General features: G+C 53.5%; 46 protein-coding genes and 2 pseudogenes (2 of these 48 cut by a window edge). 35 read left to right on the top strand and 13 right to left on the bottom strand.

What is annotated here, in order from left to right; all coding sequences use genetic code 11:
• Positions 1–140: the beginning of a glycoside hydrolase family 64 protein gene (locus tag BN3795_RS24795; protein ID WP_068787349.1), read on the bottom strand. Its footprint begins 1,207 nt before the window's first position; the window shows 140 of its 1,347 coding nt (coding positions 1–140); it begins with the start codon at positions 138–140; its stop codon lies beyond the left edge, outside the window.
• Between the two features lie 309 nt (positions 141–449).
• Here BN3795_RS24795 and BN3795_RS24790 point away from each other — a divergent pair, with 309 nt between their 5' ends.
• From BN3795_RS24790 to BN3795_RS25765, 8 genes and pseudogenes are all read left to right on the top strand, one after another.
• Complete coding sequence (locus BN3795_RS24790; protein ID WP_068787348.1) at positions 450–2,081, top strand: formate--tetrahydrofolate ligase; 1,632 nt, start codon at positions 450–452, stop codon at positions 2,079–2,081.
• Positions 2,082–2,130: 49 nt separating this feature from the next.
• Positions 2,131–3,312, top strand: a complete 1,182-nt coding sequence (locus BN3795_RS24785) for a GNAT family N-acetyltransferase (protein ID WP_068787347.1) — start codon at positions 2,131–2,133, stop codon at positions 3,310–3,312.
• A 176-nt stretch (positions 3,313–3,488) separates the two neighbouring features.
• A complete protein-coding gene (locus BN3795_RS24780; protein ID WP_068787346.1) occupies positions 3,489–4,799 on the top strand; it encodes an extracellular solute-binding protein in 1,311 nt (436 codons plus the stop codon).
• Between the two features lie 138 nt (positions 4,800–4,937).
• A complete protein-coding gene (locus tag BN3795_RS24775; RefSeq protein WP_068787345.1) occupies positions 4,938–6,677 on the top strand; it encodes a cache domain-containing sensor histidine kinase in 1,740 nt (579 codons plus the stop codon).
• Positions 6,678–6,701: 24 nt separating this feature from the next.
• Positions 6,702–8,075, top strand: coding sequence for an ABC transporter substrate-binding protein (locus BN3795_RS24770; RefSeq protein ID WP_068787344.1), 1,374 nt, complete (start codon positions 6,702–6,704; stop codon positions 8,073–8,075).
• A gap of 50 nt (positions 8,076–8,125) precedes the next feature.
• Positions 8,126–8,632: pseudogene (locus BN3795_RS26300) on the top strand (response regulator); the annotation flags it as partial.
• Positions 8,633–8,667: 35 nt separating this feature from the next.
• Positions 8,668–9,903 carry a helix-turn-helix domain-containing protein gene (locus BN3795_RS24760; protein ID WP_332835624.1) on the top strand — a complete coding sequence of 412 codons (1,236 nt, stop codon included), beginning with the start codon at positions 8,668–8,670 and terminating at the stop codon, positions 9,901–9,903.
• 679 nt (positions 9,904–10,582) lie between these two features.
• Positions 10,583–10,732, top strand: coding sequence for a hypothetical protein (locus tag BN3795_RS25765; RefSeq protein ID WP_198524832.1), 150 nt, complete (start codon positions 10,583–10,585; stop codon positions 10,730–10,732).
• Here the strand turns inward: BN3795_RS25765 and BN3795_RS24755 are convergent.
• Positions 10,729–12,276 carry a DHA2 family efflux MFS transporter permease subunit gene (locus tag BN3795_RS24755; RefSeq protein ID WP_068787342.1) on the bottom strand — a complete coding sequence of 516 codons (1,548 nt, stop codon included), beginning with the start codon at positions 12,274–12,276 and terminating at the stop codon, positions 10,729–10,731. The two genes, BN3795_RS25765 and BN3795_RS24755, sit on opposite strands and share 4 nt — an antisense overlap.
• 203 nt (positions 12,277–12,479) lie before the next feature.
• On the opposite strand from BN3795_RS24755, the gene BN3795_RS24750 reads away from it, so the two are divergent.
• Positions 12,480–13,124, top strand: coding sequence for a TetR/AcrR family transcriptional regulator (locus BN3795_RS24750; protein WP_068787341.1), 645 nt, complete (start codon positions 12,480–12,482; stop codon positions 13,122–13,124).
• An 82-nt stretch (positions 13,125–13,206) separates the two neighbouring features.
• On the opposite strand, the gene BN3795_RS24745 is transcribed toward BN3795_RS24750, so the two are convergent.
• Both BN3795_RS24745 and BN3795_RS24740 read right to left on the bottom strand, forming a co-directional pair.
• Complete coding sequence (locus tag BN3795_RS24745) at positions 13,207–14,982, bottom strand: SulP family inorganic anion transporter (protein ID WP_068787340.1); 1,776 nt, start codon at positions 14,980–14,982, stop codon at positions 13,207–13,209.
• A gap of 105 nt (positions 14,983–15,087) precedes the next feature.
• Positions 15,088–15,417: an ArsR/SmtB family transcription factor gene (locus tag BN3795_RS24740; protein WP_068787339.1), complete on the bottom strand. Its 330-nt coding sequence runs from the start codon at positions 15,415–15,417 to the stop codon at positions 15,088–15,090.
• A 298-nt stretch (positions 15,418–15,715) separates the two neighbouring features.
• Here BN3795_RS24740 and BN3795_RS24735 point away from each other — a divergent pair, with 298 nt between their 5' ends.
• The 14 genes and pseudogenes from BN3795_RS24735 to BN3795_RS24675 all read left to right on the top strand — a co-directional run bounded on the left by BN3795_RS24735 (position 15,716) and on the right by BN3795_RS24675 (position 29,376).
• On the top strand, positions 15,716–16,777 hold the full coding sequence (locus BN3795_RS24735) for an ABC transporter ATP-binding protein (RefSeq protein WP_068787338.1): 1,062 nt from the start codon (positions 15,716–15,718) through the stop codon (positions 16,775–16,777).
• 53 nt (positions 16,778–16,830) lie between these two features.
• Positions 16,831–17,192, top strand: a pseudogene (locus BN3795_RS25390) (antibiotic biosynthesis monooxygenase).
• Between the two features lie 42 nt (positions 17,193–17,234).
• Positions 17,235–17,990 carry an exodeoxyribonuclease III gene (locus BN3795_RS24730; RefSeq protein ID WP_068787337.1) on the top strand — a complete coding sequence of 252 codons (756 nt, stop codon included), beginning with the start codon at positions 17,235–17,237 and terminating at the stop codon, positions 17,988–17,990.
• A 98-nt stretch (positions 17,991–18,088) separates the two neighbouring features.
• On the top strand, positions 18,089–18,763 hold the full coding sequence (locus tag BN3795_RS24725) for a type IV toxin-antitoxin system AbiEi family antitoxin domain-containing protein (RefSeq protein ID WP_068787336.1): 675 nt from the start codon (positions 18,089–18,091) through the stop codon (positions 18,761–18,763).
• Positions 18,764–19,804: 1,041 nt separating this feature from the next.
• Positions 19,805–20,539, top strand: coding sequence for an ABC transporter ATP-binding protein (locus BN3795_RS24720; RefSeq protein WP_068787335.1), 735 nt, complete (start codon positions 19,805–19,807; stop codon positions 20,537–20,539).
• The gene (locus tag BN3795_RS24715) at positions 20,536–21,840 is read left to right on the top strand and encodes an ABC transporter permease (RefSeq protein WP_068787334.1); all 1,305 of its coding nucleotides are present in this window, start codon (positions 20,536–20,538) and stop codon (positions 21,838–21,840) included. The genes BN3795_RS24720 and BN3795_RS24715 overlap by 4 nt, the downstream gene beginning before the upstream one ends.
• A 51-nt stretch (positions 21,841–21,891) precedes the next feature.
• Entirely contained in the window at positions 21,892–22,563 is a 672-nt protein-coding gene (locus tag BN3795_RS24710; RefSeq protein WP_068787333.1) for a TetR/AcrR family transcriptional regulator, read from the top strand.
• A gap of 184 nt (positions 22,564–22,747) precedes the next feature.
• Positions 22,748–22,993 carry a hypothetical protein gene (locus tag BN3795_RS24705; RefSeq protein WP_068787332.1) on the top strand — a complete coding sequence of 82 codons (246 nt, stop codon included), beginning with the start codon at positions 22,748–22,750 and terminating at the stop codon, positions 22,991–22,993.
• 86 nt (positions 22,994–23,079) lie between these two features.
• Positions 23,080–23,820: a response regulator transcription factor gene (locus BN3795_RS24700; protein ID WP_110945380.1), complete on the top strand. Its 741-nt coding sequence runs from the start codon at positions 23,080–23,082 to the stop codon at positions 23,818–23,820.
• Positions 23,817–24,902 carry a sensor histidine kinase gene (locus tag BN3795_RS24695; RefSeq protein WP_068787330.1) on the top strand — a complete coding sequence of 362 codons (1,086 nt, stop codon included), beginning with the start codon at positions 23,817–23,819 and terminating at the stop codon, positions 24,900–24,902. Before BN3795_RS24700 ends, BN3795_RS24695 begins: the two co-directional genes overlap by 4 nt.
• A gap of 15 nt (positions 24,903–24,917) precedes the next feature.
• Complete coding sequence (locus tag BN3795_RS24690; RefSeq protein WP_068787329.1) at positions 24,918–26,222, top strand: molybdopterin-dependent oxidoreductase; 1,305 nt, start codon at positions 24,918–24,920, stop codon at positions 26,220–26,222.
• Between the two features lie 400 nt (positions 26,223–26,622).
• Positions 26,623–27,081 carry a flavodoxin gene (locus BN3795_RS24685; protein WP_068787328.1) on the top strand — a complete coding sequence of 153 codons (459 nt, stop codon included), beginning with the start codon at positions 26,623–26,625 and terminating at the stop codon, positions 27,079–27,081.
• Positions 27,078–27,824 carry a hypothetical protein gene (locus BN3795_RS24680; RefSeq protein WP_068787327.1) on the top strand — a complete coding sequence of 249 codons (747 nt, stop codon included), beginning with the start codon at positions 27,078–27,080 and terminating at the stop codon, positions 27,822–27,824. The genes BN3795_RS24685 and BN3795_RS24680 overlap by 4 nt, the downstream gene beginning before the upstream one ends.
• A 142-nt stretch (positions 27,825–27,966) precedes the next feature.
• Positions 27,967–29,376 (top strand): deoxyguanosinetriphosphate triphosphohydrolase family protein, encoded by a 1,410-nt coding sequence (locus tag BN3795_RS24675; protein ID WP_068787326.1) that lies wholly within the window; start codon positions 27,967–27,969, stop codon positions 29,374–29,376.
• Between the two features lie 76 nt (positions 29,377–29,452).
• Here BN3795_RS24675 and BN3795_RS24670 read toward each other — a convergent pair whose 3' ends face one another.
• The 4 genes from BN3795_RS24670 to BN3795_RS24655 form a co-directional block, all read right to left on the bottom strand.
• Positions 29,453–30,022, bottom strand: coding sequence for a thymidine kinase (locus BN3795_RS24670; protein ID WP_068787325.1), 570 nt, complete (start codon positions 30,020–30,022; stop codon positions 29,453–29,455).
• 121 nt (positions 30,023–30,143) lie between these two features.
• Positions 30,144–31,436: an MFS transporter gene (locus BN3795_RS24665; RefSeq protein ID WP_232730041.1), complete on the bottom strand. Its 1,293-nt coding sequence runs from the start codon at positions 31,434–31,436 to the stop codon at positions 30,144–30,146.
• A 64-nt stretch (positions 31,437–31,500) separates the two neighbouring features.
• Complete coding sequence (locus tag BN3795_RS24660; protein WP_068787324.1) at positions 31,501–31,965, bottom strand: MarR family winged helix-turn-helix transcriptional regulator; 465 nt, start codon at positions 31,963–31,965, stop codon at positions 31,501–31,503.
• 86 nt (positions 31,966–32,051) lie between these two features.
• Complete coding sequence (locus BN3795_RS24655) at positions 32,052–32,603, bottom strand: glutathione peroxidase (protein ID WP_068787323.1); 552 nt, start codon at positions 32,601–32,603, stop codon at positions 32,052–32,054.
• Positions 32,604–32,808: 205 nt separating this feature from the next.
• Between BN3795_RS24655 and BN3795_RS24650 the strand changes: the two genes are divergently transcribed.
• Positions 32,809–34,257: a serine hydrolase domain-containing protein gene (locus BN3795_RS24650; RefSeq protein ID WP_068787322.1), complete on the top strand. Its 1,449-nt coding sequence runs from the start codon at positions 32,809–32,811 to the stop codon at positions 34,255–34,257.
• 11 nt (positions 34,258–34,268) lie between these two features.
• Here BN3795_RS24650 and BN3795_RS24645 read toward each other — a convergent pair whose 3' ends face one another.
• Positions 34,269–34,832: a 5' nucleotidase, NT5C type gene (locus BN3795_RS24645; protein WP_068787321.1), complete on the bottom strand. Its 564-nt coding sequence runs from the start codon at positions 34,830–34,832 to the stop codon at positions 34,269–34,271.
• A 305-nt stretch (positions 34,833–35,137) separates the two neighbouring features.
• On the opposite strand from BN3795_RS24645, the gene bglS (BN3795_RS24640) reads away from it, so the two are divergent.
• The 6 genes from bglS (BN3795_RS24640) to BN3795_RS24615 all read left to right on the top strand — a co-directional run bounded on the left by bglS (BN3795_RS24640) (position 35,138) and on the right by BN3795_RS24615 (position 43,082).
• Positions 35,138–35,851: a beta-glucanase gene (bglS, locus tag BN3795_RS24640; protein ID WP_068787320.1), complete on the top strand. Its 714-nt coding sequence runs from the start codon at positions 35,138–35,140 to the stop codon at positions 35,849–35,851.
• Between the two features lie 305 nt (positions 35,852–36,156).
• Positions 36,157–37,899 carry a sensor histidine kinase gene (locus BN3795_RS24635; RefSeq protein WP_110945379.1) on the top strand — a complete coding sequence of 581 codons (1,743 nt, stop codon included), beginning with the start codon at positions 36,157–36,159 and terminating at the stop codon, positions 37,897–37,899.
• Positions 37,877–39,484: a response regulator transcription factor gene (locus BN3795_RS24630; protein WP_068787318.1), complete on the top strand. Its 1,608-nt coding sequence runs from the start codon at positions 37,877–37,879 to the stop codon at positions 39,482–39,484. Before BN3795_RS24635 ends, BN3795_RS24630 begins: the two co-directional genes overlap by 23 nt.
• 267 nt (positions 39,485–39,751) lie before the next feature.
• Complete coding sequence (locus BN3795_RS24625; protein ID WP_232730040.1) at positions 39,752–41,158, top strand: sugar ABC transporter substrate-binding protein; 1,407 nt, start codon at positions 39,752–39,754, stop codon at positions 41,156–41,158.
• A 263-nt stretch (positions 41,159–41,421) separates the two neighbouring features.
• The gene (locus tag BN3795_RS24620; RefSeq protein ID WP_232730039.1) at positions 41,422–42,228 is read left to right on the top strand and encodes a carbohydrate ABC transporter permease; all 807 of its coding nucleotides are present in this window, start codon (positions 41,422–41,424) and stop codon (positions 42,226–42,228) included.
• Positions 42,225–43,082: a carbohydrate ABC transporter permease gene (locus tag BN3795_RS24615; protein ID WP_068787317.1), complete on the top strand. Its 858-nt coding sequence runs from the start codon at positions 42,225–42,227 to the stop codon at positions 43,080–43,082. The genes BN3795_RS24620 and BN3795_RS24615 overlap by 4 nt, the downstream gene beginning before the upstream one ends.
• 199 nt (positions 43,083–43,281) lie before the next feature.
• On the opposite strand, the gene bglS (BN3795_RS24610) is transcribed toward BN3795_RS24615, so the two are convergent.
• Together bglS (BN3795_RS24610) and BN3795_RS24605 are read right to left on the bottom strand one after the other, a co-directional pair.
• A complete protein-coding gene (gene bglS / locus BN3795_RS24610; RefSeq protein WP_068787316.1) occupies positions 43,282–44,016 on the bottom strand; it encodes a beta-glucanase in 735 nt (244 codons plus the stop codon).
• Positions 44,017–44,110: 94 nt separating this feature from the next.
• Positions 44,111–45,670, bottom strand: a complete 1,560-nt coding sequence (locus BN3795_RS24605; protein WP_068787315.1) for an extracellular solute-binding protein — start codon at positions 45,668–45,670, stop codon at positions 44,111–44,113.
• 162 nt (positions 45,671–45,832) lie between these two features.
• On the opposite strand from BN3795_RS24605, the gene BN3795_RS24600 reads away from it, so the two are divergent.
• Positions 45,833–50,515 (top strand): carbohydrate binding domain-containing protein, encoded by a 4,683-nt coding sequence (locus BN3795_RS24600; protein ID WP_068787314.1) that lies wholly within the window; start codon positions 45,833–45,835, stop codon positions 50,513–50,515.
• Between the two features lie 93 nt (positions 50,516–50,608).
• Here the strand turns inward: BN3795_RS24600 and BN3795_RS24595 are convergent, their stop codons facing one another.
• Positions 50,609–51,547: an aldo/keto reductase family protein gene (locus BN3795_RS24595; protein ID WP_068787313.1), complete on the bottom strand. Its 939-nt coding sequence runs from the start codon at positions 51,545–51,547 to the stop codon at positions 50,609–50,611.
• A gap of 162 nt (positions 51,548–51,709) precedes the next feature.
• Here BN3795_RS24595 and BN3795_RS24590 point away from each other — a divergent pair, with 162 nt between their 5' ends.
• Entirely contained in the window at positions 51,710–52,054 is a 345-nt protein-coding gene (locus BN3795_RS24590) for a winged helix-turn-helix transcriptional regulator (RefSeq protein ID WP_068787312.1), read from the top strand.
• A gap of 20 nt (positions 52,055–52,074) precedes the next feature.
• Entirely contained in the window at positions 52,075–53,850 is a 1,776-nt protein-coding gene (locus BN3795_RS24585) for a glycerophosphodiester phosphodiesterase (protein WP_068787311.1), read from the top strand.
• 122 nt (positions 53,851–53,972) lie between these two features.
• Here BN3795_RS24585 and BN3795_RS24580 read toward each other — a convergent pair whose 3' ends face one another.
• Positions 53,973–54,821, bottom strand: coding sequence for a sulfurtransferase (locus tag BN3795_RS24580; RefSeq protein ID WP_068787310.1), 849 nt, complete (start codon positions 54,819–54,821; stop codon positions 53,973–53,975).
• Positions 54,822–55,015: 194 nt separating this feature from the next.
• Here BN3795_RS24580 and BN3795_RS24575 point away from each other — a divergent pair, with 194 nt between their 5' ends.
• A complete protein-coding gene (locus BN3795_RS24575; RefSeq protein ID WP_068787360.1) occupies positions 55,016–55,969 on the top strand; it encodes a DMT family transporter in 954 nt (317 codons plus the stop codon).
• A gap of 336 nt (positions 55,970–56,305) precedes the next feature.
• Positions 56,306–57,671: the 5' portion of a sensor histidine kinase gene (locus BN3795_RS24570; protein ID WP_068787309.1), read on the top strand. Its footprint extends 389 nt past the window's final position; only the first 1,366 of its 1,755 coding nucleotides appear in the window; it begins with the start codon at positions 56,306–56,308; its stop codon lies off the right edge, out of view.

Raw genomic sequence — 57,671 nt, 5'->3', positions numbered from 1 at the left:
TTGAACCATAAAGTGACGTTATTGCCGGATACGTCCGCTCCCTGAGTGAATTCCGCAGCCGAAGCCGAGACATTTACGGACAGGGACATGAGAAACGCGATAAAAAACAAGCTAAAGCCCCGCACCCATTTCGTTGTCATAAATCTACTCCTTTCTTGCACAATCGTTAGCTTAAGAACTCTACGAACACTGCCCCCTTTCCGGGATATTGTATATTTACCTCAAAAGCTAGAATTATAGGTAAAATATACATAATCTACTTTACTCTATATGTTATATATTGCCAGTGACTTTTGATATATTTTCCATTCCCCACTCACACAATGGGGGGCGTACGAATTCCGTCACGCATAGTTCCCTCTCTTTCATGTACAATAAGAAATGAAATTTTTAGACAGGATTTGCATGAGGTTTTACAAGAATGAGATAGATGGAGGTAGCGGAGCGGAATGAAGCCAATATTGGAAGTGGCTGCGTCCTTTGGCATTGCCGAAGAGGATGTGGAGTTGTACGGACGGTACAAGAGCAAATTGGATCCGGGGTTGCGGAGCAGGTTGGGGAGTCGGCCTGATGGAAAATTAGTGCTGGTGACGGCGATGAATCCGACACCGGCCGGTGAAGGCAAGACCTTAACGACAATTGGGCTGGCGCAATCGTTGAATGCCATCGGGGCACCGACCATTGCGGCGCTTAGGGAGCCGTCGCTCGGTCCTTGCTTTGGCATGAAGGGCGGCGCAACGGGCAGCAATAAAGCCCAGCTGCTTCCTTCGGAGGAGATCAACCTGCATTTTACCGGGGATCTGCATGCGATTACGTCGGCGCATAACCTGCTCGCTGCGATGATTGATAATCATATCTTTCAAGGGAACGCCCTGCAGATCGATACGAACCGGATCTTGTGGAAACGCGCGATGGATATGAATGACCGGAGCCTGCGGCAAATCGTTGTGGGTCTTGGTGAAGGGAACGGAAGCGTACACGAATCCGGGTTCATGATCACAACCGCTTCCGAAGTGATGGCGGTTCTCTGTCTCAGCGAGGATGCGCATGATCTCAAGGAGCGTCTGGGCCGCATGGTCGTGGCCCGTAATATGGCCGGAGAGCCGGTCACGGCTGTACAAATCGGCGCCGTTGACGCGATGACCGTATTGTTGAAAGAGGCGATCAAGCCGAACCTGGTACAAACGGCCGAGGGAACCCCGGCGATTGTGCACGGCGGCCCGTTTGCCAATATCGCCCACGGGTGCAGCAGCGTTATCGGGACGAAGACCGCGCTGAAGCTGGCCGAAATCGTTGTGACCGAAGCCGGGTTCGGGGCCGACCTGGGGGCGGAGAAGTTCTTCGACATCAAATGCCGGCAGGCCGGCCTGAAGCCGGATGCGGCTGTGTTGGTCGTGACGGTGAAGGCATTAAAATATAACGGCGGAGCGGCCAAGGCGGAGCTGGACCAACCGAACCCGGAAGCGGTGCGGGCCGGGTTGCCCAACATGAGGCGGCACCTGGAGAACCTCCGGAAGTTCGGGGTTCCGGTGATGGTCGCGGTGAACCATTTTATCAGCGATACGGAAGAGGAAATTTCGCTTGTGAAAGAGGAATGTACCCGGTTGGGAGTTAAGGCAGAGCTGTCCGATGTTTGGGCTCAAGGCAGCGAGGGCGGCAAAGAAATGGCGACAACCCTGCTCGGCATTTTGCAGCAGGAAACCGCACGATATACGCCGCTCTACTCCGACGAGCTGGATATTAAGGCCAAAATCGAAACGATCGTGGGAGAAATTTACCGCGGGGACGGCATCAAGCTGAGCGCCAAAGCCGCAGCCCGTATTGAGGAGCTTGAACGGCAAGGCTTCGGCCACCTGCCGGTGTGCATGGCCAAGACGCCGTATTCCTTCTCCGACCAGGCGAATCTACGGGGAGCTCCCGAAGGATTTACCGTGCAGGTTAAGGACGTTACGTTATCGGCAGGCGCCGGCTTCGTCGTCGTCCATACCGGCAACATCGTTACGATGCCCGGCCTGCCGAAGGTTCCGGCTGCGGAGCGAATCCATCTGGACGAGCGCGGGGAAGTCGCCGGTTTGTTATAATAAATACGTTAGAGGATCATGATCATCAATTGATGAAAGAGGTGGGTTTGTGGAGATCAGACCGTTACGAGCCGATGAGTTTGACGCCAGCTTGAGCCTGTCCGAGTATGCCTTTCAGTACAAGGTGAAGCAGGAGGAGAGGGAGGAGCAGCGGAGCCGCTTTGTTCCCGAGCAATCCTGGGGAGTCTTTGAGAACGGCGAGCTGCTCGCCAAGCTGATGCTGTTGCCCTTGCATCTGTATGTACAGGGACGCCCCGTTCCCATGGGAGGCATCGCCGGCGTGGCGACCTGGCCGGAGCATCGGCGGGGCGGGCTCGTCAGGGAGCTGCTGTCGGCCGCGCTTCAACGCATGAACGAGCAAGGACAGGTTGTGTCCTGTCTGCATCCCTTCTCGATTCCTTTCTACCGGAAATTCGGCTGGGAAGTGTATACGGATTATAAGAAGTATACCGTGAATATCGACAGCTTCCCGTCGAAGACGTACGCCTCGGGTTCCGTTAAGCGGGATGTGAGGGACATGGAGCTCCTGGATGGAATCTATCATTCATTTGCCCGGCGCTATAACGGAACGCTGGCCCGGGATGAAGCGTGGTGGAAGCGGATGGTATTGGGCGATGAAGACCACACCGCCGTTTACTACTCCGAATCGGGCGAGCCTGAAGGATACCTTATTTATCAGGTGAAGAACAGGGAGCTTGTCATTGACGAGTTCGTCTATTTGAACGAACCGGCCCGCCAAGGTCTGTGGGCGTATCTGGCCAACCACGATTCCATGGTGACCCAGGCGATCATCGACCGCGTGCCGGCGGATGACCCGCTGCCGTTCTTGCTGCGCGATCCGCGCTGCAAGCAGGAAACCGTGCCTTACTTCATGGCCCGGATTGTGAATGCGGCGGCTTTCATCAAGGACTATTCGTTCACCGCATCGGCTTCCGCCGGTCCCATTCGCCTTAGCCTGCGCATTGAAGACACGTTTGCCCCCTGGAACGCAGGGGATTGGCGGCTGGAAGTGTCCCCGGAGGGAAAAGGGAGCCTGACGCCGGCCGATCCGGCGCATCCGGCAGATTCCGGGCTCGCCTGCGACATTTCAACGTTGACGGCGATATTGCTGGGCTATAAACGGCCGCGGGAGATGTTCGCTTGCGGCAAGTTAACCGGTGCGGCAGCCGATGTCAACACGTTCGAACAGCGGATCCCCGTGAGTCAAACGGCGTTGTTCGACTTCTTCTAACCCCTGTCCTCGGAATCCATGGCCGATTCTTCGCTGTTAAGGTGGAGAATCGGCTTTTTGTGGTCTGCGATCAGAAAAATTCCAACCTGAAATCGCAATTTTGCCTCCTCAAAAACCAACCCCCTTTTCGCTAGACTTAAAGTATAAATTCGGATGCAGGAAAGGATTCAACGGCAATGAAGAGAGGAAAATGGTTGGCTGTTCTGCCGATTGCCGCCATGATGATTTCTTTGCTGGGCGCTTATGGCGTAATCAATGCGGCGAATAACGAGGAGAATCACGTTCCGGGTACGACCGAAGGCAGTGCAGGTTCCCCCGTCGTATTAACTTTCTGGGCGCTGGGAAATACCCATTATGTGACCCTGGCTCAGGAGTATATGGCGATGCATCCCGAGATTCGGATCAATCTCAACATCATGACCGATACATTTGTGCATCATGACCGCATGGAGTCCGCTTTGTCCGCAGGAACGGGCACACCCGACATTTTCATGCTGGATCAGGAGTTTATAGAGCGTTTCCTAGACGCACAAGATCATTTTTATAACTTGTATGATCTCGGGGCGAAGGGCATCGAGGTGGATTACCTGTATTGGTCCTGGAAACAGGCAACCTCGGCGGACGGTTCGTTTCAGTTGGGCTTGCCGGCCGGGATCAGTCCGACCGTTATATACTATCGTACGGACCTCATGGGGCGGGCCGGACTTCCGACCGACCCCGAGTCATTTAGCGCCGCGATCTACAAATGGGACAAATTTGCCGCGGTGGCGAAGCGGTTTACGGAAGCAACCGGAATCCCGTTTGCCGACTCGGCGGATTTGGTGTACAACGGCCTTCGGGATCAATCGACCGACCGGATTTACTTCAACAAAATCGACGGGTCCTTCATCGGGGATACCAATCCGCAGGTGAGAAAGGCGTATGATTTTACGGTAAAAGGCATTCAGGAAGGGTGGATCGGCAACCGGACATTGGGGTCTCCGGAGTGGGAGAAAGCGATCCGCGAGGGGGACGTAGGCGTCGTCCTCGGCCCGACCTGGATGGAGGACACGATCCGCAGCGCCAGGGAGACCGCCGGAAAGTGGCGGATTGCCCAAATTCCGGAGGGTTCCGGCAGTTGGGGCGGCTCCTTCTTGACGCTGCCGAAGGAAGGGAAGCATCCGAGGGAAGCTTACGACTTCATGACTTGGTTAACCAACAAGGAGAATCAGTTGAAGTCGTTTCAAGCGAGCGGGCAGCTGCCCTCGATCCCGGCGGTGTACAACGAACCGGCATTCCAAGCCGATCCGGATGACTTTTTTGGAGGACAGGTGATCTCTGAGGCGTACGCAAGGTCGGCGCAACGCGTAATACCGGCTTACCGCGGGCCGCGGTTTGAGCAAGTGGATGCGTTGATCAAGAAGGCGCTCCGGGATGTGCTTGAGAACAAGGCAGATCCGCAAGCTGAATGGAATGAAGCCATCAAACAGGCGCAAAACGCGGCTTGATCATAGATCTTGGAAGGATACGATAAACCTGATTCGCAAGGGGGCCGGGCCCCCTTGCGATTTCGCGTTGTTAGAAGCGGCAAGGAATCAGCCAGGCCATGAAGAATAATAGAGTAGGAGATGCATAGGAGGAACGAAATGAAGCTTCGTCGAAAAATCTTGCTGGCTATTATTCTTCTCGTCTTTATTCCCGTCATTCTGATGGGTTCCATATCGTATTACAGCTTCTCGCGGGCTATGGAGAACAAATCCAACAATTTCTACTGGGTTTCCTTGCTGGAAACCGACCGCAAGCTGAAGTTTGCGCTGAACGAGGTTACGACGGTATCCAACTCGGCGATCGCCCAGCCGTTCATTCAGAAGCTCGTGAAGCAGGCGAATTTTACGGTGACCTACGAGCAGAAACAAGACATCAACAATCTGATTAACCACCCGATGATCACTTCATTCGGGCTGTATTCGAAGGACAAACTGCAGTATCAATTCAATGAGGCCATGTCCATCCGGGAACTGAAGCGGCAAAGCTGGTACGGGGCCATGGAAGCCGCCGAAGGCCGCCCGGTCTGGGTGGGCCCGGGGGAGAACGGCTCTGCCGCGGCGGGGAAGCCGGTGCTGATTCAGGCCCGGCTGATTAAGGATTATTATTCGCTGGAGGATATCGGCGCCTTGGTCATCTATGTGAAACCCGATATTTTGGACCAAGTGTTCTGGGATGCCGCGACCTTAAAGCAAGGGGATATTCTGCTCGTCAACAAGCTGGGGAATATCGTGTTCGACAAATCCGGCTCGCATATCGGCGAACGCACGGAATTTCCCTTTCTAACCCGGGAGGAGCCGGAAGGAAAGGGATACTATACGGCCAAATATCAAGGGGAACAATCGCTGATCACCTACTTGCCTTCGCATAACAAGGATTGGTATCTGGTGGCTATTACGCCCAGCAAGCTGATCGCTTCGGAGTCCATCTCGATTCGCAATATCGCGATCGTACTGGTGCTGGTCTCGCTGATTTCGGCCTTTCTGTTCGACCGGTTCTTCGTCCGCCGGCTGGTGCGCAGCATTATCGGTGCGGTGAACGGGATGAAGCGGGTGCAACAGGGGATTTTCGTGCCGATTACGTCCGCGGTGCGCAGTGAAGATGAAACGGATTTGCTGGTGGATGGCTTCAACCGGATGAGTACGCAAATTTCCGAACTCATCGATCAGGTGCAGACCGAGCAGGCGCGCAAGAAGGAATTCGAGCTGCAGGCGCTGGTTGCCCAGATTAACCCGCATTTCATCTATAACTCGCTGGAGTCGATTAATTCGCTGGCCGTTTTGCAGGGGAATAAGGATATCAGCAAAATGGTGGTTTCGCTGGGCAAGCTGCTGCGGATCAGCATTAGTGAAAATCAACAGCTCATCACGCTGGCAATGGAAATGGAGCATGTGCGGCATTATCTGGACATTCAGAAGTTCCGCTTCGAGGACCAGTTCGACTACCGCATCGAAATCCCGGAGTCGCTTAAGTACCATTTGACCCAGAAGCTGATCGTGCAGCCGATCGTGGAAAATGCGCTGTACCATGCGATTGAGCCGATGGAGGAGAAAGGGCTGATCTTGATCACGGCGAAGGAGGACGACCGGGATATCCTGATCGACGTGACGGATAATGGACCGGGCTTCAGCGCGGATACGCTGATGAATTTGTGGAGCAGAGAGGGAGGCAACAAGAGTTACCGGGGAACTGGCGTCGGGCTTAAAAACGTTCACGAGCGGCTTCGTCTCCGGTTTGGCAGCCGCTACGGCATCCTGATCTGCTCTTCTCCCGGACAAGGTTCCACCATCCGCCTCCGCATTCCCAAGATCCTCCACGATGCGGAAGCCATGAAACGATAGAGCGGACCAAAGGAGGCGGATGACATGAGAAAATGGTTTTTGAACTGGGGCTGGATCGCGGTCTACGCCGTAGTGCTGGCGCTTTCCGTGCTGATCATCGCTGCCGGCGGGCACGAGCCGATTGAGGAGAAGCAGACCGAGAAGGTGACCTTGACCTTCCGCCACTTCTGGATTAAGGAGCATGACCGGCAGATGCTGAACATCGTCGAAGACGTCGTTGCCCAATTTCAGGAGAAGCACCCCAACGTCAAGGTGAATTTCGAGGGCATGGACCAGACCGTTCATCGAGAGCAGAAGTTGAAGAGCGAAATGGTGACCGGGACGCCGCCGGACATGTTCGTCCTGTTCGGGGGGGCTGAAATTGAGCCTTACGTTCGCTCAAATCGGCTGATGGATTTAACCGAATTCGTTGAGAAGAACGGGCTGAAGCAGGAGTTTCAGGACTTGCATTTATGGACGTTCGATCAGCATATTTACGGTTTGCCGATTGAAGGCAACGCCGAGCCGCTGTTCTACAACAAGGAAATTTTCGATGAACTAGGCCTGGAACCGCCCCGGACACTGGAGGATTTGAACCATGCTGTGCGCGTCTTGACGGACCATGGCATCACGCCGTTTGCGCTTGGGAATGAGGAGCGCTGGCCGGCGGCGATTTTCGCGCATTATCTGATGGACCGGTACGCCGGGCCCGGGTTGATCGATGAGCTGGTGAAAGGCGATGAGTCGTTGAGCTTTCAGAACCCTTATTATTGGAAAGCGTTCAAACAGTTCAAAGCTTGGATCGATGAGAAAGCCTTCTACGAGCCGGCCAACGATCTTTCCACTGAGGAGGCCATCGAGCGGTTCACCAGCGGCGAAGCGGCGATGTATCTGAACGGAAGCTGGGATATCAACCTGTTCCATAACGAGAAAGCGCCGGCGGATTTTCAAAATCAAGTTGGGGTTCTCCCGTTTCCCTCGCTGACGGAAGGGGGCAGCAAATCGATTGCCGGGGGGTACACGATCGGAATCGGCTTGTCCTCCAATCTGGAAGAAGCCAAATGGGAAGCGGCGCAAGAGCTGCTGAAGGCTTTTTATACCGAGGAAGTGCAGCGGCGTATTGTTTACGAGGCCTTGCGTATTCCATCGATGAAGATTACGTATGATTCGGAGAAAACCGGGCCGGTCTTCGCGCAGGTCGTGGACATGATGGAGAGAAGCAGCCAAAGCTTCGTCCCCTACGACAACGTGCTTCCTCCGGAGGTGAACAAAACCTTTCTGAAGGTGCTGGAGGAAATGATCAGCCAGCGGGCGACGCCCGCAAAGGCGCTGGAACAGATCCAACAAACGTCGGAGCAATACTGGCGGCTGCGGCGAAGCTCATTGCCGAGTGAAACGGCTGGAGGTGTGGAACGGTGACAAAGGGAGAGAAGTACCGGGTTATTTTGGTGGACGATGAACCGGTGATTTTGCGAAGCTTGAGAGTGGCCGTCCCCTGGGAGGAGCTGGATCTGGAGATCGTCGGGGAGGCGCGGAGCGGCGAAGCGGCGCTGCAGCTCGTTCACGAGCTGTCGCCGCATATGATCATCAGCGACATTCGCATGCCGGGAATGGACGGGATCACGTTGATGAAGGAAGTGCTGACGGAGAATGCGAATCGGTTGTTTATTTTTGTCAGCGGCTATGGGGAGTTTGAATATGCACGCGAGGCGCTGCGGGAAGGCGCATTCGACTATCTGCTAAAACCGATCGACCATGATGAGCTGATCGAGATGATCCGGCGGGCCAAGAAAACCCTGGAGAAGCAATCGGAGAACGACAAGCTGCTGCATTCGGTGCAGGTGTTGTCGATGCTGGCGAGGGAGCGCATGTTTGCCGAATTTATTGAAGGCAATCAGAGTCAAAGCCATCTGCAGCATATGCGCTGGCTGGAGAACAGCGAGCTGAGGCAGGATTATTTCATGGCGGTGATCCAACTGGATCATTTCGTCNCCATGATGAGCTGATCGAGATGATCCGGCGGGCCAAGAAAACCCTGGAGAAGCAATCGGAGAACGACAAGCTGCTGCATTCGGTGCAGGTGTTGTCGATGCTGGCGAGGGAGCGCATGTTTGCCGAATTTATTGAAGGCAATCAGAGTCAAAGCCATCTGCAGCATATGCGCTGGCTGGAGAACAGCGAGCTGAGGCAGGATTATTTCATGGCGGTGATCCAACTGGATCATTTCGTCAAGCTGAATGAGCAGTGGTCTCCGGAGGAGCGGCGGCTATGGCTGTTTGCGGTGCGTAATATCCTGGGGGAATGGTCGATGGCGCAGGGGGCGCTCACGATGTTTCCTTTTCACAGCGGGGAATGGGTCTTGCTGTTTCCGAGTCTGCTCCTGAATCAGAGGGAAGAGCTTGGGAGCGATGTGATCCGGCAGATCCAGCTCTATACCAAATTGTCGTGCTCGATTGGGTTCAGCCAAACGGCAGCGGGGTTGGAGCGCCTGAGCGAGGCGTACCAAAGCGCCGCCAAAGCGTTATATCAGCGCTTCTACAGCGATCGGGCGGGCGTGTTCATCGATCAGCCGGGCCGGGAGCCCGGGGCCGACCGCGAGGCCAAATATCCGAAGCCCCTGGAAGCGGTGCTCCTGGACAGTATCCGGACGCTGAACCGGGAGCGGCTGTTGTCGGCCTTGGATGAGACGAAACAGTACATTGAGGAGCAGTCCTTCTCGAAAGAAGCCGCCGAGCGGGTTATCGTGGAGCTGACCGTGGTGATGTTCCGGCAATACGAGCAAATGAACCTGTTGTCGGAATGGTCGCTGGAGGGCTTGCTGCAGGAGCTGCAGTCCCTCGGGACGCTGCATGAAATGATCGGGCTGCTTAAGGCGAACTTCGGCCGGTGGATCAGCGAAAGCCAGGACAGCCAGTTCAAGGACAATGCGCAGACGGTGATCGCCAAGACGCAGGAGTATATCCTCAGCAACTATCATAAGGACCTCAGCATGGAGGAGGTCGCGGAGCGGGCCGACTTAAGCATCAGTCACTTCTGCCTGCTCTTCAAGCAGGTGACCGGCTACACGTTCCTTGAGTATTTGACGGAATGCCGGATCGAGAAAGCCAAATACATTCTGAAGAACAGCCATGTCAAGGTGTATCAGATAGCCCCGATGGTAGGTTACCAGGACCCGCGTTACTTCACGCAAGTGTTCAAAAAAGTGACCGGCATGACGCCCACCGAGTTTCGGGAGATTGGGGCGTAGATGCGGAGCTGATCTGGGACCGCGCCAGGCCGATTCGCCTCGGCCTGGGGCAAATGGCGGCGGTGAGTTATCCGCCGCGCGGCCTCAGAGGCAGATCTGCGAATAACTGCATAGCTGCAGTTATTTTTATGCATTCTGGCGGAAATGGCTGATTAGTTGCCGAGATGCAGTTATTATCTGCGATTGGGCCGAGATCGGGCCTTTTCTGCGGAATTAGATGTATTCTCGTCCTTATTTGCACCCAATGCTGATTTTACGGAAAAATAGCTGCACCCCCACCACTAATTCTCCGAGATTGACCCGCCGCTTAGGCTTAGGCTCGGGCAACCAATGTATTCGATAAATCGAATAGAATCCAGCGTGATTCGCGATTTCGATGGGATGTATATGAAAATTCATATACATTTGCGCTGCAAAGGGGTATAGTTCCAGATTCTATATGAAAAATCGAATAGAAATCGGAATTGAGGTCATCGCCACCAATTTGTACGCGAAAAATCAAATACAATTTGGATTTAGTGCCGTTTGCGGCGATAGAAGGCAATGAACTCGGCGGCGGCTGCCGGAACGGCCTGCTCGTACTCGCCGTAAGTGCAAGAGGCCGTCGGAGCGGCCTTCGCATAAGGCTAAGGCCTAAGGCGAGATCTGCTCCGACAGCGCCGTTACGCGTGCGGAGAAGGTGTCGTTCGCCAAGCAGCCATCGCTCGTCGGCTGCAAGCATTCCATGGTACTGCGCCGGGTATTCCGCTGGTTTATACGCGATACGTCGGCGTACAACGTGTACGGCGGGAAGCTAGACGAGTTTACGCCGCTCACGCTCACTCGTTAATGGCTGATGCTTTCCTTGCCGGTGATTGATTGGGCCGTTTCTTGCGGTTCGTCCTTGGCCGGACGGTTCCGCCGCAGCAGTAGTCCCAGCACGGCACCGCCCATCGCCATGAACATCATGATGAAAAACGTATCATCGAACCCTTTGGCCAGCGCCATCGCTGCCCCTTGCCGCATCGCTTCAGCCGAACCGGCTGCAGCCTGGGTCAGGTCGCTGGCCGTTTGGGCAGCTTGCGCGGCTGCGGTTCGCATTTCATCCGCGCGGAACGTCGTTCTGGAGGTTAAAATGGTCACCAGCGTGGAAATCGCCAGGGAATTGATCACCTGCTGCATGGAGTTCGTCAGCGACGTGACGCGGTTAATTAGCGGCTTCGGCGCTTTGTTGAGCAGATGATTATTCATCGGCATCGTAATCATGCCCATCCCCGCACCGCACATGATCAACGGGAGGATCAACTGGTGGCTTTCGGTCGTCAGGTCGACATGCGAATATTGGAACAGCGCGCCGGAGACCAGGCTGAGCCCCAGCACAACCAGCCAGCGCACGCCGATCCGATCGAACAGGATCCCGGCGATCGGCATGATCAGCCCGGAGGCAATCGCTTGCGGCAGTAAGGTCAGTCCGGTGTCAAACGCACCGAAACCTCGCGCTTGCTGCAGGAATTGGGGCAGCAGGAACAGTGCTCCGTACAAACCAAATTGCCCCACCCACTGGACGAAAATCCCGGCGCTGAAATCAACCGAACGGAAGATGCGCAGCTCGAGCAGCGGGGTGCGAGTTTTGAGCTCCGTGATAACGAAAGCGATCAGCGCAACGCCGCCGATGGCGAGGCCAAGGATTGTTTTATTTGCGCTCCAGCTTTCTGCGCCTTGGCTGACGCCATAGGACAAGGCCGCGAAAGCCAGCGGCCCGAGAAGGATGCCCCACTTGTCGATCCCGGCGACCGGGTTCCGTTCCACCTTCGGCAGCTTGAAGATCCCGATAGCCAGGCAAAGGATCCCGACCGGAATATTAATCAGGAAAATTAAACGCCACGTATGATACTCCACCAACCAGCCCGACAGGACAGGGCCGATGGCTGGGGCGAACAGCACGGGAATCCCCATAATCCCCATGACGACGCCCACCTTGCTGGCTGGGCTTAATTTATACACATAAGCCATCGCTACCGGCAGTACGCAGCCGCCGCCCAAGCCCTGGATGACCCGGAAGACGATCAGCCATTCCGCCTGATTCGGCGTCGCGCACAGCAAGGAACCTACGGTAAACAGCACAACGGCGCTGAGGAACACCGTCTTCGCTCCGAAGCGGTCGGATAACCAGCCTGATAGCGGGATGACGGAAGCCTGCGCCAGCATGTAACCGGTGACGACCCACTGCAGGGTCTTGAGGTCGGTTCCAAAGTCGGTGGCCAGCGTCGATAAAGCAACGTTCATCGCCGTGTTGTCGAGCACGACCATGAAGACCCCTGCGATGATGGCCAGAAGCGGCACAAGGATACTTCTTAGCTTGAAATTCGCAGGGGATGGAAGCGTCTGCTCCATGATTTTCTCCTCCTAATTGGCCGATTCGGGCAACCTCTGTTCTGATGAAAATCAGCGATCGGATTGCCCCTCGGCCGGTATCTCTGTATAATGGATATAGATACGGACAATTGTCCGTAGATTTACGATACTTAGTTTACGGACAATTGTCCGATAAGTCAAATGCGTTTTTGGAATCGCGCAAACAGAGAGGAAGGTAAGTGATGAATCAGGACAGGCGGAGGAGCGACTCTTACCGGGAACGCATCCTGAAGGCAGCTCGGCAGCTGTTTCTCGAACACGGCCTGGATGGCGTCAGTATGTACATGATCGCCCGTACGGCGGGAATCGGACAAGGCTCCCTTTACCGGAGATACGCGGACATTGGGGAGATCGGATCGGACCTGCTGAGAGACAATACGGAGAAATTGCTGAGCGGTTTGGAAGCGCTGGTGGCAGGGCCAATCACCCAAGGAGAGCGGGATAGCCATTCTGATGGGGCCGATCAGGCCGATGAGGAGGGATTGCATCTGGAGAGGCTGCGGAGCGCGATTGCCCAGGTCGTCGATTTCACCGATGAGCATGCCGAGCTGCTGCTGCGCATCAAGTCCGAATTTACGGGCAAGAAGCAGCTGACCCAATTCGAGCATCCTATTTTTGAAAAGCTGAATGGCATCTTGACCGGTTTGTTCCGGCAAGCGGCTCAGGCCGGGGAGATTCGCGAGGTGGAGCCGTCGTTTATGGGCAGTGCCTTGACCGCTGTATTAAGCCCCGATTTGTACCTCTACCAGCAAAAGGTTCACGGCAGCACCAAAGCTGAAATCCAGCGAGGCATCCTCACGCTCGTGAATGCACTGGCTTCTAAATAACACCAATCCCCTCGAAACCACGGATGATGGGTCTTCCGTGCTCCGAGGGGATTGGTTTGTGCGCTGGGCTTAGTTCATGCGCTTATACCGGCACTTGCCCATCCCGCACCCGTGTACCGGCCAGTTCCGGCAGGGGCTTGCGCTCCGGTTCCGCGCCGCAAAGTCCAGTGCATTCGCGGAAGGCGAAATGGCGGCAGCCCCGGCAGCTGTCGGCGTTGAGCAGGGCCAGCGCATGGGTCAAGGCTTCGCCGGTATTCTCGAAGAAGTTCGCTTCGCCGATCATCCCGTAGCAGCCGGTTTTCTCCATCAGCTTATGCGGCTGCGCGCGAAGGCCGGAGACGACAACGGTGATGCCGGCCTGGTGCAGCCGTTTGATCAAGGCGGCGAAATTAGCCTCGCCGGTCGTATCCATAAACGGCACCTTGCCCATCCGGATCAAGACGACCCGCAGCAGGCCGCCTTCGATTTGCGAGGCGACCCGGTCAAACGCCTGCGAGGCTCCGAAGAACAGCGGCCCGTCAACGGTAAAAATCGAGACCTGCGGGCAATCGTGATCTTGGGTCACCATGTGCGGTTGTACCTTATCCTTGCCGGAAGCCAGGTCGGGCAGCACTTTATCGACGGTGAGCAACTCGCCCATTCTTTTGACGAACAGCACCACGGCTAGCACCAGTCCCACTTCTACGGCGGTCGTGAGCGTGGTGAACACCGTGAGCAGGAAGGTGACGAGCAGGACGAGCGTGTCGCCGGTCCGCGTCTTCAGCATGTGGGCGAACGCTTTGCGCTCGCTCATATTCCAGGCGACGACCATCAGGATCGGAGCCATGCTGGCGAGCGGAATGTTGGATGCGTAAGGCGCGAGCAGCGCCACGATCAGCAGCACGACGACCCCGTGGATGATGCCGGAAAAGGGAGAGACCGCCCCGTTCTTGATGTTCGTCGCGGTGCGGGCGATCGCACCGGTCGCCGGGATGCCGCCGAACAGCGGGGCGGCCATATTGGCGAGGCCTTGCCCGATCAGCTCGCGGTTGCTGTTGTGGCGGGTGCCGGTCATCCCGTCCGCCACCACCGCCGAGAGCAGCGATTCGATGCTGCCGAGCAAAGCGATGATCAGCGCCGGCTGCAACATCGGCACGACGTTGTCCCACGACAACGTCAGCGGGTGGAGGCTGGGCAAGCCGCCGGGAATCGCCCCGTAAGCGGAGCCGATCGTCGTCACCTTGCCGGGGAACAGCCAAGCCGCGGCGAGCGTGGACACGAGGATGCCGACCAGCGAACCGGGGATTCTCGGCAGGAATTTCGGTGTCAGCAGCAGCGCCGCCAAACAGAGGGCAGCCGTTAGGAGACTATAGACGTTCAAGGTGTGAAACTGAAGGGCGATCTCCTTCATATTTTCATGAAAATACTCATGCCGCTTCATGCCGGTCAATCCGAGAAAATTGCCGATCTGTCCGCTGAAGATGGTCACCGCGATACCGGCGGTAAACCCGATCGTAACCGGCCGCGGGATGAACTTGATCAGCGTTCCGAGCCGGAGCAGCCCCATCAGCACCAGGAAAATCCCGGCCAGAAAGCCGGCGATCAGCAGGTTTTCATATCCGTATTGCAATACGATGGCAAGCAGAATCGGGATAAACGCCCCCGTCGGCCCCCCAATCTGGAATCGCGAGCCGCCCAGCAGCGAGATCAGAATCCCGGCGATGATGGTCGTATACAGTCCGTATTCCGGCTTGACGCCGGACGCGATCGCGAAGGCCATTCCCAGCGGGATCGCCACGATGCCGACGATACATCCCGAAATCAAATCTTTGCGCAAAGCTGCCGCGCTATAATTCCTGAATCTCCCTGTCCACTTCATCCGTTAAACCCTTCTTTTCTTTAGAAATCTGCAGTTCCTGCAGCGTGATTCATCCCGATAAACAAAAAAGATCCCCCGCAGCCCGGCGGGGAAACTGGGGGTTCCTTATGGTTGTTTGCGGATCCCTTGCAGCAATGAAATCGATTCGACCAAATGGTTATCGAAGATTTGCCGGGCTACCGCGAGCAAATCCTTCAACAGCGGATCTCGCAGCGAATATACCACCGTTGTGCCTTCTTTGACCGTGTTGACGAGATTTTTGGCGCGAAGAACGGCCAGTTGCTGGGAGACAGCCGACCCCTCCGATCCGAGGATCGCCTGCAGCTCATTGACGTTCCGCTCGCCTTCGCTCAGCACCTCCAAAATACGAATTCGCATCGGATGGGCGAGCGCTTTGAAAAATTCCGCCTTAAACTGTTGCAGGTTCGCGTCCATCGACTAAACTCCTTAAAATCTGAAATTTCATATCTCTGAATCTTTGCATATTCAACACCATAGCATAGCGCTTGGGAAGGGAGATAGGAATAATGTCACTGCCGCAGTTGTCCACTGCAATCGGGGCTGAGGGGTGCAGACTTTTTCCAATTGAGCTTGGGCGGCTATGCATGGTATACTTAATAATGATAATCATTATCATTATTAATGATGAACTCTCCAGTTGAAGCATGGAGATCTTTTCATAAATAGCAGCAAACCACGAGATAGGATGATAGAGAAAAGGAGTCAAGATCCCATGAAGCATTTACTGGAAGTCAAAGATTTGGCCATCTCTTTTAACACTCGCGAGGGAGAGGTGCAGGCGATCCGCGGTGTCAGCTTTCATGTCGACAAGGGTGAAACGCTGGCGATCGTGGGGGAATCGGGCTCGGGCAAAAGCGTCACTTCCCAGGCGGTTATGCAGTTGGTTCCTCGGCCGCAAGGCGTGTATAAACGCGGGGAAATCTGGTTTGACGGGCAGGAGCTGATCGGCAAGACGGAGAGACAAATGCAGCGGATTCGCGGCAAGGAGATCGGGATGATCTTTCAGGACCCGATGACTTCGCTGAATCCGACGATGAAGGTGGGCAAGCAGATCACCGAGGTGCTCCATACCCACGAGCAGATGCCCAAGGACGCCGCGTATCGGCGGGCCGTGGAACTGCTGGATTTGGTCGGGATTCCGTCCCCCGAGCGCCGGTTTCACCAATATCCGCACGAGTTTAGCGGAGGGATGCGGCAGCGGGTGGTCATCGCCATCGCATTGGCGGCGAATCCGAAGCTGCTGATCGCCGATGAGCCGACGACGGCGCTGGACGTGACGATTCAAGCGCAGATTCTGGAACTGATGAAGGAGCTGCAGCGGAAGATCGGCACTGCGATTATTTTCATTACGCATGATCTTGGGGTTGTGGCTAAAATGGCCGACCGCGTGGCGGTGATGTATGCCGGGCAAATCGTCGAAACCGGGACGGTGGAGGAAATCTTCTATGATCCGCGGCATCCGTACACCTGGGGGCTGCTGGCCTCGATGCCAAGCCTGGAGGGGTATGGCGGCGGGAAGCTGTCGGCTATCCCCGGCACGCCGCCGGATTTGATTCGCCCGCCGAAGGGCGACGCCTTCGCGCTGCGGAGCTCGTATGCGGTGAAGATCGACTTCGAGCAGGAGCCGCCGCTGTACCGGGTGTCGGATACTCACGCGGTGAAGTCGTGGCTGATGCACCCGCAGGCGCCGGCGGTTCAGCCGCCGGACGTCGTGAGCCGGAAGCGTCGTGCGCTGCCGGGCGTCTACGAGGTTCCGGTGTTGGCGGAAGCATAACAGAGCCGCATGGGGGCGACCGATCGCCGTCATGCTGTGAAAACCCCAGGACGATGATTGTTGAGAAAGGCAAGAGCGGCATGGTGTTCGCGCGGTTTAGCGCGGAGAGCCCGATCGACCAAATGGAAGGCCTGGTGGACATCAGTGTGATGGTTAACCGAAAAAGCCGGGAGGACCCGAGGAGGTCGTCGTTGTCATCCGCTGGGAGTCCCAGAAGGCATGGAAGAATTGGGAGAAAAGCGATGCGTGGCACATCCAAGGCCATAAGAACAGCCGGGGACAGCTGCCGCCTGCGTTCATCCTTAGCACGACGGTCAATATGTACGATGCGCAGGTTTTGAAGAAAGGGAAGGCTTTTTTGAACGGCATGGGACGTGATACACTGGATTCGAATGGTTGGGCGATAGATTGCTAGATTCCGGCGATTCGCGATTACTTTAAGGCAAGGGGATTTGAAATGAAGCTGGTTTCATGGAACGTGAACGGACTGCGGGCCTGCGTGGGCAAGGGGTTTTTGGACTATTTCAAGGATGCGGATGCGGATATTTTTTGCCTCCAGGAGACGAAGCTGCAGGGAGGCCAGATTGAACTGGACCTTGGCGGCGATTATGAGCAGTACTGGAATTATGCGGAGAAAAAAGGCTACTCCGGCACCGCGGTCTTCACGCGGATTACACCGCTGTCCGTGCGCTACGGCATGGAGGAGGATTCCGAGCCGGAAGGGCGGATTATCACGCTGGAATTCGAGGAGTTCTACCTCGTGACGGTATATACGCCGAATGCGAAACGCGACCTCTCCCGTCTGGACTACCGGATGGAGTGGGAGGACCGGTTCCGCGCATACCTGACCGGGCTGGATGTGGTTAAGCCGGTGATCGTTTGCGGGGATTTGAACGTCGCTCACATGCCGATTGACATCAAGAACGCGAAGTCGAACGAGGGCAACTCCGGCTATACGCCAGAGGAGCGCGGCAAAATGACCGACTTGCTGGCGGCGGGGTTTACCGATACGTTCCGGTATTTCTACCCGGATCGCGAAGGGGTGTACAGCTGGTGGTCGTACATGCCGAAAATTCGCGAGCGCAACGTCGGTTGGCGGATCGACTATTTCCTCACTTCCTCCCGGCTAGAGCCGCAGCTGCGGGATGCGGGGATTGACTGTCACATCCTGGGCAGCGACCATTGTCCGGTGTCGTTGACGGTTGAATGGTGATATAATTTGGGTATTGACGAAGAACGTCCTTATTGCCGCACAAGCTGCGGCGCTAGGGGCGTTTTTTTATTTTTCTCAAAGGGAGGCGGTTTGGAGGTATGGACTTTGATCAGGCGCATCAGGTATTTCTGGAGAAACATTTGGCTGGGAGATCGGGAGAGCGGAAGGGGAGGCTGCAGCGCGGGCATCAATATGCGGAGAAGCTGCTGCTGCAAAATGTATGGTGGCCGTTGTTCGGCACGTTGGAGCATCTGCATCCGGAATATGAGGTGTACGATTGGAATCGAAAGTCGCAGTTTCTTGACTTTGCTTTTTTGCCGCCGTATGGCCGCTTCGGTATCGAGTGCGACGGGTTCCAGAGCCACGTGAAGGACATGGACCGGGAGAAATTCAGCTACGCGTTAAATCGGGACACGTTCCTGACCGGCATGGGGTGGAAAATGCTTCATTTCTCCTTCGACGATATCCAGTCCCGGCCGGAGGTTTGCCGGATGCTGCTGAATTTGGCGGTTGGCCCTTATTTGCTGAGGGCTCCATCCGGCAGCCCGGCGGGTTCGGCGTCTCCGCTCGAGAAGGAGGTGCTGCGCCTCGCCTGGCATCTCGGGGGTTCGGTTCGCCCGAGGGATGTCGCCGTGCACGAATCGGTTAGTTTCCGTACGGCGCGGAACCGCTTGAACCGTCTGGTGCACAAGGGATGGCTGCGCCCCGTGGCCTCCGGCACATATATCTGCCGCTATGAGCTGACGGATCGATCCGTGGAGGGGTTGGCGTGAGGATCGGCTTGAGGATCGGCGTGAGCGGGTTGGTGTAAGGTCGAGCCACGGTTGATCGGCCGTGGGGGGCAGGGGGGCGCTGGCCAGCGAGCAGCAGCACCGAGTTGCCGCCGTCCAGCCTGGGGCGAGCCCCAAAATGCTGCAAAGTGTGCAACATTTCTGGCTCCGACGGCGGCGAAAGCGGGGAAATGTTGCATTTACTGCAGCATTTGCTCGGGATCTCGCCCCGATCGTACGAAAAAGCTGCACTATTTGCAACATTTTAGCTCTCCGGGCTCGCTGCGGCGCTGAAATGTTGCAGTTTTTGCAGCATTTGCCCCCGCCGTGGGGGGCTGGCCAGCGAGCAGCGACGCCGAGTTGCCGCCGTCCAGCCTGGGGCGAGCCCCAAAATGCTGCAAAGTGTGCAACATTTCTGGCTCCGACGGCGGCGAATGCGGGGAAATGTTGCATTTACTGCAGCATTTGCTCGGGATCTCGCCCCGATCGTACGAAAAAGCTGCACTATTTGCAACATTTTAGCTCTCCGGGCTCGCTGCGGCGCTGAAATGTTGCAGTTTTTGCAGCATTTGACCCCGCCGTGGGGGGGCTGGCCAGCGAGCAGCGGCACCGAGTTGCCGCCGTCCAGCCTGGGGCGATCCCCAAAATGCTGCAAAATGTGCAACATTTTTGGCTCCGCCGGCGGTGAAAGCGGGGAAATGTTGCATTTACTGCAGCATTTGCTCGGGATCTCGCCCCGATCGGCCCGAAAAAGCTGCACTATTTGCAACATTTTAGCTCTCCGGGCTCGCTGCGGCGCTGAAATGTTGCAGTTTTTGCAGCATTTGCCCCCGCCGTGGGGGGCTGGCCAGCGAGCAGCGACGCCATCTAGTCTTCGACTGGGAAGTATAGAGGAGGAGGAAGCGCTAGATCGCTCTAATCGTAAAAATGAGTGATTACTCACTTGACACATCAGCCGCAAGTGGAGTATCTTTATCTCATCAGCAACGAGTGAGTAAGTACTCACTTTTATTGAAATCTCCCCACAGAGGAGTGAACTCGAACATGAACAACAAACCGGAAATTTGCATCCGAACCCATGAGGTTACTCGAGCCTTCAACGGTAAAGAGGTGCTGCATGGGATTACTCTGGAGGTCCATCGCAGCGAGATCTTCGGACTGCTGGGGCCATCGGGCTCGGGGAAAACGACGTTCGTGAAAATGATCGCCGGGATCGACGAAGCGACTCGCGGAGAGGTCGAGGTGCTGAGCACGCAGATGCCGAAGTTGGCGATGATGAGCCGTATCGGCTACATGGCCCAATCCGACGCGATGTATGCCGAGTTAACGGCCAAGGAAAACCTGGAGTTTTTCGGGGCGTTGTTTGGTTTGCGCGGCGCAAAATTGAAGCGGCGGATCAATGAGGTTATGGCGCTGGTGAATCTCACCGAACACCTTAAACGCCCGGTTGGTGCGTACTCCGGCGGGATGAAGCGCCGGCTGTCGCTGGCGATCGCCTTGATGCACGAACCCGAGGTGCTGATTCTCGATGAACCCACCGTCGGCATTGACCCGGTCCTGCGCAAGTCGATTTGGGACGAATTTGAAAGCCTTAGCCGCCAAGGTACAACGATCCTTGTGACGACCCATGTCATGGACGAAGCCGATAAGTGCCACCGGCTTGGCATGGTACGTGACGGCAACCTCATCGCCGTAGGAACGCCCGAAGCGCTCAAGCAGGAAACCGGGAGCGGGTCGATCGAAGAGGCCTTTCTCTTTTACGGAGGTGTTCGTGCATGAGAATCCGGGCTTTAATTGTACGCATTATTCGTCAGTTCATCCATGATAAACGAACGATGGCTTTGTTAATCGTCGCGCCGTTGTTAGTCCTATCTATGATGTATCTCGTATTTAACGGGGATGCCTATCAGCCGAAAATCGGCACGGTACAAATCCCGGCGATTCTTGCCGACAAACTGAGCGATACCGATGCTGAAGTGATCGCATTCGAGACGGAGGCAGCGGCTGAAGCGGCGTTAGCCGATCAGGAGATCGACGCGATGATTCGCCTCGATCAAGGCGTGCCGCATATCGTGCTGGAAGGCAGCGATCCTTCTAAGAACCGGGCTGTCATGCTGCTCATCCAGAAAACACTGCAGGGACAAGGGGCTTCAGGTGCTGCAAACGCGACGCTGCAAGACCAAAACCAGGATGAGAGTGCCCTTGCCCACTCAAGCGGATCGGCAGCAACGGCAGCAACCGGCCCGGCAGGTAGCCCTGACAGCAGGACAACAGCGGCGCCAATCGGCCCGACAGTTAGCCCTGACAGCAGGGCAGCAACGGACCAAACCGCCCCGGCAGCTAGCCCGAATCGCACTGCACGGCAACAGCCGACGGCGCAGGCACCGGTGTTCGAGTATTTGCACGGCGGGGCGGAGATGTCTTCCTTTGACAGCTTAAGCCCTGTGCTGATCGGCTTNTTGCACGGCGGGGCGGAGATGTCTTCCTTTGACAGCTTAAGCCCTGTGCTGATCGGCTTGTTTGCTTTCTTCTTCGTATTTCTGATCGCCGGTGTTTCTTTCCTGAGGGAGCGAACAAGCGGTACGCTGGAGCGGCTGCTCGCTACGCCGCTGCGCCGCTGGGAGATCGTCACCGGCTATACGGCGGGCTTCGGCATCTTTACGAGCCTGCAAGCGGTGCTAATTGCCGGATTCACGGTCTATGCGCTCGGCAGCCTGATGGTCGGCTCCTTCGGATATGTGCTGCTGATCATGCTGCTGCTGTCGCTCTCGGCCCTTAGCTTCGGCACACTCTTGTCGGCTTTCGCCAATTCGGAATTCCAGATGATTCAGTTCATTCCGATTGTCATCGTGCCGCAGGTGTTCTTCTCCGGATTGTTTGACCTGGAGAGCATTTCACCGTGGCTGCGCTGGATCACTCACATCACGCCGCTGAAATACGGCGCGGACGCGCTGCGCGGCATCATGATCCGCGGCGAGGGCTGGAGCGGGATCGCGCTTGACGTCTACGTGCTGGCCGGGCTGTCCCTTGTGTTCATGCTCGCCAATGTACTCGCGTTGCGCAAGCACCGCAAAATATAGTACGCTGGACTGGAGAAGCATACGATACGAAGAAAGAGGGGAGGGGCCTCTATGTCGAACGAGAGAGAGCAGTGGCTGGAGGACTTGATCCGGTTAACGGAAGAAGAGGACACGGAGAAGAAGACGGAGAAGCAGATTAAAATTTTGGAGGCAGCGACGGAGATTTTTGCAGAGAAGGGATATGCCGCAACGTCCACCAGTGAAATTGCGCAAAAGGCCGGGGTGGCCGAAGGAACGATTTTCCGTCACTACAAAACCAAGAAGGATCTGCTGTTGTCCATTGCCGGACCGATTGTCATCAAGCTCGTTGCCCCCTTCCTGTTGCGGGATTTTGCCAAAATGCTCGATCTGCCGTATGAGCGGGCGGAGGATTTTTTTCGCGCGCTGGCCAAGGACCGTTTCAAGTTTGTCCGTGAGAATATGCGGATTATCAAAATCTTAATTCAGGAGGTCCCGTTTCAGCCGGAGCTGCTGGAGCAGGTGAAAGGGTTGGCGTCTGAGATCGTTTTTCAGCGGATCAAGCGAGTGATTCTGCATTTTCAGGAAAAAGGACTGCTTGTTGAAGCGCCGCCATGGCGGATCGCCAGAACCGGTGCGAGCGTGATGATTGGGATGATTTTGGTACATGTGCTGATCGTGCCGGATTTCCCTTTTGATGAAGAGGAAGAAATCGAACGCACCTTGGACCTGCTCATGTACGGCATCGCCGGCCGTCCTCAGTAAATCGGCATTATATAACCCGTTTCAGGCTTAGCCTGGGGCGGGTTTTCTTATTGAGCGGCGGTTTTGTAATACTTTCGTAAGGCTTTTCTAATGGTTTCGCAAGCGGATTGTTCTTGGATGGTTAGCATTGTTCGTTAAGATAGGGGGCGAACGAAGTCCAAATCACGAAAGGAAGAAGATGAGCATGAAAAAAATCGGAATGATCTTGATGCTGGGGGCTATGCTGACGTTAGCCGCATGCGGTGCCAAAAACAACGACATGATGAACCAAGGGAACATGAACGACGGGGCCAACACTTCAACGGAAATGAGCGGTACCTCCGGAAATGGCGAGATGATGAACAGCGAGATGAGCCAGGACATGATGGGTGGGGAAATGAAGGACGGCGAAATGAAGGATGGAAATATGGACGATGAAATGGGCAAATAATCCAAAGGTCGTAACCTCTCTAGCATCACGGTATAATGTGATTAATGATACAGGGAATACTTTCCACTAGGCAGGGGGCCATACTTGTGAGCGCCAAAATTGTAGTTGCCGACGATGAGCAAAATATTACGGATGTCTGCCGCCGTTATCTGGAACGCGAGGGCTGGATGGTTTGGGTTGCTTCGGATGGGGAGGAAGCGCTGCGCCATTGGGAAGAGCATCAACCCGATTTGCTGGTGCTGGATCTTATGATGCCGAAGCTTGGCGGTCTGGAGGTATGCGATCGGATCCGTCAGCAGGAGGATACGCCGATCATTATGCTGACGGCCCGCGGCGAGGAAGCCGACCGGTTGCTGGGGCTCACGATGGGAGCGGACGATTACCTGACCAAACCGTTTAGTCCACGCGAACTGGTGCTGCGTATCAAGAACATCCTGCGGCGAACCGGCGTTCAAACGGGTGCTGCCGCAGCGGCGGCCCCCCCGAAATCAGCGGCTGAAGGTGGTGAAGGGCCGGCGATTGCGTTTGACGGCCTGGAGATTTTTCCGCAGGAGCGGCGAGTATTGATTCGGGGAGTAGAGGCGGATTTGACGATGAAGGAATTCGATCTTCTACACCTACTTGCGAAGTACCCGGGGAAGGTGTTTTCCCGCAGCCAGCTGTTGAACCAGGTGTGGGATGTGGCTTATGACGGTGATACGACAACGGTTACCGTTCATATCCGCCGGCTGCGGGAGAAAATCGAAACCAACCCGTCGACCCCGGAATGGATCAAAACAGTCTGGGGGATCGGCTACAAGCTTGAAGCTAGGGGGCAGGAGCGATGAAGCTGCGGACGTACCTTCTGCTGGCCAACTTGGTCAGCATCGCGATGATCATCCTGCTGCTGGTGGCGTTTTATCGATATATGCTGTTGAGCAAAGAGCAGTTTGTTTGGCTGACGCTCGCCTCGATTGGTGCGGGGCTGGTATCGGCGCTGCTGCATTTCGTGCTGGTGCGTCCGCTGGAAGCTTCGGTTAAGCGAATCGGCGATGGGGCGAGACGTATTGCTGAGGGCGATTTAAAGGCACGGGTCGAGTATACGGGGTTAAAAGAGTTCCGCCAGTTGGCCGATCAGTTTAACCATATGGGAGACAGCCTTGAGACCAGCTTCAAGCAGGTGTCGGTGGCGGAAGCCGCCCAACGCGAGTTGGTCGCGAATATGGCCCATGACTTGAGGACGCCGCTGGCCTCGGTTCAATCCTACGTTGAGGCGCTGGAGGATGATGTCATTCAGGATGAGGCCGCGTTCCGGCGATATTTAGCCACCATCCGCACCGAAACGGTGCGGCTCGGGGAGCTCATTCAAGATTTATTTGAGCTGTCGACGCTGGAATCGGCAAGACAGGAGACGAAGGAGCTGCGAATGTCGATTGCGGAAGACGTCCTCATCGAGCTGCTGCCGCGTTTCGCCAAGCCATGCGAAGCGAAGTCGCTGCAGTTGAAGGTAGAGCTTCCTGATCGTCCGCTTAAGCTTCGAATGGCGCCCCGACATTTGGAACGAGTGCTGCAAAATTTACTGGAAAATGCCATAAGGTATTCCCCGCAAGGGGGCACGATTACGTGCTCGGCGATGGAAATCACCGACGATCCGGAGGGCAGGAAAACCCGGTTTTCGATCGTTGATCAAGGACCGGGCGTCCCCCCTGAAGAGAGAGTGCGCATCTTCGAGCGCTTTTATCGTTCCGATCGGTCTCGCAGCCGGGATAGCGGAGGCGCCGGTTTAGGTCTGTCCATCGCGAAGCGGTTGGTGGAGCAATACGGCGGTGAGATCGGGGTGGAGGAAGCCCAGGCGGGAGGCAGTACGTTTTGGTTCACGGTACTCGAGGTGGCTGATGGCAGACATGCTGAGGAGTACTCCATGAAATAAGGAGGTGGTAGAGGGATGAAGGGAATGCTGGAGCGCCTGCGTAAGGGATATGGAAAAAAACTCGTCACCCTGCATACCTGGAACGGCTGGATTGTCGTGATCCTGGCCTTGACGGGGCTACTGTTGGTTGGCGGGTTTTGGCGCGGGCTGCTGGGCGAGGGCCGAGTTTGGCTGAAATGGCTGCATATCGCGGTGGGTATCGCTTCGATCCTCCCGGTCATTTATTACTTGCTGCTAGCCGGGAAGCACTGGAAGCAGTTGCGACAGAAGCCCTGGCAGCGGTTTAATGTCCTTGTGGTCCTTGCTTTGCTGTTGGGCTGGTTTGGTTCGGGCGTGCTGCTGTGGCAATTCAAGGCGGTGGGGCCGAGGGTGTCCAATGCGGCGCTGACCGTCCATGATCTCTTAACCTGGATCGGTCTGCCATACATCATTTACCATTCCTTAACCCGGACCCAATGGTTGAAGGAACCGGCCCGACGGTCGATTAAAGCCGAGGTTCGCCCTGCCGCCGCAGGCAAGGTGGCGGAAGCAGGAGCAGAGGCTTCGGCTGCGGCAGAGGCTAAACTGCCCCAAGGCCCCACCTCTCCCCAGCCGGTCTATACCCGCCGGGCGTTTATCCGCGGGGCGATTGGCATAGGACTGGCGGTGACGGTTGGACCAACCTTTCTCAAATGGCTGGGCAGCTCCTTCGGCAGCATCGGCGGAACAAAAACGGTGGACCGGCTGCTGGAGGAGAATGCCAACCGGCTCGTTCCGAATCCGGTGCCGCTTCCGGCTTCCGCAGAGGTGGTTGGAGGCGGGGCGCAGGGACATTTTCGGGTATACACGGTCACGGACATCCCGTCCTTCTCCAATGAGAACTGGTCGTTTACGATCGACGGTCTGGTGAACAACAAGTTCAAATGGAGCTGGGAGGACTTCCTTAAGCTGAAGCGGAAGGTGCAGGTTAGCGATTTTCACTGTGTGACCGGCTGGTCGGTGTACAATAATACTTGGGAAGGCATCCCGCTGCGGGAGCTGCTCCAACAAGCCGGTGTCAAACCCAACGCCAAAACGGTGAAGTTCTATTCGGGGGACGGCGTTTATACGGATACCCTCACCCTGGAGCAAGCGGAGATGGAGGATGTGTTGGTCGCGGTGATGCACGACGGTAAGCCGATTCCGAGCGATTTGGGCGGACCGGTAAGACTGATCGTGCCGAAAATGTACGCCTATAAGTCGGTGAAATGGCTGACACGAATCGAGTTGATCGAAGGCGAGCATGTCGGTTACTGGGAGCAGCGCGGTTACTCGAACGATGCGTGGGTGGGACTGAGCTGATAGATCGTATAGCTAAAAGAAGCCGGATACTCCATTCAGGGGGGTCCGGCTTTTATGTTGATTTGAGCTATCCGCTCCCTTCTTTTGAGGATTATCCCGTTGCATCAGGCAGATCGTGGGGAAGTCATCGATCTCCGTTTCCCATTGTAAGGATTGCCCAGGCAGGCAACGCCTTCTTGATCCCTCCCGTTCTGAACGAAGGGGATAATCGTACATAGGGGCGTAAGAATTCTGAACGAAAGGATAATCGCACATAGAGGTGTACCAATTCTCTGAACGAAAGGGATAATCGTGCAAAGGTGGTGTGAGAAGATACTACCCTCTCTTTTATTGACAATGATAATCATTATCAATTATACTTCGGTTATCAAGTCACGTTGCTTGAAGGGAGTTGGAGGGATTGAGCAAAATCATCATCGTCTATGCCAGCTTGACCGGGAATACGGAGGAAATGGCTGAATTGATCGCTGAGGGCGTCCGCAGCACCGGAGCCGCCGCGGATTTGAAAATGGTAGAGGACTGCAACGCCGTTCATCTACTGGAATATGACGCTTGCTTATTGGGGGCTTATACTTGGGGGGATGGGGAGCTTCCCGACGAGTTTTCCGATTTCGTGGATGAAATGAAGGGGTTGAATCTGGTAGGCTTCCGGGCTGCTGTCTTTGGCAGCGGAGACACCTCTTATCGTCTGTATTGCGCAGCCGTGGATGAACTGGAGCAACGGCTAAGAGAATTCGGAGCCATCATCGTTCAGCCCCCTTTGAAGGTGGAATACGGTCCGAATCCGGAAGAGAAGGTGCTGTGCCGGGAATTCGGGGCAAGCTTCGCGCAAAGCCTGGGAGCGCTGCACCAGCCATGACGAAGCAGCTTATTGATTATGAGTTGGAAGAATGGTTGCGTTCGCTTATGGCGGACTCAACTGATCCGGCGGGAGCAAAGAGCCCTTCCCCTTCGAGCGGAGGGCCTCTTATCTCTTGGCAGCAACGCGTGCAATACGCCGTTGGCCATGCCATCAACGATTATTTCACGCTGATCCCAGCGGTTCGGATGCATACACCGATCCAGGTGCTGCTGAACCGGCGTTGGCCGCGAAATCAGAGTGATTTTCCGGATGCGATGTTCTACTGGCAGGTTTACAACCGGATGGTATCGGAGTTGACTTTCATTACGGGGACGAGAATTTATGATTATCCCGTCGCTTTATATGAGAAATGGGGAACGCACGCGGCGGAGCTGGATCTGCATTTGGGTATTATTTTTCAAACGGTATGGCAGGAGCGGGGGAACCCGGATAGGGTGACGGTGCAGAAATTCTTGGTGGAGGACAATGAGAGCATCACGCAAGCTTTTATCCATATGGTCAACGTGTTTTGGCACTGTGCATTTGGTTGTCCGCCCAGTGAGATCGAGGTTCATACGTTATTGGAGGGCCGGAGGCAGGTTGTCCCGGGAGAAACCCTAGATCTGCAGGAGTCTCTGGATTATGTGCGGTTATTGCAGGAAGTTTGGGAAGGCGAATGTCGACATCGCCAGACCGAGGAACCTGGCGATGCAACGAAGCGTTCCGGAGGCTGCGAACCGTGGAGGTTGGGCGTATCATAAAAATATGAAATGCTGGAGCGAAGCCCCGCGATGCGGGGTTATTTTTATGTGCGCAAATAAATTTGGGGCCGGTGCTTTATGTTCCGCCCATGGACGGCTACAATAACAGAAAAGAGAGAACGCGACAAGGAGTGCAGGAACCATGAACATACAGGAACTGCGGGAGCACCGCCAATATCCGGACAATATCGGACACGAAAATAACCGGGCTACCTTCGAACGCGATTATTCGCGGTTGATCCATTCCCCAACTTTCCGCCGCCTGCAAGGGAAATCGCAAGTGTTTGGAGCCGGTACAGGCGATTATTACCGGACGCGGTTGACGCATTCGCTGGAGGTCGCGCAAATTGCCCGGGAAGCGGCGCGAAGCCTGCTGCGGGCGTATCCCGAGTTGGCGGTGGATCGAGCTGGCCACCCGGGCTTGGTGATCGACCCGGAGGTGGTGGAATGCGCCGCAATTTGCCATGATTTCGGGCATCCTCCGTTTGGACACAAGGGCGAAGAGGTGCTGGATCAAATCTTGGAGAAGCGGATTGAGGAGAAGGTGCGGACGGCCCTGAAGGGCAAGCAACCAACCCCGGAGGAAGAACAGCGGACCCGGGAGGCGTACCGGCGAAAATACGAGCATTTTGAAGGCAATGCCCACAATTTCCGGCTGATGATGTTCCTGGAGAAACGGGAAAACATCGACGGTCTGAACTTATCCGATGCGGTGCTGCTTGGGACGAATAAATATCCCTACCCCGGTACGATCAACAAGAAGGGGCTGTATCTCCACGAATGGGAGTATATCTCCTCCATTCGCGAGCGCTGGGGGATTCCGCAGGGTAAGAAGACGTTCGAAGCGCAACTGATGGACCTGTGCGACGATATCGCCTATTCGGCCCATGATCTCGAAGACGGCATCAAGGCGGGAAAAATCGAGGTCCACGAGCATTTCCTCAAAGACTCGCATATTCAGCGATTGATCGTCGAGAAGATCATGACGCTGGAGGATTCGTTTTGGGCAGGGTGGACGCCGGACAAAGTACAGGTCAAGGTGGCGGAAGTGCTGGACGAATTCCTGCACATCTGGAACGCCAAAATGCCGATCTGCGATCAAGACTACTCCCGGACGCGCCGGGAGGTGAAGGCTTATTGGGTCAGCCTGTTCGTCGGCAGCCTGGGCGTTATCGATGACGGTGATTGGCAGAAGGTCACATTCGTAAAAGAAGGGCAAGAGGATGAAGACATGCTGCGGACGGTAAGCGTGCTGAAGAGCTTCGCTTGGGTCACGATGATTCGCGATCTGCGGGTGCAGCGGCTCCAGAAACGCAGCGCTTGGGTGATCAAGCGGCTGTGGGACGCCTTCGTCGATCCGGAGACGAGCAAGTCGATCATTCCCGGCGACTGGCTGCGCCGCTTCGATCGGGATCAGGCCAAAGCGAAACCGATCTGGACTTGGGAGCATATGATCATCGACTATATTGCCGGCATGACCGACGCCTACGCGGAGAAAATCTACAACGAGCTGTATGGACTAAAGGTCGGCACGATTTACGATATGGATTGAGATGAACAAAAGCACGATGGATAAGGAGAGGGCAGTCCCGTCTCCGGCCATCGTGCTTTTGTTGTAAGGCACCGCTTTACAGCGGCGGGTTAGCGTGACATTTCCGGCACACCGGGTAATACGACTCGTTGCCGCCGATTTGAATCTGCTCACCGGTGTAGACGGGTTTGCCGTTCTCCACCCGCAGGTTCATCGTCGCCTTGCGCGCACAGAACCAGCAGATCGTTTTCATTTCCTCGATTTTATCCGCATAAATGAGCAGCAGGCGGCTGCCCTCGAACAGTTGGTTCTGGAAATCATTCTTCAGCCCAAACGCCATGACGGGAATGTCCAGCTCGTCGACGATCCGGACCAACTGCTTGATACTGTCCTCCCCGAGGAATTGGCATTCGTCCACCAATATGCAGTACAGGCGCGGCTTATGATTTTTGACGATATCGAACAGGTTCGTATCCGGGAAAATAGGAATAGCCTGCCGGCGCAATCCGATCCGCGAGGAGACAAAGCCAATCTCATCTCGATTATCGATCGCCGAGGTGAAGAGCAATACCGGCTTGTTTTGCTCTTCATAATTATGGGCGACTTTCAAAATTTCAATGGACTTTCCGCTGTTCATTGCTCCATATTTATAAAATAACTGTGCCAAACGATGACGTCCCTTTCTGTGAGTTCTATCGCAATCATGATGCTCTTTATTCTAGCATACTTCAGTCCGGTTGTTGGATAGGCAAGCGCGAAATTTGGAGAAAATCATCGCCAGTCCAATCTTACATGGCCGCTTCTGCCGCCTGGCTGCGCGCCTTGCGAATTTGCATCGCCATGACCGCAGCTACGAAGCAGACAAATCCGGCGATGACGAAGGCTTGAGAGTAGCTGCCCAGCCAGTCTCTCAGGACGCCTGCACCGTATGCGGCTGTAGAGGCACCGATTTGGTGGGCGACGACGATCCAGCCGAAGATCATGCCGGATCTCTCTTTCCCGAACGTTTCGCTCGCGAGCTTGGCGGTTGGCGGAACGGTAGCGATCCAGTCTAGGCCGTAGAAGACGGAGAACACGACGAGCATGGCCGGGGAGGCCGAGTTAAGCGCAAACGGCAGGAACAGCAGGGAAAGCCCGCGCAGTCCGTAATACCAGAACAGCAGCTTGCGGCTGTCGAACCGGTCGGACAACCAGCCGGAGATCGTTGTGCCAAACAAATCGAAGATGCCCATCATTGCCAGGAGCCCGGCAGCGGCAACCTCCAGTATGCCGTGATCCCCGCAGGCGGCGATCAGATGGGTGCCGATGAGGCCGTTCGTCGAAAAGCCGCAGAAGAAAAAGGTGCCGGCCAGCAGCCAAAACGTCGGGTGTTTCACCGCCAGCCGCAAATTTTGCAGCGGCGCGATAAAAATGTTGCCCCGGAAGGGCTCCGGCTTGATCCGCTCGGATGAACCGTAAGGAGCAGCGCCAACCTCGTAAGGGTGATTGCGCATCCAGATCGCGACGGCCGCGAGGACGACGACAATGCTGGCCACGGCGACATACACGGCGTATCGCCAGCCAAGGTCCGACGTGAGCTTGGCGAACAGCGGCAGAAACAGCAGTTGGCCGGTTGCCGCACTTGCGGTAAGGAGCCCGATAATCAGGCCCTTGCGCTTGACGAACCACTGATTGCTGACCGTGACGCCCAGGACGTTGGCCATCATTCCAGTTGCGAGTCCCGATACCACACCCCACAGCAGCTCAAATTGCCATAAAGCATGGATGAACGGGGTCAGGGCCAGACTCAGCCCAAGCACGGACAACGAGCAGATCAATACCTTGCGGAAGCCAAAGCGCAGCAGCAGGGAAGCCGAGAAGGGCCCGACCAGGCCGTATAGAAAGATCCCGATGGAGATCACACTCGAGATGCTGCCCCGACTCCAGCCGAATTCGTCCTGAAAGGGAAGAAGAAGCACGCTTGGCAAGGAGCGAATGCTTGCGGAGATGAGCAAAGTAACAAATGTAAGCAGGACGATAATCCAGCCGTAATAGAAACGTGATTTAGGCTTGTTTTCAGGCGGAAGGTTCATTTCATTCATCGCAGGTTTCTCCTCTATTTATAATTTTGCTTGTACATACAATTATATATCAGAAGGAACTGAATTATCGTTCCAACTGCTCGCTGGCCAGCTCCTGCTGCGTGGTAAGCAAGTCGGCCAATTCCTCGCCAAGCACGGCGACGTACGAGGCTTTCAGTTTTTTCGAAGCTTCGCTAAGGGAGGGCTCGAGGGCGCAACCTTTCTCGGTTGGGTAGACCAACACGGTTTTCCCTTGAACTTGACGTTCCACCAGCCCCTTGGCTTGCAGCTTGTCGATAAAGCGCGTCAAGGTAGACGGTGTGATGTACAGTTTCTCGGACAGCTCCTTTTGCGTGATGCCGGGCTTCACGATGACCAGGCGGATGAGGTAGCCGTAAGCGGGAGCAAGCCCGGTCGTTGCAAAGGCATCATCGGCGATCCGCGTGATCGCCCGGCTCAGACGGTTGGTGGTAAAATACATGCAGCTGTGCAGGAAAGCATCGTCGGCTTCGATCGAAGGCTCCGGGGTAGCTTTTGGTTCCTTTGGCATGTTCAAGTCTCCGTTTCATCCAATATTTTGTATGTACAACAAAGATATCTGATGCGGCCCTTGTTGTCAATACCCGAACCCGTAATCTACTGCCCCAAAAGCGTTTCGATGGCCGGGCCCAGCGCCTCCGGCTCCGTCGTTGGCTCAAAGCGAGCGGTCACCTTCCCGTGGCGGTTGATCAGAAATTTCGTGAAGTTCCATTTGATCCCATTGCCTTCATAAATTTCGGGATAGGATGCAAGGAGGAAGTTCTTCATCCAAAGCTCCTGTTCGTTATTCGGGTCAAACCCTTGAAACGGAGCCTGCTCGGTCAAATAGGCAAAAAGAGGGTGCACGCGCTCGCCGCGAACTTCGATTTTTTCGAACAGCGGGAACGTGACGCCGAAGCCACCTCGGCAAGCTTGTTCGACTTCAGCATGGTTACCGGGTTCTTTGCCGTTAAACTGGTTGCAGGGAAATGCGAGAATCTCGAATCCGTGCTTCCGCCAGGCGTTATACAGCGAGTGCAAGCCGGCAAACTGCCTGGAGAAGCTGCATTGACTGGCGACATTGACAATCATAAGCACTTTCCCCCGGTATTCGGACAGACGAATCGTACGTCCCTGGATCAATTCAGCTTCAAAATTATAAATCGTCACGCGTGTTCCTCCTTCGTGCTGAGAATGGATAGCCTCCGGTTAAGGCAGGGCTTTTGCCATAAGCATAATGCTTGAAGATGAGGAACGGAAATACTCGAATGCAATAAACTCGATAGGAATAACCAATGAGGGCGAAGCTTACCCGGCCTGCCTGGCAGGTGTATAATGGAATTGGCTGAAATGCCCAATGAAGGGAGAGGTGGAAATGTCCGTACGCACGGAGAAATCGCTGCCTAGAACAAGCCTGAAGGAGCTGGGAATCTCGGCTCGAAACGTCATTGATTTTTTGGAATATATGAAAGCGCATTCGATCGAGCTGCACAGCTTGATGCTGGTACGGCATGGATCTGTCGCAGCGGAGGGCTGGTGGGCTCCTTATGGACCTGATCTGCCGCATATGTTGTTTTCCCTTAGCAAAAGTTTCACCTCCACAGCCATCGGGATCGCCGTACAGGAAGGCAAGCTGAGCGTGGAAGATCCGGTTGTCTCCTTCTTCCCGGAGGACGCGCCGGAGGAGATTTCACCGAATTTGGCCGCGATGCAAATCCAGCATCTATTGATGATGGGCACCGGCCACGCCTTGGATACGATGGAGCCGCTCGCCAAAGCGAAGGATGGCAACTGGGTGAAGGCGTTCTTGGAGCAGCCGGTGGAGCATGAGCCGGGAACGTTCTTCCTGTATAACACCGGGGCCACCTACATGTTGTCCGCGATCCTGCAGAAAGTCACCGGGGAAACGCTGCTGCAGTATTTGCAGCCGCGTCTGTTCGAACCGCTTGGCATTGCGAATCCCACTTGGGAGAGCTGCCCGCGCGGTATCAATACCGGGGGATTCGGGCTGAAGGTCACCACCGAGGATATCGCCAAATTTGGTCAGCTGTACCTGCAGAAAGGCTTATGGCAAGGTAAGCGATTGCTGGATGAAAGCTGGGTTGATGCCGCAACCTCCAAGCAGATCTCAAACGGCGACGGCGGGGACAGCGACTGGGCGCAGGGCTATGGATACCAGTTCTGGCGCTGCCGTCACGGGATTTATCGGGGCGACGGGGCGTTTGGACAATTCTGCATCGTGCTGCCGGAGCAGGAGGCGGTTATCGCCATGACAGCCGGCACCAACGATCTGCAAGGCGTGCTGAACGGAGTGTGGGATCATCTGCTTAGCGCTTTTGCCCCGAGCGAGGGGAGTCTGCCTCAGGAGGATCCCGCCGCGGAGGAAGAACTGCGCCGATGGTTGGAGGGGCTGTACATCGAACCGCCCCGGGTTCATCCCCAGTCGGAGCGGGAAGCTGAGCTCATCGGCAGACAGAGCTGTCTACTGGAAGCCAATAAACTGGAATTAGAAAGCACAAGGATTACGATTCATGGAGATACCGCCGTGCTGGACATCAAGGACAAACGCGGGGACCACCGGGTTGAACTGGGGCGGCAGGCGTGGCGGCTGGGCCGGACAACGTTGTTCGAGGAGGAACGGATTGCGGCCTCCTTCACATGGAAGTCGCCGGATACGCTGCTCCTCAGCATTCAGCGGATGGAGACCCCTTTTCGCGTAAGCTTTGAAATTATGCTGCAGGAGGACGGCATCGAAATCCGTATCGCCCAAAATGTCTCCTTCGGCGAGCCTGGGCTGGCTCCGATCCGGGGCCGTCTCGCGTAAGCGCCGCCTCCTTACCCGGGGAAACGCTCGGCCAACAGCCGGTTCACCAATTCGCTCATGCCCTCCCATGAATCCCTCATGAGGAATTGCTCCTGAATCGGGGCGTTCCACGGGCGGGGGATGCCGATGGTTAATCTTCCGGCTTCTTTGGCGGGCAGCAGGTTATGGGGACCGTCATCGATCAACAGGTCGAAGCCCAGCAGGGTTTTTCGCTTGGCGACGAAGAAGTTCTCGAACGGGATGAACGGCATCCAGCGCTGCAGCCAGTTCCATTTCTCCGGAACGGATGACGGCCGGGCGGCGGTGACGATGATCACGTCGTGGTCCTGCGCAATCTTGCGCACTTCCTCCACGGTATGTTCATCAAAGATCTCCAGCTCTTCATATAAGCCGGGGCGCCCAAAGAACAGGTCTTCATTGCAGTCGGGATGCCAGATCCCCGTCATGTCGAAGCTGATCATTTGGTCCATGGTCAACGGGCGGTCGGGAAATTGCAAATTGTGATAATGGATAGCCCTAGGCACGAGATGGCAGAGGGTATCGTCCATATCGATCGCTACGATGTGTTTGGGCATAGAAGGTAATCTCCTGATTGTAGTTGGGATTGAAAATACATGACTTCTTCTAAGATATCAGAAAAGTGCGGTTTTGGGAGTCTTGAGGTATTCTCAAGGCTCTTTTTCTGCCCTGAAAAAAGTTAGAAAATTGATACAAAAGTTAAATGATCATCATGGAAACACTTCCCTGAATGACCATAAAATGAGGGTACGCTACGAACGATATGCTTCTTCCAGGAAAGGAGGGAAATAGGGGTTGCTGTGCCACGCAAGGATCAACGTTCCTGTAGCGGTTATTCATTTAATTAGGGAGAGGTGTTCAAATGAAGAAAAGATGGCTGGTTATCCTTTGTTCTTCACTGGTTCTCTGGATTACATGGACCGTTACCACAATGGCGGCCACCGTGTTCTGGGAACCATTAACGTATCATAACACACAAACCTGGGAGAAGGCCGACGGGTATTCAAATGGCAATATGTTCAATTGCACCTGGCGGGCAAACAATGCATCTTTTACAAGTGATGGTAAGCTGCGGCTTGCACTAACCAGTCCCTCCTACAATAAATTTGATTGCGCGGAGTATCGCACCAAGTTTAAGAGTAGTTACGGACTCTATGAGGTGAACATGAAGCCTGCAAAAAATGTGGGGATCGTATCCTCCTTCTTCACTTACACAGGGCCGTCGGACGGTACGCAGTGGGATGAAATCGATATCGAATTTTTAGGCAAAGATACGACCAAAGTGCAATTCAATTACTATACCAATGGGGTTGGCGGTCACGAAAAGGTAATCGATTTGGGCTTCGATGCATCCCAAGGCTTCCATACCTACGCTTTTAACTGGCAGCCTAATTCCATCACATGGTACGTAGATGGTGTAGCCAAACACACCGCAACTTCAAATATCCCCAAAACTCCAGGAAAAATCATGATGAATCTCTGGAACGGCACCGGAGTGGACGGCTGGTTGGGCAGCTATAACGGGGCTAATCCGCTGTACGCCTACTACGATTGGGTTAAATACACCAGTAATTAAGCAAATACCAGGGCTGGGGAATTCCCCAGCCCTGGGCGAGTTATAATTTGAAGTGGACTTGGTTCGCAACATTGAAGCTTGGAAACCAAGGAACACAACGTTTGAAATCGCTCCTATTTCTTCAGATAAACGAAAGTCCCCCAATTTACTTTTTATTTGAGATCGTTCTTGAATAAAACTATACCAGAAATTCAACTTCCCTTAACTAATCTCAACCTATTGTCGAATCAAGCAAATCAGATATTAAAATTTTGAGCAAACTTTTCATTTTTTTATTACTATGGAACTAGATTGGACTTTGGGTGATGATGGTGGTGAATCTAAATAAGATGAAATTTAAGTTTACGCTGTCCATAAAGTTCACGATCGTTCTATTTGTATTATTAAGTATTGCAGTTGCGCTCAATGGTCGCTCCTATAGGGTGAGCATCCATACTATTGAAAACGATATCCAAGACTCCTATTACGAGCAATTGCGTTTTCTTCTGCTTCAATTGGACAACCAGGTGGATAATCTGGCTGCAAGCTTATTGGAGTTGGAAGAGGACTCAATCATGAAGCAATACATTAACACGACGGCACCCGAAGATCTGTTTGATAACAATATGCTCAGGTTCAATATGCATGAGAGAATCAAGCTGCAAAGCGCCGCATCGAACTGGCAAATGGAGATCAGCGTCTTTCTTAAACCCAAAAAGGAAGTGATCTCCACCCGGCCGGACATGGTTTTTGAAGACATGGTCTCCATCCCGCGGGTGGATCGCACCAAGGGGTTATGGAGCTACGAGCCGGGTCTGAGGAATGGCATGAACTATTTTACCTTGGTTCGATCTGCACCGGGATACACCATTCTGGCCCGCTTTCCCGACACCTATATACGCGATATGCTGAATAATTTCCAACAAAACTCCAATCGGTATACCTTGATGTATCATCCGAGATACGGCTTCATCGGTAATGATCCTCCGGACTTGGGGGACTGGGAGCGGCAGCTCGATTGGAAATCCATGCATCAGCCAGGCAAACGAATTCTGAATCTTGATGGACGCCGTGTGCTTTTGAATTACGTACCGGTGGAAAGCCTAGGTTGGGTCATCCTCGATCTAGTCCCTCTGGAGAAGGTCGTGCTGCCTGTGAAGGAAAGCAACCGTTTCTTCGTGCTTGGAATTATGGCGATGTTAGCGATCGGTGTGATATTCACGGTACTTCTTTACAAGCAAATCCAGCATCCGATCAACGAACTGGTGCTTAAATTACAGGATATCCGTACGGGCCATTTTGATGCTCGCTTGAAAACGAAACGTCGGGATGAATTTCAAGAAGTTTTTGCAGGGTTTAACAACATGGCCGAGCGCATTCAGGAGTTGATTGAGAAGGTGTATGAAGAGAAGCTTCGATTGAAGGAAGCCGAGCTCAAGCAACTGCAGTCGCAAATCAATCCGCATTTTTTGTACAACTGTCTCTTCTATATCAAAAATATGGCGAAAATGGGTGCGGATGAGCAAGTTGAAGCAATGGCCCTGAATCTTGGGGAATATTACAGGTATACGACCCGGCTCGAAAATCCTCTGACCACCGTACGGGAGGAGGTTAAATTTCTGAAAAACTATTTGAACATACATAACTTCCGAAGACCTATGGTCTACGAAATTAACATTGAAGATGAACTTATGGAAGCTTCGATTCCTCGGTTGTTTATCCAGCCTTTGGTAGAAAATGCGATCATTCATGGCATTGAAAACAGTGACCGGGAAGGGATAATCCGCATCCAGGGATGTAATATTCCAGACGGTTTCATGATCAGTGTCGAGGATTCCGGTGACGGCCTGGGTCCTGAGGAACTGAAGGATCTTCGTGAAAAAATGAATCGTCCGCTGTCCCCTGAGACGGGTTGCGGTTTGTGGAACACCTACCAAAGAGTAATTAATCAGTATGATCCGGGGTGCGGCATGCATTTTGAACATTCCCTCTTAGGTGGATTGAAGGTATCCATCTGCTGTATCACTAAACATCAGGAGGAACCCCATGTTAAGTTTGCTGATCGTTGATGACGAACCGACGATTGTGGATACGCTGGCTTACACGATCGATTGGGAGAAGCTCGAAATTATGACAGTGTACAAGGCCTACTCGGCCAAGGAGGCATTGTTGGTCTTGGAAGAGCACGCGGTTGATCTTGTCATCGCTGACATTAACATGCCCCGGATGACAGGCATTGAACTGGTGGCGCAAATCAATCAGAAATACCGTCATGTGAAAAGCGTGTTGCTCTCAGGATACGCCGAATTTGCATACGCTAGACAAGCGATCAACTACGGGGTGTCGGACTATTTGCTCAAGCCGGTTTCCGACGAGGACTTGATCGCAGTGATCGGCAGGCTCGTCCAAAGGATCAAGGGAGAATGGCAGGAGGTAGTCTCCCAAAGACGGGTCGTCCGTACGTTAAAAGAAAGCTTGCCGGTATTGACGGATAAGCTTCTAAATGAGCTGTTGGTCGGGAAGTTGAAGGATGAATCCTTGCGTTATCTTCTGGATTTATACGAGATTCCTTTCCGTTTTGGAGATGAAATCTGCATTATGGTCATTCGAATGGAAGAGGGGCTTCCGGAATTTAACGAACAGGATATTTTCCTATTAGAATATGCGATTATGAATATCGCCGTTGAAATGTTCGGGAATTCTCACGATCTATGGCCCTGCAAGGATTCTAACGGATGCCTGGTTCTGCTTGTTCGGAAGAAGACAAGCGGTCATTCAACCGGCAGTGTGGAAGAACATAGAAAATTCGATTCTTTAGCGATGCAGCTGCAGCGGAATATTGGCTTGTACTTGAAACGGGTCGTTTCCATTATTGTGAGCAAATGGGGGATCTTCCCCGAAGAAATCGGTAGATTGTACAGCCATACGACGGAGCAAATTCGCAGCAAACTGGCAAATGAATCCGGTTGCTTCTTGTCTGGCGAGCTGACGGAAGCGGTAGCGGTGCAGCAGCCCTTACATCGTTTATATGAAACCCCCACGCTGCACCACTTGCTTGAAAACCGACGGTGGGAGGAATATCGGGAGAAGCTGGCGGCGGTGATCGAAGATATGAAGCAGGCAGGAAATTTGTCCGAAGAGCATGTTCGGGAGGCATATACCGTTGTGGTCGGTTCGTTTTACTTTTACGCACACAAGCATAATCGCCTGCTAAGCGACCTTGTGGAAGGTACAACGGTTCTGGACCGAATCATTCATTCTGTTCAGCAATTGTCGGAATGGGCGCTTTTCATACTGGATAAGATCCGATACAGTGACCAGACCGAACAGAGAACGTCGAGAGATAAATTAACGATAAAAATAAGAGACTATATTGACCGAAATTTGAGCACAGCTTCGCTGCAAACGATCGCGGATGCGGTGTATCTCCATCCCGTTTATTTGTCCCGGCTTTACAAGGCCGAAACAGGGGAGGGGATCAGCGAGTATATCCAGAAGCAACGCATGTTGAAAGCGGCGGAAATGCTGAAGGACGAATCGTTGAAAATTTACGAAATATCGGAGCAATTGGGCTTCAAAAATGCGGCTTATTTCAGCAAAGTCTTTCGGGAGGAGTATGGGAAGACGCCCAATGAATTTCGCGAACAATTATAAAGGTTATAGTGGAGCTTCTCCCTGGCGACAGCAGGTTGAGAAGCTTATTTATTTTTTTGCATAATCTTTGTTTATTTATTAGTGTGTTTATGGTCTCAGAGAGAAGCCGCGATAAACCGATGACTGGATGGTCAATAAATCTGCAGGAATGTTGAAAACGAGTTATTTTCGCCCTCCGTGATGCTCTTTACAATAAAAATACAGTGCATGGGGGTTTGGGATGAACCAACCTATGCGCTGGCAATTATTAAATACGGGGGGAAGAAAATGAGTCAAAGACGCATTAGTTTTGTTCTGTTGTCACTCGTATTGGTGATGAGCATGTTCTTATCGGCCTGCGGCAGCAGCAACGGTAATAACAACGCTTCTGGGAATTCAAGCCCTGCTAATACGGACACGAGTGCGGGCAATACGGCTGCAGAGACGTCGAAAGAAGACGTGACGCTGACCGCGTGGATCATGCCGAACAGCCCGAAGCCGGATAAAGACTTTCTGGAAGTTATGAAGCCTTACCTGGATCAAAACCCGAATGTCAAACTAAATGTAACGGTGCTAGACTGGGGCTCCGCATGGACTAAGATTACCACGGCTGCAACCAGCGGCGAGGGTCCGGACATTCTGCAATTGGGTACGACTTGGGTGCCGGCTATAGCGGCGATGAACGGGATCGAGGATTTGACCGATCGCGTCAACGATGTTGGTGGAGAGGGCAACTACCTTCCGGCCAGTTGGGAAACGACGAAAATCAACGGTCAATCCGAAGTGTTCGGAATTCCTTGGTTCGTGGATGCCCGCGCGCTCTTCTATCGCACGGATGCCCTGGAGAAAGCAGGGTTAGATCCAGCGACTGCGTTTAAGGATTGGGACACTTTCAAGCAAACGTTAACTAAATTAAACGGCGTTGAGATCGAAGGACAGAAAATGACGGCCTTTGGCGTTCCGGGGAAGAACGACTGGAACGTTCCGCACAACATTTTCCCATGGATTTGGGCTGCCGGTGGCAACGTGCTTAACGAAGATAATACGAAGGTTGCGTTTAATGATAAAACTGCTTTGGAAGGCGTCATGTACTACACTGGACTCGCTCATGACGGGCTTGTGGACAAAGCTTCCCTTGAGAAGAACTCTTCCCAAATTGAGAGCGACTTCTCAGACGGTAAAACGGCGATTATGGTGAGCGGGGCATGGATGATTAAGAACTTCGCAACTCCAGCGGAAGACGGGGGCGTAGGCGATAAAACGGCATCCCAAAATTATGGTGTTGCAGCGCTTCCGGCTGGTCCTGCCGGACAATCCACTTTTATTGGCGGCAGCCACTTGACGATCTTCAAAGGATCTAAGCATAAAGATGCGGCTTGGGGCGTGATCAAGTATTTGTCCGGCGACGAAGCGCAGCTTGCTTATGCGCAAGCATCCGGCCAGTTGCCTGCAAAGAAGAACGTGATGGATTCGCTGACATCCGACCCCGGATATAAGGCATTGGTCGAAGCTACAAATTACGGTAAGTCCTACCCGGCCATTCCGCAATGGGGACCGTGCGAAACGGCGCTCGTGAAATATTTCGGTAATATTTGGGATATCGTGGCTGGTGTTTCTGGAACGTACAGTGAAGAATCAATTCAGAAGCAGCTTGATGATGCGGCTAATGAAGTCAGTGCGATCTTGAATCAGTAAGGCCTAAACTACAAGGCTTCATCAATATGTTAAAAAGTGTGCTATCAAGTGCCGACTTGATAGCACACTTCATTAGAAGGAAGTGAGATTCCGTGGAAGCATCAAGGATTCCCGAACGGCCGGAAACCCGAAGTACTTATGCAATGCGGTTCAAGAAAGGCTTTAAGGAATATCGTGTCGCTTATTTTTTTATTCTACCGACCTTTTTGTTTATGATACTCGTTCATATCTTCCCTATGCTTCAAGGGATCTGGATGTCCTTTTTGAAATTAAATCAATTTACGCTGAGCAAGTTTTTAAAGGCTCCGTTTATTGGGCTCAGTAACTATGTGGATCTGTTAGTTAATGAATCCAATCCGGTGCGTCAAGGTTTGGGATACGCACTGCGTAATACGGCGATTTATAGCGTAGTCGTAACGATTTCAGTTATGGTCATCGGTTTGCTGGTCGCGATCCTTCTGAACCGGGATTTTCCGGGAAGGGGCATTGCCAGAGCGGCTATGCTTCTTCCATGGGTCGTTCCTTCCTATGTGGTAGGGGTTCTCTGGGGGTTTATGTGGCAGAAGGATGGGATCATTAACTATATTCTGGTGGATATCCTGCATCTCATGGCGGAGAAGCCCTTCTGGCTGATCGGTCAAAATACGATTTGGGCGATCATTATCCCCACGGTATGGAGAAGTTGGCCCTTCCTCATGGTCATCTTTCTGGCTGGACTTCAAACGATTCCAGAAGATCTCTACGAAGCGTCAAAAATGGACGGCGCCGGCAGACTGCGCCAGTTTTTTTCGATTACGCTTCCGATGCTGAAGCCAATCATTGCCGTACAACTACTGTTCCAAATTATCAACAACGTATATTCCTACAATATCGTCGCTATGATGTTCGGCAACGGTTCCGGATACCCTGGGAAGTGGGGCGATCTGCTTATGACCGCCTTGCAAAGACAAACCTTCGGATACTGGTCCTTCGGGGTCGGGGCGGCGGCATCCTTCCTCTTGATGGCTGCTATGCTGATCATTGTAGGGGTATGGTATCGAATCTTTAGATCGGAGTTGAGAGCGGAATGAGCAGTCGAATCAAGAAAAGGCTAGAGTACCACTCGCTGAACGTACTCACATGGCTGATCGTAGCGTTTGTCGTATTCCCCATCTTTTGGATGGTTAAGGTTTCTCTCCATACGAATGGCGAAATTCTGCAGGGAATTACCAGCATCGCCATTCCTGATCCACAATGGATGAACTACAAGAATCTTTGGGAAACGGTCAATTTTGGCCAATTCTTTAAAAACAGCTTGATCATTTGCTTCGCGACGATGCTCGTCTCCTGCTTCCTGGCTCTATTGGCCGGGTATGCGCTGGCCAGGTACAAGTTCCCGGGCTCCGGATTGTTCGGAATGGGGATAATCGGGACGCAAATGATTCCGGGAATTATGTTTTTGCTGCCGATCTACTTATTGTTCCTGAAAATCAAGGATACCCTCGGTCTTCCCATGGTTGATACGTATTGGGGCATGATTCTGGTCTATTCCGCCTTCTATACCCCTATGAGCATCTGGATTATCCGCAGCTTTTTTGTCGCCATTCCGAAGGATCTTGAGGAATCGGCGCGAATCGACGGCTGCAACCGGATCCAGGCTTTTGTGCGGGTGATTCTGCCTCTCTCGCTGCCGGGGATTATTGCCATGTGCGTCTATATTTTCTTGACAGCTTGGGATGAACTGTTGTTTGCTTGGGTTCTGACGACAACCCCAAAGGTTCAAACGATCCCGGTAGGGATCAGATTGTTCGTCGGCCAATATACCAACCGTTACGATTTGTTGATGTCTGCAGCTACAGTCGTAACACTCCCTGTCATTATCACGTTCTTTATGACTCAAAAGTACTTTATTAGCGGGATGACGGCCGGGGCCGTGAAAGGTTAATTCGGAAAATCGCGGAGCGAGTCGGAGAGTCCACCTACCATATCGAAATCACGAAACCCGCCGGTTTCTATCGAGTTTTGGACAGAGCCAAAGCCAACCATGTTGTGAAGATGCAACTGCAGTAAGGAGAAGTAAAACGAAGCAGCTTAATTCCGGTAAGGAGATAAGCTGCTTCGTTCTTGCTGTTACAGGTTTGAAGCTATTGCGGATCTTCCGGGTAGGGAGTAAACTTTACCCACTCATATTCGGCGGTGACCGGGGAAGCCCCATCGTATGGACCCAGCCATTCATCGACGCCGGTGCCGTTCCACAAATTCATCATGATCTTAGCCGGGGTTACGGGAAGATTGTCCGTTGCTGTATGCACCAGCTTCCCGTCAACGTACCAGTGGATGGCATCTTGCTTCCATTCAAAGGCGTAGTTGTGGAACTCCTGAGAGGCATCATATCCGAGATCAATGAGCTTCTCATGCCCCCCCTTGCCGTCGGCGTAATAATTCAATTGGACCTTCGTTGTATCCTTGCCTAGGAATTCAATATCGATTTCGTCCCAAGGCGTTCCGAAGGAAGGGCCGGTGTATATGAAAAATGAGGATACGATTCCCGTATTTTTGGCTGCTTTCATCCGGACCTCGTATTTTCCGTAATGGTAGGTATCCAAGGTTTTGTATTCGGCTCCTTGTACAAGTCCCCCTTCATTTTTCGTGAGCGAGAATTCCATCGCCTTGCCGTTAAACCGAATGTTGTCCGCAGACCATTCGCAGTCGAAAGGGACTCCGTTGGAATAACTTGTTGAGATCTCCCACTTTGCAGCATCGTGTTTCGTAAAGGCATGTTTCCAAGTTTCCCCCGGGTCCATCTCCGCTTTCGCCGCACAACCGGAAGCTATTATAGCGAACAGAACGGTCAAAGCAGCGACTTTTCTCTGTTTCATCTCCGTGTCCACCCCATTTTCTAGTTTTATTTTCATTCTAGAAGGAGAGTAGGGGGGGATAAAGAGCAATCTTTTAATAAAATTATTCTATTATTTACTTTTTGATTTTGGCGGATTGATACCAATCGTTGACTTCCTCGGTGATCTTGTCGCCGCCGTTAGCCTTCCAGTTCGCTACGAATTCATCGAAATAGTCTACATCCTTCTTGCCATAAATGATTTGCAGGAACGTTTCATGCTCCGTTTGCAAAAGAGGGTCCCCCTTCTCCAGCATCGTCGGGGTTGGAGGGCCTTGAAATTCATTAAGCAATCGGCTGGAAAATAATTGGGTGAGTACAGGTTTTTCGGTATCCGCCACCATTCTAGTCCAATGGGACGGAATTCTTGCACCGTCGTAAGTGAGGGTATAGGCCGATACATCGACATAACCGTCAGGAATGAGATTACGGTCGTCGGATGGTTTGCCGTCAACCAACGTATAGTCATAGTCCCGGGCCATTCCATATTTGAAATCGCCTTCTCCCAATCCTTGCGTTTCATAAAGGTAGTTCATGTACCGGAAGAAAATCTGTGGATTCTTAATGTTCTTGTTGATTAATACCGCCCCGTTTCCGGGCAGGGAGGCACGATGGTACGATTTGCCTCCGGGTCCTTTGGGCAGCGCAATAGAAATAAACTTGGCCTCCGGGTTGTGCTCCGTCAACATATTCAGCGGCCAGAAACGCATCCAATGCGGGCCGACAACAATCCCAGCCTTTTCCACAGAGAACAAACGGGCTGCCGTTTCTTCATCTTGCCAGAGCGCTTCGTTCGGAAAATACCCGGCTTCCCTCCATTCCCTTAACTTAGCCAGACCTTGCTTGGCTGAGTCCTGGACGGATCCGAACTCCAACCGTTCCGGGGTCCCGTAAAGATTCCACTGCTCCGGCAAAGAACCGTACATGCCGAATACCCAACTGATATCAGCCATCCATGTGCTGACCGTGTTGCCTAGGCTGACGGCCAGACCATAGGTATCGTTGATTCCGTTGCCGTCGGGATCTTCGTTAGTGAAGGCATCGAGCACCTTTTCAAATTCCGCCAAGGTCGTCGGAGGAGTTAACCCCACCTTGTCTAACCAATCTTCCCGGATCCACATCACAGGATCGGAATTGTAATCATAATCGAGTATGGGAATGGCGTAATGCTCCCCGTTCCGCTCGTAAGGATCCCAGACGGAAGGTTCCTCGCTCATCGCCTTCTTCCACACCGGGGAGGCATATTGCTCAAATAAGTCGTCAACGGCCATAAATTGCCCGGAGTCGATTAATTGATGGATCACATCGGTTCTAACCGGGATAATGTCGGGCATCTCGCGCTTATTCAAGAGTTGGAGTTTCAGTTTCGTCGAGAACGTGTTGTCAGATGCGGTCCAAATATAGCGAATGTCGATGCCTAACTGATCCCGCACCGAGCGGATATGGACATTATCTTCTATATTTTCGCCGTTTTTAAAGCCCAGGGACGGCCGTAAACTAAATACAGTAGTCAGCACTTCGGTTTGGTTATGGTGGTCAGACGGTTCATGAGACCGCGCCCATGGGCCAAATTGATAGAATCCGTATAGCGTAACCATCGCGAACAATATGGTTGGAATAAACCATATTTTTCTCATAGCTATCCCTCCGCGATCATTGTAACACGAATTTTGCCGAGCTTGTCCGCGAAGCTCAAACAAGTTAATGGATGAACAGAAAAGCTAAATAGTAGTTATATAACCGGTTATAGCGCTTTCATATAATGAAAACATATTAGGGTTAGGGAGAGTGAAAAAAAGATGAAACGGCTCATGACAATAGGGCTAATCCTGAGTATGATGTTTAGCAGTTTCATGATACCGGGTTATGCGAGTCCGACGGATCAAACGGAGGGAAGCGATATCCGGGGCCACTGGGCCGAGGCGTCGCTTCGGCAGTGGTCGGATTCTGGAATTTTGACAGGGTACCTCGACGGCACCTTGCGCCCCGACGAGCCTGTGACCAGAGCGGAGTTTAGTGCGTTGCTGCAGCGGGTGTTTGGTGTGAGCGGAACAGGTCGAACCGCGTTCACCGACGTATCGGCGAATGCCTGGTATGCCTCGTCGTTGGCGGCCGCCCTTCAAGCCGGCTATATAACGGGATACGAGGACGGAACATTTAAGCCGAACCGCCCGATTACGAGAGCGGAAACGGCCGTTATGCTGTCCAAGGCATTTCAGTTGTCGGAAATCGTAGGTGGAGCGACAGCCGACGTCATCGGGACATTTAAGGATAAGTCTGCGATCCGTACCTATTCCCTGAACGCGGTGAATGAGCTGGTCATGACAGGAGCAACTCAGGGATACCCGGATGGTACCTTTCGTCCTGAACAGTTTGTTACCCGCAGCGAGGCGGTGACCCTGTTAGACCGGTTGGCCGGCAAACTTTACAACAGCGCAGCCACGGATGAAAGAAAGGAAACTTTAACCAATATGGTCATCAATTCGGATGGCGTCATCCTTCGCAATAAGGAGTTGACGGGGAACCTTTACTTCGCCCCGGGGATTGGCGACGGAGATGTTACTGTAGAGAACATGGCAGTCGCTGGCGTAACATTTATTAACGGCGGCGGGCCAAATAGTATCCATATCAAAAATACAAAGTTAGCCAACGTGGTATTGGCTCGTCAGGATTCCCCCATTCGCGTTGTTGTTGACGGTCACACGGTGATTCAACGTCTGATCTTGCACAGTCCGGCGACAATCCAAACGGCTGAAGGGGCTTCCATTCAAAATCTGGAACTTCAGATCGGTTCCAGCGGGAGCATTATTGCAGGGAACGGATCGATTAATCGGATAACCGCCTGGGAGGGAGGCATCAAGGTAAACGGCCAAGAGTTGGAGCAAGGCAAAGCACTTGCTTGGTCGCCGACCCTGGGCACGCTGGTCCCCGTTGACGAAAAGAAGGTTCCCGAGAGAACTCCGGCTTCGGTAACGATCACACCATCACCGAGTACGGACGGCACTGCGCCCCCGCGCCCGTCAGAACCAGGCTCATCCCTTGCTGCACAAGGAAGCTTGCCTGGCACGACGAAGGTGACCACTACGGTGTCTAGCGGAAATCATCTGGCGGTCCTGGTATCCAACAAAGTGATTTCCCCTCCTCAGGCCGGGAGTCCTTTGCTGAAGAGCCATCTGTTGACGAACCCCTACACATCTGGAACCGATATTTCGGGGGTAGACCCGAAAATCAACAAGTATCTTGGTGTTTATGAAGTCGACGGAACCGATAAAGTTGTGAAATTCCAGCAAATTGCCTTGACCGAGGCTAACATTAAACCAGAGGCTTGGAACATGGTATGGAACGATGAGTTTGAAGACGCTCAGATCGATCCTGCCAAATGGAACTTCATCCAAGGCGGTGGCGGTTACGGGAATGAAGAGCTTCAAAACTATACTAACCGGTCGGAGAATGCCCGGATTGAGAATGGGCATTTGGTCATTGAGGCCTTGAAGGAAAAATACCAAGGGAATGATTATACCTCTGCGAAGCTGACTACTCAAGGCAAAGGAGACTGGACCTACGGGAAGTTTGAGGTTCGCGCTCAAATGCCTAGGGGCAAAGGAATTTGGCCGGCCATTTGGATGATGCCGAGCGATGAAGGCTTGTATTCCAGCTGGCCTGCCAGCGGTGAGATCGATATTATGGAGCTCCTTGGACATGAGCCAAACAAGATCTACGGCACCTTGCACTATGGACAGCCTCATGAGCAATCGCAAGGCAGCTACACTCTAGCTGACGGCGCTTCGTTCGCCGACGGTTTTCATACCTTTGGGGTCGAATGGGAGCCCGGAGAGTTCCGTTACTACGTAGATGGCGTGTTGTACGCCAAGCTGAACAATTGGTTTAGCCAGAACCCGCTGGAAGGCGGAGAATATACCTATCCCGCCCCCTTTGACCGGGATTTCTTCCTGCAGCTGAATCTGGCTGTTGGCGGCAAATGGCCGGGAAATCCGGATGATACGACGGAATTCTCGCAGAAAATGCTTGTGGACTATGTCCGCGTCTATGAACGGGAAGGCCTAGCCTATCGTCAACCGGTATTACCCGCAGCGAAATCTGGGGTAGTCAGAGAACCGGGAGAAGACGGCAATTATGTTGAGAACGGATCGTTTGAAAAGGGGCTGAACAACTGGGTATTCCAACCATTTGCTCCTCCTGCCAATCTCTATGGGGGCGAAGGAACTGTCGAAGTCGACAACGGCTCGCTGAAAACGACGATCTCCCAAGAAGGTACCGTTAATTACGCCATCCAGTTGGTGCAGAGCGGGTTGCCTGTCATTAAAGGGGCTACTTATAGGCTTTCCTTTGATGCATGGTCAACAGGGAACAGAACGATGATGGCGTCCTTGTCGGGTCCAGACCGAAGTTATACCCGTTATATGGAAGACAAATCGGTTTCCCTTACCGATGCACAGAAGACCTATTCGTACGAATTTACAATGAATTCGGATACGGATGCAAACGCCCGGCTGGAATTCAATATGGGGCTGGCAGGGACGCTGCCGGTCTGGGTCGATAACGTGCAACTGATGAAGATAAAGGATCCCGACCCTAATGCACCGCGGGAGCCCTTGCCTAGCGGAAACTTGATTTATAACGGCACGTTCGATCAAGGCGTGAATCGCCTCGGCTTTTGGCAGATGGAGGGTCCGGGCAGCGCGGATGCGGATTATTATGTCGGCAGCGCGATTAACGACCGAAAGCTGTACGTGAAACCGGCCGCCACTGGACAGCCGGATGCGCTTCTACTTACGCAAGATCGACTGAATCTGGCGGGAGGGAAAACGTACATTCTGTCCTTCAGTGCCAAAGCGGATACGCCTGTATCCATAGCGACTCAAATCGGGAACAAGGAACAGCCTAATGCGTATGCGGATAAGACCTATACCATCGGTACTGAGCTGCAAAACTATTCGTTAATCTTTACAATGGATTCGACAGATCCGTCGGTTAAGCTTCATTTCGGGTTAGGCGCGTTGACAGCCCGCCTGGAGTTGGATAACGTTTCGTTGAAAGAAATGAGTCCGCCTGTGGAAGTTAAGGCAAGCAAGCGGATCGAAGCGGAAAATTACTCCGATATGCAAGGGGTGCAAAAGGGCGATGACGGTTTGAGCGTCGGTTGGATCGACCCGGGCGACTGGATGCAATACATTATTGATGTCAAACAAGCGGGTGATTTCAAGATCAACTATTTTGTCGCTTCGGGTTACGATGGCGGCGGATCTTTAACTCTGCGCGGGAAACAGGGCAGCGTATTTACGCACAATTTACCTGTAGGTGAAATCCGGGAGGACGAAGCGGACTTCAATTTTACGATGGATGTAGCTAATACGGGAGACTGGGGCATCTTCAAATTGGTGGAGCAAACCCCAACGGTTCACCTGGGGGAAGGAATTTATACGTTGCAGTTGTATGCGCCTCACGTGAATGTAGACTACTTTACGTTGACTGATGTGAACTACCGGGCTAACACCGGCAACCTCATTCGCAATGGAACGTTCGATGCTGGCGTTACCGAATGGCAGACGTATCAAGCGGGTGATTTCCCCGAGAAGCTCTCCATCTCGGCGGCAGACGGCGCGCTGCGTATCCATCTTCCTGGGATCGAGGAGAACACTTGGGAGCAGCAGGTGTACCAAGAGGGTCTCACTTTGGAACAAGGGAAAATGTATACGGTAACCTTTGATGTCTATTCAACGGTGGAGCGTCCGATTCAGTTGGCCGTTGGGACTGTAGGTTCGCCACCCGATTATGAGTATACGGATTTCCTGAACGGAAATAAGCCTGTCATTTGGCTGACCGATACGATGAAACAGCATCAATTTTCTTTTGTGATGACGCACCCGACGAATACGAACGCGAAGCTGGAATTTGACTTGGGTCAAATGACTGTTGATGGAGCCGTCTATAAGGAGCCAGGGGATATCTTCTTCGATAACATTCGTCTCAACAGCAGTTTGCTAGAGAATGGGGCGTTTGACGAGAGTACGGATCACTGGTCGCTGAAGTTGGGGGATCAATGGAATGGTATGGCCTCCGCAAGTCTAACCTCAACAAACGGAGAACTGGTTATTAGGATCGATACGTTCGATGAGAAAGCTATAGCAAACGAATTGAATTGGATTCCGCAAGTTAGTCAGACGGGGTTACGGCTTGAAAAAGGGAAAACTTATCTGTTCTCCTTTGATGCCCGGGCCAGCGTAGCGAGAAAAATCGATTTTGGTTTCGGGAAGAGCCTGCCCGATGAACCTTATTACGACTCTTATTTCGGAGATAGGGCCTCATTGACGACGGAAATGCAAAGATACACTTACACATTTACGATGGGGAAAGAGACGGAAGAAAATGCACAACTCGATTTAAACGTGGGCATGATCGAAGGAATCGGGGCGAATACGGAAGTCATTTTGGACAATGTAGTATGGATTGAGCTAGATTAACATTTGATTGCATAAAAATAAAATCGATAAGGGCATTATCGACGGATAGACCCTCTAGGGGAGATATCGGGATAATGCCCTTTCGTCTGCTGATTATTTTAGGATCTCCTCGATCCGCGTCAGCACGTCTTCACTGAGCTTGATGCCGGAAGCCTTGGCATTCTCGGTCACTTGCTCCGGACGGCTGGCCCCGACAAGCGCGCTTGCGACATTGTTTTGACGCAGGATCCAGGCCAGGGCCAGATTGCCCACGCTGATACCAAGCTCGGCGGCAATGCCCTCCAGTTGCTTCACCTTTGCGATGTTTTCTTCCGTGATCCCTTTGCGGACCCAATCGAGCTTGGCCGCGCGGCTGTCCTGCGGAATGTCGGAAGCCGACGTATATTTGCCGGTCAACAAGCCTTGAGCCAGCGGGGAGAAGACGACCTGACCGATGCCGGAGCGTTCGCTGACCGGGATCACTTCCTTCTCGATGTAACGGTTAAACATGTTATACACCGGCTGATTGACCACGATGCGGTCCAGCAGATAACGGTCGGCGAGCCCGACCGCTTCCGCGATTTGCGATGCCTGCCATTCGCTGACCCCGGCGTACAGGATTTTGCCTTGGCGAATCAGGTCATCGATGGTGCGCAGCGTTTCGTATAGCGGTGTCTCCGGATCGTGGCGGTGACAATAAAAGATATCGATATAATCATGGCCTAGACGCTTCAGGCTTGCATGCACTTGCTCCATAACGTGCTTGCGCGATAAACCGCGGTCGTTGGGTCCCTCGCCCATCGGCCAGAACGCCTTCGTGGCCAGCACGTAGGATTCCCGCGGATAAGCCTTAAGCGCTTTGCCTACGAGCTCTTCGGCTGCGCCTTTTTCGTATACGTTGGCGGTGTCGAAGAAATTGATGCCCAAATCGTAAGCCGTTTTGATCGACTTCTCGGCATTTTCGCGCTCGACGTACCCGCCGTAGGTCAGCCAGCTGCCCAAGCTAATTTCGCTCACTTTGAGACCGCTTCCGCCCAGTCTTCTATATTCCATGTGTCCTCATCCTCCTGATCTTTTTGGGTTGTAACCATTTTCATTTTATTAAAGTTCATATACAATTTAAAGAAGTGAAAACTCCTTCACTTAATTATATCGATGATACTTACTATACATAATATAGCTGTAATAGCTGCATCCAATTGGGAGGTTAAAGGGATGACCACCGTACGCAAAGCAAGCAATTATATTCCGAAAACGCCGGAGCATATCGAATGCAACATTGAAAAAACACTGGACGTGCTCGGGGGGAAATGGGCGTTCCTCGTCATCCGCGAATTGTTTGGCGGCACGCTTCGTTTCGGGGAGCTGCAGCGCCGCATTCCGCAGGTGAGTCCACGCGCGTTGACCAGCACGCTGCGCCATCTGGAGGAGAAAGGAGTGCTGGAGCGGACGGTATACCCCACCGTTCCCGTGACGGTCGAATATTCGCTCACGCCGAAGGGCATGGACCTGCACGTCATTTGCCATGAAATGAAAGTTTGGGCTGCGCGGTGGACCTGACGGGCTGGGGGCGGGGGTCCATGCTCAAGTTGATCGGCAGAAGCATCCGCGACTTCCGCAAATATTCCGCCAAGCTGTTGTTGTTTCAACTTCTGTATATGCTGCTCACGAGCGTCGTTATCCTTCCGGTCACCACGCTCTTGTTCAACCGGGTTCTTCGGGTGGTCGGTTCCGGCTCCCTGCTCAACGGGGAAGTTTACCGGATCGGTCTAAGCTATAAAGGCATGGCAGGATTGATTCTCATCGGGCTTGTCGCTTCCTTCACGATGCTGATCGAATTGCTCGTGCTGATCGTGCTTATTCAGCAGCGGTTCTTCGGCAAATCCATCGCCATCTCGGACGCGGTGCTGACCGTGCTGCGCAAGATGCCCAAACTGTTTGGGTTTGGCGTATTCCAACTGCTGCTGTTGCTTCTGCTTCTGATTCCGTTTGTGGATTCCCCTCTGTCGGCTTCCTTTTACGCGTTGTTTAACGTGCCGATCTTCTTGAATAATCAAGTGCTGGATGCTTCCTTTACCATGACCGCCGCTTACCTTGTGCTGATTGCCGGGCTGCTGTATACTGCGCTCCGGTGGATTTTCGTCCTGCATTGCATCGTGCTGGAGGATATGAATCTGCGGCAGGCGGTGCGTCAGAGCCATGCTCTGACGCAAGGCCGGCGTTGGCGGCTGTTTGGATCGCTGCTTCTGTTTAACGGTGTGATCCTCGGGATAACCTCTGCTGCGGTATCTGCACTCGGGCGCATCCCCGCTTGGCTGGACCTGGATGTGTTAGCGCTCGTGACCCAGCATTATTCGCTGACGTTCTCTACCGTACTGGCCTATTTGCTGGAACTTCTGCTGCTGCCGATCAACCTGTTCGTGCTGACGAGGTTATACTATGCGTTTGGCCGCTTCAGATGGATTCGGGCAAGGGATCAGCTTCATGTGAGCCCTAGCAGCTTGGGCCGTTTGGAAAACCATATCGTCGCCTGGTGGAAAGGGCTGAAGTGGAAGAGGAGCGCCTACGTCCTGGGCGCGGCCATATACATTACCCTGGCGGTGCTCATCGGTTTGCGGGCGAATGAGAGTCTGGTCTACGCCAAATGGAACGTACAGATCGCGGCGCATCGCGGAGATACGTCAAATGCGCCGGAGAATTCACTGCCCGCCCTGATTGCGGCAATGGATAAAGGCATTCAGGTCGCCGAGGTGGACGTCCAGATGACCAAGGACGGCGTGGCGGTGTTAAACCACGATTCCGATCTGAGACGGATGACAGGGGTGCGGAAGCGGATTGCCGATATGAACTTTGCGGATGTGCAGCAAATGTCCATCGGCATCGACGAGAACGGTTATCCGATCCACATTCCTTCGTTAGCCAGCACGCTTGCCGAAGCGCAAGGGCGAATCAAGCTGCTGCTGGACCTGAAGCCTAGCGGCTCCTCCAGCGAAGCGCTGGCCGAGGAAGTCGTTCGCCTCATCAAGGAGGCCGGGGCCGAGGAAGAGGTAAGGGTGCAGTCCTTCGACGGGGAGGCGCTGGGTCGAATCCGGGAGCTGGCTCCCGAGATCAAGATCGGGAGAATTTTGTTTTTTGCACTCGGGGACTTGTCGAAGCTTGATGTGGACTTCTACACGATTGAGCAGGTCATGCTAACGGATTACCTCGTTGACAAGGCCCACGCCGATGGGCGCGAAGTCTGGGTCTGGACCGTTAATACCCGGCGGGACATGAAGGAAGTTCTCAAGTACCCGATCGACGGGATGATTACGGATTTTCCCGAGACAGCGCAGTCGATGGTGGAGGTGGATTTGTAATCGGTGTTCTATATCCCCCGTCAACCCTGTTGACAGGAAAGCCCAAAGAAGGCTGCAACAGGTCATTTGCTCACTACCTGTCACAGCCCCCAACACCCGCGTCCGACGCGGTCTCTCGGCTCTTACTCGTCCCTCGTCGCGATCGGATTGTCCTCATAGCTAATCCAGTCGCTCCAACTGCCGGCGTACAGCTTGACCTGCGGGTAGCCGAGGCGGTAGAGGGCGAGCACGTTCGGGCAAGCGCTCACGCCGGAGCCGCAATAGACGATGGCCTCGCGGCCTTCGTCCAGGGCGGCGATGACCGGCGCCAGTTGCTTGTGCAGCTCGCCCTCGCTCTTCCAGGAGCCGCTGTCGTCCAGCACCTGCTTCCAGAACCGGTTGATCGCCCCGGGGATGTGGCCGGCCTTGACGTCGAGCGGCTCCTGCACTCCGGCGTAGCGATCCGCGGCGCGCGAGTCCACCAGCAGGACGCCGGGATCGCCCAGCGCCCGGCGGATGTCCTCGACTCCGGCCAGCAGCTGCGGCCGGAGCGAGGGGGTGAAAGCGGCGGGGACGACGGTCCGCCGCTCGGCGGTCACGGGATAGCCGCCGGCCTGCCAGGCGGCGAATCCCTCGTCCATGACGCAGACATCGTCATGGCCCAGCCAGCGCAGCAGCCACCATAGGCGGGAGGCGTTTAAGCCTCCCTGGTCGTCGTAGGCGACCACCCTGGTGGCGTTGCCGATGCCGGCGCGAGCGAAGCGCGCGGCCAACGCGTCCGGGGCGGGCAAGGGGTGGCGCCCGCCGTGGGTGGTGACCGGTGCCGACAGATCCTGTTCCAGATCGAGATAGACGGCACCGGGAATATGCGCGGCGTCGTAGGCCGCGCGCCCGGCCTCCGGCTGGCCCAGCTCGAAGCGGCAATCGACGATGACGAGATCCGGCTCATACAGGCGAGCCAGCAGCCATTGTTTCGAAACGATCGGATTCATGGGGAGTACCTCCAAGTTATGGGATGGGATATAGTCCGTTTTCAGCCATACGGCCAAGTTATCCCAAATGTAGCACAGGGGGGAGACGGCGTAAAGAAACCGATTGAGGAACCGCCCTAACTCCGCTATAATGAAGGGGTTTGCAACCCAATGCAACCGACAAAATCAAACGGAAAGCTGGGACCCGGCCACTTATGCATACCAACACCAAGTCCATGGGCAAATATGAGATTCTGTATGTGATCGGCATTATCGCCATCTCGTTTTCTTCTATTTTCATCCGCTGGTCCAACGCTGAAGTTTCGGTGATTGCGATGTATCGGATGTATTTGACGAACTTCTTAATGCTGCCTCTGCTGTGGAGCTATCGGGGAGAGATTGCGCGCCTGACACGTAAGCAATGGGGGCGCCTTTTGTTTTCCGGGCTTATGCTGGGGCTGCATTTCCTGTTATGGATGGGATCGCTTCGCCTGACGACGGTTGCGAGTTCCACCGTCATTCTGACGCTGGAGCCGATTATCGTGATGTTCGGGTCGTTCTTCCTGTTCGGGGCCAAAATGAATAAAGCGATGATTCTCGGCGTCGCGCTGGCACTGATCGGCTCGATTGCCATCGGCTCCGGGGATTTCACCTTGTCCGGCGCAGCCGTGACCGGGGATCTGCTGTCACTGCTTGGGACGGTCGCGGTCGCAGTGCACATCCTGGTGGGCAAGCAACTGCTGCAGACGATCAGTGCATTTGTCTACAATTTTCTTGTGTTCGCGGTAGCCGGAACATCGATGGCCGTTTATAACGTTGCCGCGGGCATCCGATTTACCGGTTACGAGCCGCGCGAATGGGGGATTTTCCTGCTGCTGGCGATCGTGCCGACATTGTTTGGGCATTATTTGTTCAACTGGCTGATGAAATACCTCAGCGCATCGGCCGTATCGATGGCCGTCCTCGGCGAGCCGGTGTTTGCTTCGCTGTTAGCCTGGATGCTGCTGAAGGAAAGCTTGACCCCGCTGCAGCTGTCGGCGGGCGTACTCATCTTATGCGGTGTGTGGATCTTCATTCGTTACGGCAAAGAGGCGCCCCCGCTTGAGCCTGAGGTACCCGCAGTGTTTGCAATGGAGCGGGAGGGGAAGACGGAGGGGACGGCGCTTTGATGGGGCAGCTTTTCGCCACATTATTATCCGACGATAAAAAGCATACGGGGCCTTCAACACCGTGAATACGGTTTGAAGGCCTCTTTTGTATGTCTGTCTCCCGATCATAACGCCTTTTGACAAAGTCGGAGGGGATAGTTCACTGGCATGGAGCAGGGGGATTATCGTGTCATGTTCATGTCATGTATGTGAAGATAGAAATGCTTTCCCCTCTATAAAACTCAAAAAAGATGCTATGATAGACAAAATAAAATGTCGAAAGTCAATTATATGTAATTTTTTCTCACATTTAAAGTATATTGGTAGCGCATACATAAGATGAATGGGGGAATTATTATGGGGCGTTTTTTCGGCCGTTCTTTGAAGCATAAACTTTCGCTGATGGTGATGGTGTCGACCGTATTGCCGCTGTTGTGCTTTGGTATTTTTTCTTACCGGATCGCCACGGGAATTTCAGAGGACAAAGCGAAGCAAGCCGGCATGAATACGCTACGGCAAATCCGCACCCAACTTGAATTGATGACCAAAGACGTAGAAAATATGTCGATTTTTCTGATCGGGGATGACACTATTCAGGATTACCTCAGCGGTACGCGAACCGGTTCGTTGGTACAGTCCTCCATTTACGGTTTCCTGATGAACCTGGCCTATACCAAAGATTACGTCGCCAATATCGAAATTCGTTCCTTTGATCAAGAAACGACCATTGCCCAGACCACCATCTTAAAGAGCGGTTACCCGACAAAAACCGGTCATTCGACCATGATTGGTGGAAAAACCTGGACTTCGCTATATGAAGACGTGACGGCAACAGGCAGAAAACGGGTGATATCCTTGATGCGTCCAATTCAGCAAATCGGCAACTACCGGTACATTGGAGAGATGACGATCAGCCTAGACGAGACGGTCATCGCCAAAATGCTCGGAAGCTCGGATTTGGAAGGAAACGGTTATATCCTTCTTCTGGACGAAGCCCAGAATATCATTTCCAGTACGGATACCGCGAACCTTTATCGACCGATCAACAGCATTTTGCCGGATTTTCCAGCCCAGACATCCGTGGAGGGAGCATTTAACAGCGGTGGGAAAGAGAACACTGTGCTCTATTATAAAATTCCGTCTATGAACTGGACGCTGGTGGGTGTCATTCCATTTGATGAATACAGCTCCCAGAATCGCTACGTGTTGTCCTTGACCGGTTTTGCGGTCCTTATCGCTATTTTGCTGTCCTTCGCCTTTTTGATACTACTCGTTTCAAGGGTAACCAAGCCGTTATCCGCGCTGGTCAAATATCTGAATTCGGCCAATCCGGAGAAGCCGATTCCACTGCTGCCGGTTTCGGCTATGGACGAGGTAGGACAACTTATGCGCAGCTACAACAGGCTAACCGAACGGATCAGGAATCTGACCGATCAGGTCAAGCGCAACGAAGCATTGAAGAAGGAAGCGGATCTATTGGCCTTGCAGGCGCAGATCAATCCTCATTTTTTGTACAATACGCTGTCTTCGATCAATTGGCTGGCTTTGATAAATAAAGATTATAAAATAGCAAGAATGGTAGGTTCGCTCAGCAAATTTCTCCGCTTTAGCCTGAATGGCGGAGGTGAATACTGCACCATAAGGCAGGAGATCGAACATGCACAGTGTTATATCAATATTCAATCAACCCGCTATTCTGACAGGTTTGATTTCCAAATCCGGG

The sequence above is a fragment of the Paenibacillus phocaeensis genome (genome assembly GCF_900021165.1).
In the GTDB taxonomy this organism is placed as follows: domain Bacteria; phylum Bacillota; class Bacilli; order Paenibacillales; family Paenibacillaceae; genus Fontibacillus; species Fontibacillus phocaensis.
The sequence above is the reverse complement of the archived record's forward strand: the minus strand, read 5'-3'. Positions and strand labels throughout refer to the sequence as shown.

Coding starts and splice junctions, on each gene's coding strand:
- BN3795_RS24735 (WP_068787338.1), top strand. CDS start 15,716: ATGAAGCATTTACTGGAAGTCAAAGATTTGGCCATCTCTTTTAACACT.
- BN3795_RS24745 (WP_068787340.1), bottom strand. CDS start 14,982: ATGAAGTGGACAGGGAGATTCAGGAATTATAGCGCGGCAGCTTTGCGC.
- BN3795_RS24750 (WP_068787341.1), top strand. CDS start 12,480: ATGAATCAGGACAGGCGGAGGAGCGACTCTTACCGGGAACGCATCCTG.
- BN3795_RS24775 (WP_068787345.1), top strand. CDS start 4,938: ATGAAGCTTCGTCGAAAAATCTTGCTGGCTATTATTCTTCTCGTCTTT.
- BN3795_RS24665 (WP_232730041.1), bottom strand. CDS start 31,436: ATGAATGAAATGAACCTTCCGCCTGAAAACAAGCCTAAATCACGTTTC.
- BN3795_RS24600 (WP_068787314.1), top strand. CDS start 45,833: ATGAAACGGCTCATGACAATAGGGCTAATCCTGAGTATGATGTTTAGC.
- BN3795_RS24790 (WP_068787348.1), top strand. CDS start 450: ATGAAGCCAATATTGGAAGTGGCTGCGTCCTTTGGCATTGCCGAAGAG.
- BN3795_RS24680 (WP_068787327.1), top strand. CDS start 27,078: ATGACGAAGCAGCTTATTGATTATGAGTTGGAAGAATGGTTGCGTTCG.
- bglS (WP_068787316.1), bottom strand. CDS start 44,016: ATGAAACAGAGAAAAGTCGCTGCTTTGACCGTTCTGTTCGCTATAATA.
- bglS (WP_068787320.1), top strand. CDS start 35,138: ATGAAGAAAAGATGGCTGGTTATCCTTTGTTCTTCACTGGTTCTCTGG.
- BN3795_RS24730 (WP_068787337.1), top strand. CDS start 17,235: ATGAAGCTGGTTTCATGGAACGTGAACGGACTGCGGGCCTGCGTGGGC.
- BN3795_RS24615 (WP_068787317.1), top strand. CDS start 42,225: ATGAGCAGTCGAATCAAGAAAAGGCTAGAGTACCACTCGCTGAACGTA.
- BN3795_RS24595 (WP_068787313.1), bottom strand. CDS start 51,547: ATGGAATATAGAAGACTGGGCGGAAGCGGTCTCAAAGTGAGCGAAATT.
- BN3795_RS24695 (WP_068787330.1), top strand. CDS start 23,817: ATGAAGCTGCGGACGTACCTTCTGCTGGCCAACTTGGTCAGCATCGCG.
- BN3795_RS24660 (WP_068787324.1), bottom strand. CDS start 31,965: ATGCCAAAGGAACCAAAAGCTACCCCGGAGCCTTCGATCGAAGCCGAC.
- BN3795_RS24760 (WP_332835624.1), top strand. CDS start 8,668: ATGATCCGGCGGGCCAAGAAAACCCTGGAGAAGCAATCGGAGAACGAC.
- BN3795_RS24585 (WP_068787311.1), top strand. CDS start 52,075: ATGCTCAAGTTGATCGGCAGAAGCATCCGCGACTTCCGCAAATATTCC.
- BN3795_RS24780 (WP_068787346.1), top strand. CDS start 3,489: ATGAAGAGAGGAAAATGGTTGGCTGTTCTGCCGATTGCCGCCATGATG.
- BN3795_RS24755 (WP_068787342.1), bottom strand. CDS start 12,276: ATGGAGCAGACGCTTCCATCCCCTGCGAATTTCAAGCTAAGAAGTATC.
- BN3795_RS24605 (WP_068787315.1), bottom strand. CDS start 45,670: ATGAGAAAAATATGGTTTATTCCAACCATATTGTTCGCGATGGTTACG.
- BN3795_RS24710 (WP_068787333.1), top strand. CDS start 21,892: ATGTCGAACGAGAGAGAGCAGTGGCTGGAGGACTTGATCCGGTTAACG.
- BN3795_RS24740 (WP_068787339.1), bottom strand. CDS start 15,417: ATGGACGCGAACCTGCAACAGTTTAAGGCGGAATTTTTCAAAGCGCTC.
- BN3795_RS24770 (WP_068787344.1), top strand. CDS start 6,702: ATGAGAAAATGGTTTTTGAACTGGGGCTGGATCGCGGTCTACGCCGTA.
- BN3795_RS24590 (WP_068787312.1), top strand. CDS start 51,710: ATGACCACCGTACGCAAAGCAAGCAATTATATTCCGAAAACGCCGGAG.
- BN3795_RS24725 (WP_068787336.1), top strand. CDS start 18,089: ATGGACTTTGATCAGGCGCATCAGGTATTTCTGGAGAAACATTTGGCT.
- BN3795_RS24675 (WP_068787326.1), top strand. CDS start 27,967: ATGAACATACAGGAACTGCGGGAGCACCGCCAATATCCGGACAATATC.
- BN3795_RS24625 (WP_232730040.1), top strand. CDS start 39,752: ATGAGTCAAAGACGCATTAGTTTTGTTCTGTTGTCACTCGTATTGGTG.
- BN3795_RS24645 (WP_068787321.1), bottom strand. CDS start 34,832: ATGCCCAAACACATCGTAGCGATCGATATGGACGATACCCTCTGCCAT.
- BN3795_RS24580 (WP_068787310.1), bottom strand. CDS start 54,821: ATGAATCCGATCGTTTCGAAACAATGGCTGCTGGCTCGCCTGTATGAG.
- BN3795_RS24575 (WP_068787360.1), top strand. CDS start 55,016: ATGCATACCAACACCAAGTCCATGGGCAAATATGAGATTCTGTATGTG.
- BN3795_RS24690 (WP_068787329.1), top strand. CDS start 24,918: ATGAAGGGAATGCTGGAGCGCCTGCGTAAGGGATATGGAAAAAAACTC.
- BN3795_RS24630 (WP_068787318.1), top strand. CDS start 37,877: ATGTTAAGTTTGCTGATCGTTGATGACGAACCGACGATTGTGGATACG.
- BN3795_RS24705 (WP_068787332.1), top strand. CDS start 22,748: ATGAAAAAAATCGGAATGATCTTGATGCTGGGGGCTATGCTGACGTTA.
- BN3795_RS24635 (WP_110945379.1), top strand. CDS start 36,157: ATGATGGTGGTGAATCTAAATAAGATGAAATTTAAGTTTACGCTGTCC.
- BN3795_RS24720 (WP_068787335.1), top strand. CDS start 19,805: ATGAACAACAAACCGGAAATTTGCATCCGAACCCATGAGGTTACTCGA.
- BN3795_RS24650 (WP_068787322.1), top strand. CDS start 32,809: ATGTCCGTACGCACGGAGAAATCGCTGCCTAGAACAAGCCTGAAGGAG.